Genomic DNA, 57,671 nt, shown 5'->3' on the forward strand with positions numbered 1-57,671 from the left:
GTCGTCGATCAGCGCCTCGTAGCACTTTTCTAAATTAACGAAGAATTCCTCTGTCCCCTCTTTCAGCGCCTGCGGGCTGAGTGAAAAGGCCTCGGCGGCGCTCATCATACGCATACTCAGCGTGAACAGTCTTTTCAAAATATCAATCAAGTGGCGGAATATTTTGCTCAGAATTCGAAAAAATGCGTTGAAAAAGCTCCTGATGGAATTTGTAATTGCCGCGGAGAGGAATTGGCTCTCGCCTGGTTTCAGCCAGCGAGATCTTTGGTAGAGTTCTGTGTTGTCAAAGGCGGTTTCCGATAGTTTTTTGATCTCTTGTAAAAGAAGAAGCTCTTCACGGGCGCATTCTGCGATCCTGGTGGCGATGAGCACAGAACCGGCGGCCAGTTTTACGAAAAAATTATCCCCTGCCAACCAATTCACGGAGTGTCCCGCGGCCAGTTGGATAAAGTTGTCAGGATTGCCGTAAGTAGTGGCCTTCTCAAAGAGCTTCCAGACGAAATGCACTTTTTGCACTGCGGAAAGGACCTGATCCCAAAAATAGGAGGTTTCCCCTCTTTCGAGTACAAGAGTGCGTGTCGCTGATTGAACGACATGGAGGGGATTGATGATAGCCACGTTGGATTTGCCTCCGGCGGATTTAGCTATTGGAAGGAGTGTTGTAGGAACCGCATGTTGGGCAGCGTGGTATTTTTCGGGCTTCGGCATCAAGAAATGAGCTTAGGCAATATTCACACCGGTGAAGTTTAACAGGGGAAAACGGTTTGGTTCGTTTTTTCTTAAGAAGCAGAAAATAAACCCATGGCAAGGCGATCATGAGAGTGGTAATCACAAAATAGAGTGTGATGGCCGATTCTAAGGAGACTTGGATCATATTTAATTCCTTAAGAGATTATCGTCTCTTATGCTTGATTTTCAAGCCTACCATTTATGATGTTTTTTAAAGAGGTTCAAATTACACTGGCTATTGCACAAGTCTTTAATCTATAGAGTTTAACAAGAGCGGTTGCGGTGCTTTCCATCTTATCTTCCTCCCATTTGCTAAACCCGCTGCGCATAGGAGAGAAACCTTGCCCTGAAGAGAAGTTAAGCTGGCTTGGCAGAAGCGCTGACTGGATTTTCGATTTTGGGCAGAAGAGCTATAACCTATATCCGCTTAGAGGGCGGCTTGTCGCCTGTCCTTTCCTGGATAAGCGCTGCCGCTCCTGGATTGAGATAGCCATCAAGGTGCTTCTGATTGCGACCTTCATTATTCCACTGGTCGCGCTAGCCGGTAAATGGATCCATCGGTCCGCCAACAAAATCATCGCGACTGAATACCCCGATCCTATTTTTACCCTTTTCGAGGCAGCATCGCTTATTGAGGATCCTGGACTGAGGGAAGAGGCTCTTTTCCACTCTGAAATGGTTCTCTATCCTGATGATTTTGAAAGGAGGGTAGAAGAAGCTCTTTCAAATCCTCATCCATTCATTAAGAACGATGAGCTGATGAAGCTCTCCTCTGAAAAGGCCAAGAGAGATCCCAAACGAGCATTTTCCCTCATCAACTTGATCGATAACAGAGAGATCAAGCATCGGGCATCCATGAAGGTGCTTGCCCTGATTTTGCCGGATCATCAAGAGAGTGCGCACCTCTTTATCTCCTCCGTCCGGGAGGAAAGCCGGCGGGCGGTCTATCTCTCACTGCTGGCTGCATCCATCCATGAAAAATGGCCGGCCAGAGCAAAGCAACTCGTAGTGCAAGCTGTCGATTTGATCATAAATGTGGATGAGCCTCATCAAACCGATGCCTGTGTCAAAGCAATTCCATTTTTGTACAAGGTGGATCATGCCGTTGGCCAAGAGATAAAGCAAAGGGCCTGTCTGATCGCAAAAAATCACGAGAGGCCTTACATGCGCGTTCAGGCTCTTTCAAAGCTGGCAAAATGTATCCCGGTTCCCGCTGAAGCGGTCGAGTTGGTCGATGAGGCTGCCCTAGAAGCAGAGAACGAAGGGGACTTGGTATTTAGAGAGTGGGCATTGAAAAAGCTGTCTAAGACCGCTCTCTCGATTTGCCGAGAGAGAGCGATTCGCATCATCGATGAGAAAATCTCTTTGCCCCATATCAGGGCTGTCTCGCGAGCAACCGCCGCTGTATTTGAAGCAAGACTTAGCCAGACGAGAGCCAGAGAGTTTTTAAACCTGTCGAAATTGGATATTGAGTCCATAAGAGGAACTATCTTGCGCTCAGCCTGCCTCGAGGAGATGATGACGCAAGTGGCGAAGGCGGATCTTGCCTCGGCGTTTGATATGATGCAAACGCTGCAAGATAGCCATGAAAAACAAATCGCAGGGGAAGCTGTGATTTTGGAGATGGCCGTCACCGCTCCACAAGAGGCTTTGCTGTTGGCAAAAGCTGAAGAGGGCCCCTCGCGAGACAGGCTGCTCTTGAATATCGTAAGGAAGATAGTAGATAGGGCCGGCTGATTTTATCTGGAAAATATCTCGAAATTTGGTATGGGGGCTTTCGGTATAAGAGACTGCCCACAAACACTTTGTACTATTTTAGTTTATGGGCAATCTTTTAGTTATCGGCCAGTTTAGTTAAGAGTGAACATGTTGAACTTAGCTTCTCTTTCCTTTTTTCTGAGAAGATACAGTTCTTTGTTCTGCTCTTTTCTGTCCATTTTCAGACGCATTTTCTGAATCCTCTCCTCAAGTCCCATCCCTTCCTTTTTGCAGCGAGTCGCCCTATTGGCCTCTCTTGCTGTGGGCGCTTGAATTTCGGTTTGTTGTGGTTGATGAATAGTTCTGATCGCCCTTGTATGAGTTTTGTAAGTTAGAGAGTTGTTTTTTTCTTGCTGCAAGCTGGCGTGCCTGCATGACTGTTTTTTGGAGGGGTATCTTACATGAACTTGAACAATGGGTTCCGCTCTTTCAATTAGCGCGGGTAGTACGGGAGTGTTCGGAGGGACGGCGTGATTTGGATATGCCGGTACGTGGACGAAGTTGTTTCCCATAGTGGTATTGTTACCTTATTATTTAAAAAAGGTTGATCGAATGTGGTTATTTCCTCAGGAGAGGATGTTCCTTGCCTGATTAAACCCTGGACACTGTAGCATGAGAGTCGTTTTGAATCTAATAAAAACGTCAGGGATATGCTGTGAGAGGGTTTTCTTCGGTGATGGTAACTTCAATTAACCCTTTAATAAGAGGCACCGGCGTATTGGCCTTGAAGGAAAGGGCGGCTATGACCGTTTCTGCTTTTTTGCGGATCGGTTCATCGGAGTAGGCTGAAACAAGTCTGGAAGAGGCAACCTCCCCTGATGAGCAATCGACTATGCACTCGAAGACGAAAACGTGGCGCTTGGCTCTCTCGCCAAAGGCACGAGTCTTTTGCTCTTCGAAGTTTGTAAGGGTGATTAGAGCTGTTTCGGAGAGCCCGCCGCCCAGCTTTATTTCGAGGGGAGGATAGTATCTCCCTCTGGAAGGTAGCGCCCGTTCTTTTTTGGCTGACTCCTTTAAAAATGCGGCATAGACGGCATCTGTTTTTTCTTCCGATAAGATATCCGCCGGCGCTTCGGCGAGGCTCTCCGGCAGCAGAAGGGGGGAGGCTTGCCTCGTAAGGGCTTGAAGCAGAGACTCGGTCTCGGCTTCTCTTTCACCCGAGTAGGAAATGGGCTCTTCCATCTCCCTTGTCTCGATGGCTACAAAAACTTTCCCCTTTTCCTTATAGGGTGTCTCCCGGTCGGGTCTTCCGGTATCGACAAGCAGAAAGAATAGCAAGTGGTAGATAACGGCCAAAGAGAGCGCCAGGAGAAGGGGTTTGGATAAGCCAAAGGAGGTCTTTCCGCTTAAATGGATTAAGTTCTTATGCCCTCCCTCTCGTCTGATTTTTAGCCTGGACACTCACGACCCCTTTTTCAATGATTAAGAATCGGACAGGGAAGTGTCATAGACGAGCCTGATCGAAGAGAAGCTCTCCTTGGCTATGGAGAGGATCTTTAGAAAGGAGTCATAGTCTACCCGTTTGTCGATGGAAAGCACTAAAGTAGGCGGTGTTTCCGGATTTTGTCTCGTGAGCGCCTCATGCTCTTTTTTCAGGGCAGCGTCGAGCGAGGGGATATCGACAATGTTCTTCTTCGAGCCAAGATATAGTACATGCTGGGCGTCCATGACGAGGATCAGCCTTGTTGTCACGGCATCATCCTCCCTTTCGATCTGGGGGTGTTCTATATAGAGGGACTTTAGCGGTAGAATTTCCGAGGAGATAATAAAGAAGATGAGCATCAGAAAGACAACATCGACAAGGGGCGTCATGTCGATCAGCGTAAACGAAGGTTTCAGCTTGGTCTTGAAGCGCATAGCAATCTCATTTTTTTTATTGTACCGATCGCATCGTAAATTTTGAGACACTTTCGGTATATACCGAAAAGTATCTCAAAAATTGGGGTTTTGGCAAAGAGAAAGCCTCGGGATTGAAAGATTACAAGTCACCTAATATTAGAAATATGAGGTGACTTGTAATCTTTCAATCGCGAGAGCTTTCTCTTTGCCAAAAGTCAATTTGAGAGACACTTTCGGTACAATTTCAGTCTCTAGTCTTCTCTTGTGTCCAGGAGAATATCAACGATTTCGTTGGACGAGGTTTCCATCTCAAGAACAAAAGTCTCGATTTTGCTGACGATATAGTTATAGGCCACCCCCCCCCGCCAGCCCTGCGGCTGTTGTGATCAGGGCAAACTCCATCGCTTCACCCAGCTTTGTGGCGGAAATATCCACCATTCCGCTCATCCTCATTTCCGAAAAAGCCTGTATAAATCCGAGAACCGTCCCCAACAGTCCAACCATGGGTGCTATATGGGCGACCACCGAAAGGATTTTTGCATTTTTTTCCAGGGAGGCTACTTCAACCATCCCCGCAATCTCGATGGCTGTCTCAATCTGCTCTTTGGATTTTTGATGCTTTGCAAGCGCCGCTTTGACAATATTGGCGATAGCGCCCCCAGTCTCTTCGCAGATCTGTACGGCCTCGACGATGCTGCCGGCAGACAAAGCATCCCTTATCCTGATGATCAACAGATTGGTGTCCCGTTCGGCCTTGTGCAGGTAGAGCAGCCTTTCGATAAAGACAGCCACGCTCGCGACCGACAGGGCGGCGATAATGATCAAAATAAGGTTCCAGCTAGCAGTCATCTGGGAGAGAAAGCTGCTAATGATGACGATGTTCTCCATATTGCTCTTCCAAAAGTTGTTGGGCTTTTGCCTGCCACTTTCCACCCATTCTTTCCAGGGCTTCCAGCTGCTTGCGATAAAGGTCTAACCGGTTTTGTTCTTTGTAGATATAGGCCCGCTCCAGCATCGCCTGAACTCTTAAAGAAGAGACAGCATCGGCGTTGACGACGGAGGAGAAGACGTTCATGGCCTCATCGAGTCGGCCAAGAGACTTCAGGCAGATTCCCATTTTGATTGCCCCGTCGAGTTTTTCATCGGTGGTAAATCCTGTCGTGTCTTGCTCAGCAAGCAGAAGGTGGTTCATTGCCTCTTCATATTGAGAGTCTTGGATGCAAAGGCCTGCGGTTAGATAGTGGGCTTTGGTAAAATAGTAGCCCTGTTTGATTCCGGCTCTTCGAAGGTACTCCATCGCATCGGACAGGTGGCCTCGTCCCCGTTCAGGAGAGCCAAGCTCCATTTCTGCCTCGGCAAGCAAGAGCTTGGCATCCATATACAGAAACCAGCCTTTGAAAACGGAAGGGAGTTGGTTGGTTTCGGGCTGAAGCTCAGATACAAGGCGGGCAAATATTTCCCTTGCATACTCCAGATACACTTCCTTTTTCGCCGCCTTGGACTCTTTCGCTATTAGGAAGTTGCAAAGGCCGGTCTCCAGTTCTGCGTTGAAGGAAAGAAGGGTGAGCGACTCCTCTTGATCTTGCGGAATGAGCTTTCCTTGCCTGAGGGTGTGGAAGGAGGATGACGCTTTTGTGAAAGCTTCGATGGCTTTGGTTAAGCTTTTTTTGCGGATCCACTTGCCTTCAGGTGACTTCCTGTCTTGCTTATAATCAAGACCGATCAGGTAGTAGGCAAGAGGGATGCGGGGCGAGTCTTTCCAATCGGAGGTAAACTGTTCAAGATGTTTTATCTCAAGCCTGCCACCGCTTAGATACTCTTTAAGCGTGTAACGCCTGAAAGCGGCTTCTTTGGCGAGTGGATGGCTCTTGTGTCTTTCGGCGATATAGGCAAGGTATGCGGCTCTTTCATCATAAGATCTCTCATTTTCCGCGATGGAAGCTAAGAGATTGAGCTCTTCGGGAAGGAGCGGGGTCAGGTCTTTTTCTTGGTTTCCATTTAGCAGCAGGGCTTTGGCTTTCTTTAACTCTTCCATTTGATACAGCGAGGAAGCAAGAATAAACCGCGCCTCTTTTAGAGAGGGGTTGTCCGGGTTTTTCTTAAGGGCGGCTTCATAGGATTCCAAGGCGGTATTGGCCAAAGCGGCAGGGTTGTCATCTCCGTTCTCTAAAGCAATCCGGGCCTCATAAGCTTTGGCGAGAGCTTGTTCAGGTTGATCTTTATCCCTCAAAGAGGCGAGGATTTTTCTTGCCTGCGGCAGATGCTCTTTTGTCCCGAGAGCCGCTTTGACAAAAGAGAGGGCCGCTTTGGCAAAGAGGGGTGACTCAGGGTAGGTTTCCATGAAAAGAGTCAACGCTTGGGCGCTTTCTCTGAACCGGAGCTTGCTTTCTTCTAAAAATCCTTCTTGATTTAAGGTGATCGCCCACCTGATCAGATGAAAGCCGTGCAGCAGGGCAAGCGAGGATTTTTTGTCCTTTTCGGCCCCGGCAAGTAAGATAAGGAAGCGTTCGTTTTTCTTCTTGAAGTCGCCTTCGGATTCCGCCTGCAGCAAAAGTGCCAGTCCGCCTGCTTTTTCAGAGGGGAGTTTCAGCAGGGAGAGGATGATTTCCTGCTCTTGCCCCTCAATTTCATCCTTGCCGGCGCCACTCATTTTTTTAGCGAGGAGGTTTTTTCCTCGGCCGATCAGCCCTTCTTCTTGGCTGCCGAGAGCGATTAAAGTTAAGAACGCCTGATCAGCCTGAGAAAAGAGCTCTTCGCTCTCTTTGCCGGTCTTTTCCAAAGCAAGGGCAATGGAATAATGACCATACTCGGCAAGCAGCGGCTTCAGCATATCATCGGCAATTTTTTGCCGAACACTTTCTTTCAAAGACTTAAGCGCGAGCGAAGTGTTGCCTCTCAGCATGTGCTCTTGAGCATTCAGATAGAAAAGAAGACTCCTGTAGAGAGGATCAGTAAGCTTCCTGGATTGGAGAGCGTCGAGGGCGGCGGAGGCTTTTTCTTGGTCTTGTGCCAGGAAGGCAGCGATGACTCTTTTAATGGAGGCATTTTCAATGGCATCAGAGGACGTTGAGGATTTGAGAACCTCCTCAAAATAGGAATCGGCCTCGATATATCGCTTTGTTTTTAAAAGGAGGTTTCCCTTTTCGAGTAGAACCTGATCTCCCTGACCCTCTTCTTTTGACAGAAGTTTTCCCAAAACAGCATCAGCCTCTTCATAGCGGTCCAAATTTCTGAGAGCCGCCGAAAGCATCAGAAGGGAAAAGGGGTCATCGGGAGGCTCCTTTTTTGTCAGTGCCGCAACTTGGAAATCATTCCCTTGCTTAAAATAAAGCCACAGCTTCTTTTTAAAAAGATACTCTTTGACAGGGGGGGGGACAGCTGATTGTTTCTCAAGCAGCTGATCGATTAAATGCTGGGCTTCATCAAAGTTGCCGAGAAGGTCGCTCTCCTCGATTTGATTTAAGAGAGGAGAGAGCCCGGTTTGCAAGCTGAGGAGGGGCGAGTCCTTCGTGGAATGGGTTGTACCTACGACATATATAGGAGGAGCGTTCGATCCTGCTTCTTGAAAAGGAGTCGATTCCAAAAAAGCGGCTGCAGCCAGAAAACAGAAGCAGTTTTTTTGGATGGAGCTTAGCATGGTTTCGCTACAATTGGTTTTTTATCTGCTGAAAGTGTCTTAAAATTTTTCGTTAGAAACTGCCTGCAAACTCAAAGACTACTGGTTTGAGTTTGCAGACGGCCTCTAATGCCGAATTTTGAGGCACTTTCGGTATCGAGACTTTCCGCGCCCTTTAAGTCCTTCGAGACAGTCCCGGATTTGGATTGTGCCGATTATGGATCCCTTTTAGGGGCAACACGCCCGATTAATCCGGACAAATGACGAATGGTGAATTTAAAGATTGTCTCTCACCTATACACTATAAAGGAAGAGCTATAAAACCGAAAATAGATCCATCAATCGGAGTAAAGTTGCAATTTTTTAGTGGGAGAGAAGACTTTCTTTGATTGATGCCGAAGCCTTCCATAAATCTACCTTAAAAAAAATCTGAAAAAAAATAGTGTTTTTCGTTCATCTTCTGTTTTTTGTAATAGCGTTCTCATGATATCATGGGGCTATATTTTTCTTTGTGCTCCTTATTTTTTTTCTTCCAAGAGACAAGTTTGGGAAGTCTAAAATAATTACTATTATAAAAAAATGTTGCACAATATATCCAAGGTCGCCTATTGAGTAAATTGTCATGAACGCTAAATTTCGGAGGAAACAACCCATGGCGTTAAAAGATACAATCAAATCGATGAAGGATCTTCTGGAGCAAATCTCCGCAGATCTTCCAAAAGCTGAAAACGGCAACAAAGCTGCCTCGCAGCGAGTCCGTACAGGCACAGTAAAGCTTGAAAAGACAGCGAAAAAATACCGCAAGGAATCAATCTCGTCTGAAAAAGGAACCAAGAGCAAGAAAAAGCCAGCCGCTAAAAAAGCTGCCAAGAAAAGTGCTCCTAAAAGCGCCCCTAAAAGCGCAGCAAAGCATCAAGCTAAGCCAGCTCAAAAAAAAAACCCCAAAAAAGGGCCCGCTAAAACGATGAAGTCCAAACGTATGACCTCTCGTCCTTCCGCCCTTATGGTTAAAAGAGGCAAAATGGCGAAAAGGCCTACGGCAAAGTTGGCAAGAAAACACGCTCGCTAGTGATGTTTTTCTCATTTTATGCAGCTTTCGACAGGTGTTGAAAGCTGCATTTTTCTCCTTCAAGCAGCTTCTAAATAGCTTTCATTGTAGCCCTTTCACTCACTTGCCTGTCGTTTCATTAGATGCTAATCTTTCAATCCCGAGGCTTTCTCAAAGCCCTCATGCCAATTTTTGAGACGCTTTCGGTATAGCTTCATGAATGCCCCTCCCCGCATTTCCGATCAAAGTTTCAGCGCCTTGGGATGAGAGGAGCCTCAAAATGTAAACGCCCTCAAATCGAGGTGTGTCAAAATATTTTGGCAAGCAGTCCATTTTCAGCCAGTGTCGCACCGATCTGAGTTTGCGGGCAGGGGTCTTTAAAAATTGGATTGAGACTGGTTCAAAGGGGGTGTTGGTCTCCCGATAATTCTAAATTTAATTAGCAGGGGATAGGGCTTGTCTTTTTTTGAGAGATAGGGTATTTTCTTTTGGTTAGCCTTAGAAATAAACGGTTAAGTTCAAACGTTACTATATCGACTATGCCGAAGGTGTCTTACAGCTAATTCCCAAATTTTCAGGCACTTCCGGTATATATTGCCCCTCTGTTTAGAGTTGAACGGACGGTCAAAGAACCCCTGGCTCTTGGCGAGGTTATATCGGGGCAGACAATTAGAGGCTGTCCATAAACTGAAATCGTATGATTTGTTTGCGCCATACGGATATAAGCTTTGAAAAAACTCAGCATGTTAATTCAATATGGTGAATTTTTTTTCGAAGCTTATAACAAAATTCGGCAGCAAAGCACACTGATTTGAGTTTGTGGACAGTCTCTTAGATAGTCAGGAATGCATTGGTTTAAACCTGAAGAGGAAATTTTGACGATATTCTTAAGTATCCAAATTTTATTGGTTTAATAAAGTTTGTGTGCTTGTTGGAAAAGAGAAACCTGTCAGCAACAGAGAACAATGAACAAATTAAAAGTTTTAGAAATCGAGATTGTCGAACTGAATAAAAAAGGAAACGGTGTCGGTTTTGTTGTTTCAGGAACAGGCAGCCTCTCTTCAGTGGAAGTGCCTTTTGCGGTTCCTCAAGATGTTGTCCGTATCAACGTCATCAAGGAAAAGAAAAGGGCGAAAGGGATCATCGACGAAATTCTCAAACCCTCTCCCGTTCGAGTGCCGCCGCGCTGTAAGCATTTTGGGGATTGCGGGGGCTGCCGGTTTCAAAATATCTCCTACAGTGAGCAACTTAAGTTTAAACAAGCCGATATTTTGGCCTGTTTCAAGTCGCTCCTGACAGGAAAAGAAGACATCAGACCGATCATCCCGTGCGAAGTCAATTGGAACTACCGCAACAAAATGGAGTTTTCCTTCTCTGAAGATAGCAAGGGCAATAAGTTTCTTGGCCTGATCAGGGACTCCAGCAAAGGAAAGGTTGTATCAATCGAAGAGTGCCATCTCGTTTCTCCTTGGTTCCAGGATGTTTTGAATGCAGTCAGACAATGGTGGGCAGAATCGGATATCAAGGCGTTTCATCCATTCAAGGCTACCGGTTCCCTTAGGACGCTGACGCTGCGGGAGGGGATCAACACGCAAGATAAGATGGTGATTCTGAATGTCTCGGGCAATCCTGAATACGCCCTGAGCAAAAGCGAGCTCGAGAGCTTTTCCGAAGCGGTCAAAAAGACATTCAAATCCAATGATCAACTCAGTTTAAAGAGTATCTTCTTAAGAATCCAGCAGGCTGCTGAAGGAATGGAGACCAATTTCTTTGAGATCCATCTTTTCGGAGCGGACCACATCAGAGAGACCCTGAAAGTTGCCATCGATGAATCTGCGCGGCCCATGAACTTTTCTTTCCATGTGAGCCCCACTGCTTTTTTCCAGCCCAACTCCTTCCAGGCAGGAAAGCTGTATGAATCCGCTCTGCAAATGGCAGAGATCACAAAAGATGATGTGGTCTACGACCTCTATTGCGGGACAGGAACCCTGGGAATCATCGCCGCTAAGAAAGCCAAAAAGGTTGTAGGGATTGAGATTTCACCCGAGTCCATACTCGATGCTAAAACGAATGCCGAGCTGAATGGAGTGGACAATATACACTTCCTGACGGGGGCGGTGCGTAACGTGCTGTCGCAGATCATGCAAGATAAAACACACCCCAAACCGGATGTCATCGTTGTCGATCCTCCGCGGCCGGGACTCGATCCTGAAGCGATGCGTGCCTTGATTGAAGTGTCGCCCAACAAGATCCTGTACGTATCATGCAACCCGCACACCCAGGCAGACAACGTCAAAGAACTCTTGATGCATGGCTACAAGATAATTGCTGTCCAGCCGATAGATCAGTTTCCCCACACTCCCCACGTGGAAAATGTCGTTCTCCTGCAAAAATCTTCCTAATAACCACAAAGCCGGAGACTGTTTTTCATGAAGTTAAAGTTTAACATCCATAAAAAAGATGGCAAGTCGCGGGCGCGGGCCGGAGAAATAGAGACGGCGCACGGCACTATTCAGACCCCTGTCTTTATGCCGGTTGGGACAAAGGCTTCGGTAAAGACTGTCACCAATACCCAGCTTGAGGAGATGGCGTGCCGGATCATCTTGGGCAACACGTATCACCTGATGCTAAGACCGGGCATGGATATCATCAGAAAAGCGGGCGGACTTCATGCTTTCATGGGTTGGAATCAATCTATCCTGACAGATTCCGGCGGTTTTCAGGTTTTCTCCCTCTCCTCGCTTAGGAAAATCACTGATGAAGGAGTTTATTTTCAGTCGCATATAGATGGATCCCGTCATTTTCTGGGCCCTAAGGAGTCCATGGAGGTGCAGAAAGCGCTCAATTCCGACATCGTGATGTGCTTCGATGAGTGTGTTTCCTATCCTTCGGAACTGAAGGAAGTGGAGAAGGCTATGGAGAGAACGCACCTCTGGGCCTCTATCTGCAGGGATTATCCGCTAGGAGCAGACCAGAATCTTTTCGGTATCGTCCAGGGGGGCGTCGATCCTTCACTAAGAGCCGCTTCAGCACAATTTTTGCGCACTCTTGACTTCGAAGGCTATGCGATCGGAGGGCTTTCCGTGGGAGAACCCGGGGAGATCATGTACCGTGTCATCGATGCAGTAGAACCCCATCTGCCTGAAGAAAAACCTCGCTATCTGATGGGGGTCGGCACCCCGCGCAATTTGATCGAGGCTGTGATGCGTGGCGTTGATATGTTCGATTGCGTCATGCCGACAAGAAATGCGCGCAACGGCACTGCTTTCACCTGGCAGGGTAAAGTGACGATCAAAGCGGCGCGATACAGCGAAGATTTCACACCTTTGGATCCTGAAACAAAATCCGAAGCCTCAAGGCACACCAAAGCATATATCAGGCACCTTCTCAACGTGGACGAGGTCACCGGTCTTACGCTGGTGACACTGCAGAACCTTGCGTTTTACCTTGATTTCATGAAAAAGATAAGGCATGCTATCCTGGAAGGAACCCTGGACGAACTCTATGCCAAAGTAAAGGCGATCTATCCGGAATCGGGGGATTAATCAGGGCTTGTCATCAAATGACAATCAGCCCTTCAAATTCAGCCGATTCAAGTGAGAGACAGGTCCTGGAAAGGTTATACCGAAAGCCTATCAAAATTTGGCATGGGAGCGTTCTCAAAACCAAATTTTGATAGGCTTTCGGTATAAACCACCCGCTTTAAAAAACCAGAAGAAGGAAATTTTGATGAAACCATTAGCCGCAGCCCTTGCAGTCTTGTTATTTCAGGCACAAGCCGTTTTTGCCGAAGGGGAATTAGGTCCCGGAAGTCCAACGCAGAGCATGATGCAAACATTTGTCATGGTGGGCGTTGCCGCACTGTTTTTCTATGTCATTCTCTGGAGACCTGAGCAGAAAAGACGCAAAGCCATGGAAGAGCAAAGAAAGAGCCTTAAGAAGGGCGACAGGGTCACAGCCATGGGCATCGTGGGTATTGTTGCTAAAATCGATGAACATACGCTCACTTTGAGAAACCCCGACGGCAGCAAGATCGAAGTGCTGAAAGCCGCGATTACCGATGTGCAGCCGATGGGCGGATCTTCCGAAGAAGAGAAGAAAGAAGGCAACTAATTAGTTTGCCAAAAGAGCCTGTACTAACACTCTAATGTACCGAAAGTGTTTCAAAACTTGGGGCTAGCTTTGAGAAAGCCCCCTCGCATATTTTGGTATGCTTTCGGCAGGCTGAATAGTGCAGGCTTTAACGAATAAAATGCCATGAGTGAACTTTACTGTTTCAGCACCTGCTTCGCGGCGTGCACCAGCTCTTCCATCGCCTCATTGAATGTTTTTTTTCCTGAGGCAATCTCCTCGATCGCTTGGCTGTATAAATCCATATAGAGAAGGATCAGTCCCGTAATTCCGATCGTCAGACGATGGTCAATTCCTTTTTCCGGGCAGTAGTTGATATGGCGGAATAGAATTTTTCCTTCCGCTTCATCAAAGCTAAAGCCGGACAGCTGAATCTCTTTATTGATGAAAAACAGCAGCGATGCCAAGTCCTTTGCCGCTTCAGGTTTACACAAGAATGGCAGTTCGGAGGAGAAATCTAAAGAGACCAAAGGCCCCAGCTCGTTTGGTGCTTTTTGCAAAATGCCGAGAGCCTCCTGGTAAAGGGGGAGTACCCGCAAAAACCGATTCCTTCCCTGAGGATCTTTGCCCAGGTCGGCAATTAAAAAAGGGGGAACGCTTCCATCACTATAGATGTTGTTTTGAAAGAACTCCTCCCGGAGCCAGCCGTTCATATTTTGTAAGAGAGTCTCTGATGCCATGCTAAAACTGCTCCTTTCTTAAAACAGGGTTGCTGACAGTCTCCTACCTTCCTTAGCAGATAGCCGTTAAAAGTTCTACTTCTTGGGTAAAATACCCTCCAGCATATCATCAAGTGTTGCCCCGTAAAAGGCCGTCAACTCATCCCGGAAGAGAACTCTTGAGCTTACAAGTTCGTCTCGTGCTTTTTGAGTCAGTCCCGCGGGATCTACGCCTGTGTATTTTTTCAAAGCTTCCACTGTCTGCTCATCCATTCCCGTCTCGAAGCGGTTGTCTTTGGGCTTGTGGATCTGCATCAGGGCATCTAGCAACCCGGGTTTTTCCGGATTGGATGGGCTGAACATCATCTCCGCTTGGGTCATACCCCGTGCAAGGTCTTTCATCCCCGCTTCAGACAGTTTTGTCCTGTGGTATTGATAATCTTCCTGACGGGCCAAATATTCAAACCGGAGCTTTTTCAGTTGATCATCAAGCTCGAGTGCCTTTTCTCTGTGCCCCTTGAGCCTCTCTTCCAAAACCCTGGCTTCCGCTTCGCTCAGTTTCTCCTTACGCAAGAGCCGGTAGGTTCCTGGCAAGAGGTTTGGCCTCAACTGTTTAAGTAGTTCGGGGGGGATGCCTTCACCCAATTTGGCGCTGATAGCTCCGATCGCAATTTTGTTTTTCTTATCTTTTAAAAGCTCCCTCTCGAACATGTATTTCTTATATCCAAAGGGGATGGAGCGGATTGTCTGCCTGATGCTCCTTAAGTGAAACGTCTCTTCTTTAAGGCGGTTTGGCGCCGTCATAATGGAGTGGAGCCACCCCGATCCCATGCTGACCACCGAAAGACCGACACCCGCAAGCCCAAGTCCTGTCAGGAAAATCCCGGGGATGGTCAAGATACCGGTGCATGTCATGATGAATCCCGCGATCGTGACTGCGGATGTTAGAATGGTAAAAGCTCCCATGATCGTGCTTTCAGTTAAGGTAAACCTGTAAAATTGCTTCTCCCTTTGAAGCTTGGCTTCAGACATGGCTTTCATGCCGTTGCGCAAGGAAGCGCTCAGGGTCTCTTCATGGCGAACATGGTCTTTTAGCATTGCCTGAAATCCTTGGGGATCGGCTAAGACTCCCGCAAGCGACTCTGCCGATTTGGCCACTAATGCGCTGTCGATTTTTTCCCATTCAACCGGAGGGTTTCTCAAGATCTCCTGCACGTTTTTAAGAGACTGGATCTGTTCTGAGTTCTTTTCAGAGGCCACTTCAAGGCGTTTGATTCTCTCCTCGATATGGCTGTCCAGGTTAGAGAGCCCCATCTCTTTGATTCCCGAAAGAATTGCCTTCATCCTTTCAGCTCTGTTTTGGGTCTCGGGGCGAAGTATTCTCTTAAAACTATTGATGCCCTCTTGCAGTTTTTTGGCGAAGGGCTCTTCCATCGACGCCATCTTTCCCTCTTCGACAGCTCTGCGCTGGTTTAGCATCTCCTCCATTTTGAAGACTCTGCCTTCGTAGTCGGAAAGAGCACTGTCCATTTTCGAGATGAATTCAGGGTCGCTAAGGATCTTATCCCGGAGCTCTTCTTTGGTGGTGACCAGGCTGTGCAAAGGAACTTGAAAGGAAGATAATGCATCGGCAGTCTCTTGAAAGCTTAAATTCTTCTCCTGGCAACTCTTCACTGCTGCGAAGGCCTTACCCTTTTCTTCGTTTGCCATGGAGGAGCTTTTAATTCGCTCTTTTAAAACCTCTCTCCAGTCAGGAATGTTGACCCCAATTTTCGCAAGCTCCAGGCGACCGGCTTCCAGTGTAGCTCCACTTAGGTTCAAGTTACTAAGGAAGCGGCTTCGCCAGAGATCCCCCCTGGAGTTTTTATGCTGATCCCAAAGGGAGTTTTGGAAAGCGGTGTCGCCGATCGCGTTTTTTTTGAATTTTGCGAATGCATGCGATTCCCTACCACCGAGGACAATGTTCATTTTTTCAAGAGAGATGCCCTCTTTCTTGAGAAAATCTTTCACCTGATCTACCGATGTTTGAGGGTCGAGAAGCATTTTTTTAAGTCCGTCGACGAAATGTTTTTTCTGCGCTTCGTTGATAGGGGGAGACTCCAAAGACTTTTGCGTGTCTTTTATATCGCCCCATTTGGCCCACGCTTTTGCCATTTTTATGGGGGTCAGGATCAGCGACAAGGCAGCGCCTGCGATGCTAAGTCCTTCCTGAACCTTCGGCAGGATGTCGAGCTTTTTGAAAAGTGAGTGGAGGCCATCTACGGCTTGCTCTACGATATCGGGAATGGCTCCTAAGACAGTCGCGACAACTCCCTCTCGTTGTGATTTTATGGATTCGCCAAACCGCTTCGCTTCTTTGTTCAATGCCTTCATCTCTTTTATCGAGATGGCAGGTTCAGGGGTCAAGATCGTCTTGGCATCGACCGCTTCGCTGGAGAGAATCGGTTCATTTTTAAGGTGGCGAGGGTGGGATTTTGCAGATGCCCTGACATCAAGGGGGCCTGTGTACTCTTTGGCGAGGAGCTCGGTTTCAGGAATCTTGCCTGCGCCCTGGACTCTCTGATTTCCAAGTGGGCTCACGTTATTCATAAGTACCTTTGGGTTGATAGAATTCTTTAGCCTGGCAGATCGGTGAGAGTTCCGAGTTCCTGGAATTTCGTCTTTAGATAGCTCAGTTCCGCAAGGAAAGATGTGATCAGCTCTTTCATCTTCCGGTCATCCATAGAGGTTAGCTCAGCCCGCTGAAAAAGAACCAGCGAGCGGGTGTCTTTGTCGTAGCCAATGGTGGCGCTTCCGGTCTCTTGACCAAAGAGGTTGGACGACAGTGCTTCGAGGGCAACTTCCAACTCCCCCCCGTGAGGCAGGCTGTCTAGCACCGCGAAAAGGTAGAACTTGTCAGGTTCGAGCGATTCTTCAAAAGCGAGGACTGTTTCATTGTTAATTTGCACTTTGATGATCGGGTCGTCGCTCTGTATGGGGTATCCCCCTGTCGAGCGCAGGAATCCATTGACGGCTTCTTTCAGGTCCATAGAGTCCCTTTGGTTATAATCAGTAATCTCACCTTAGGAAATTGTTAATCTAATAATATAATGTCGCCACACCTTAATTTTATTATCAATAATATGTGTTGTCAATAAATTAAATGTTAAGATTGTTTAAATAAAAAAGGAATGTTTATGGTGGTGTGTTAATTTATTTATTTATCTTATTATTTGTTTGAGTTATACGTCAGGATCTCTTATTTTATTATAATTATTAATAATTATTGGTGTTTTGAGTTTATGTCGTCACTTAGCTTTGTCAGTGGAGCAGAAAAAATTGTCCTGGGATCCTATCTGCATCTTGAGCAACATTCGCAACTGCTCGCGGAAATTGTCAGCAGGGTAGCGGCCGTTGCGCTGCTTTCGCTGTCTGCGGCACTGGATATGGCTTTTCATACCGCGATGATCCTGCCTGCACTCCTGTACGCCTGTGGTAAGAGTGCTATTCAAGGGCAAGCCGATTTTACCCTTCCTTGGCAGCACCTGCAGAGAGTCCGCAATGCGGTGGCTCCCTTGATCTTGGGAAGCGCCCTCGGCCTGATCCACCCTTATGCAGGTCTTTTCGCCAGTGAACCGACGGACAAACACATCGTCGCCGGCATGCTTTCATCCAATGTATGCCAGCTCTCTGAAACGCCTTGCAGTCCAGTGCATAGCCTCCAGATGTCTTCGGAAATAGCCTCTTCCTGCAAAGAGGTTTTTTCCGAGCAAGAGAGAGAGGCTCTTCGTGATGCGGCAAGTTATGAATATTCTCTTCAGTCCCTGCAGGCTCAGGAATATATCCACAAAATCACGAACGTTACCCTCTATGCTATGGCCCAAATCAAAATCGCCATCGACTACTCGGGGCTGAATGATTTCACGAAAGAGGCGCTTGTTCGGCTTTCGGGAGTTTTGGTTCCCGTTCTAACCGCGGTTGACCTTGTCATTGTCGTTTTGGTGCAGGCTTTTTTCTTAACGACGGGGGTGATACGCCTGATTTCAGGCCGGGGGCCGATCTACACGGAAGCGACAACGAACCCGCTCATGCATGTCTCATTCCTGATCCAGAATATTCTCAAGGTGGTGGGTAACTTGGTGGGAACTCTCGTCTGGTTTGTCTCGCCGCTGGATGGATTCCGGGTTAGCCTTTCACTTCCCAATCTTTATTTCAAAATAGAGTTGGCAATTTTTAACCTGCGCCTGAAGGCCCGCATGTTTTTTATGCAAGAAAACAGCCGTTTTCTGCTGCCGATCGTTTACGGGACGGGGGAGTGCTCTGTGTTGTCCGTACCGACGCACAGCATGCACAAGACGTATCTGATCGTGGAGCAAAAGGAGGGCGCTTTCAATTTATACTGGGTGAATAGACCCTTTGTCGAGGCGAAGAGGGGCTTAACGCTAGGAGAGGCCAGCTTGCAGATCGGCGAGATGCTGGATGAGCGTTATCCGTTTATGGATATCGAAAAGATGATGAATTATCCTGTTAAAGCCAAGAGCCCGAGTTTTGGTGGCGCTATCAGCCTGTCACAGGTCGCCAGTCAGGGAAGTCCCACCAATTGTGTGGTTTCCAATCTCTTTGGAGCCCTTGAGGTGATGGACCGACTGGAAGGCAAGGATGAAAGCTTTTCAGCCTTTCGTTACCTGTGTGTCCGGAAGTATCTCGATAAGACTTACGGATTCTATCAGGGGGGATTCTACCCTTTCAGCAATAGTCTAACCTTAGAAGGCCTATTTGAAAGCTCGAGAAATCATCCCACCGCTTCCATCTAAATCGGTTTAGTTAGTGGTTCTGGCAACTCTGAATCCGGTGAAGGAATCGGAGTGCTCAGGAGCAAGCGCGATGCGCTCAAAACTCCTGACGCCATCGGCTAAACTGTCATAGCACCCTCCTTTGGCCACTTTAAGACTTCCGGACAGGGGGCCTAAGGGGTTTTTTTCAAGGTGGAGAAGAGAGGGGCTGTCGAAGTACCAATCCTGCACCCATTCAAAGACGTTGCCGCTCATATCGTAGGCGCCGATGGGGCTTTTGGCATCTTCTGTTTTTTTAGGAATCAGATCCTCGGGTGAAAGAGGGATGGTGTTCACGCCGTTATAAAACCCGACCGGCGTCGTGGCAACCCGGTGGAAAGCAGAAGTTCCTGGATTGGATTTATAATTTGCAAGGCTTCTGTTGATGACATCTTTTGAAAAGCCATAAATCCACTTTTTGATTTCACTTACGTTATTGCCACCGCGCACGGAGGCAGCTCTTTCCCACTCGGCCTCAGTGGGAAGACGCAGACCAAAGGTGTTGCAAAACTCTTGGGCGCCAATCCAAGTGACGTGGATAACCGGGTAGTTGTCAAATCCCGGTAGTACCATGAAAGGTTTGACCTTATCCTGAGTCGGTCGGAAAGAGATCTGGCTGTCGGCGTTGGCCTCCATCGTGCGGAAGACGACGTTTCCTTTCACGTTGGTGAACACTCCCCGTTGGTTATCCTTCGGCCTGATGGAACCCTCCTGCAGGGCAATGTTCAGCCAGTCGCAAAACTGACCGTTGGTCACTTCGTATTTCGAAATCTCGAAGGTCGACAGCTCGACCACCTGTGCCGGAAAGGTGTTTTCAGTGTCTTTACGGTAGGGATCCCCAAAGATCGAGAGTCCGGCGGGAACGAATATCAAGTCCTTATAGAGCTCGTCGATGGTCTTTCTCGGCGTTTCTGTGACCGAAACGGCTGGCTCTTGCTTTTCTACCTTTTCCTCGAAGACCGGTGTGATCGACTCCGTGGCGAAGGCATCGATGTAGATCTCTTTCGCCGGCAGCGGTGTTCCGGCTCCAGTGCGGCCTATCGGGGTGAATATGACCTTCCAGTTGCCTTCAGGGAGGGGTATGCTTTTGGAGTAGTCGGTAACCTCTTCCCGGATGGTGTCGAAGTTGCCCGATTTAGGCTCCAGCTTCACGCTGAAGCGGGCAATATTTCCGGTGATCTTCAGCATGCCGGCAAAGGTGTATTCCCCTTCTACTGTCTCTTCGTGCTTTCTGAATCGCGATAGGGAGATGTAAAGGGATTTCGGCGGAATATAACGCGTTGGATCTTTGGATGAAAAGGTAAGGGTGTAATTTCCCGGCAATAGCCCCTCGAAGCGGTATTGGTCGCCACTGCCCTCTAAAGAAAGAGGCCCGTTGGTCTGCTTTAGGGTAAACGTTGCATCGGATGTGTTTGTGATCACTAAAATTTTGCCACCGCCCCGCAGTTTAGGGCGGATGAGGGCGTTCTGACCCTGCTTTAAGCTGAATTTTACCGGCGTAATCTCCTCATAGAAAGAGGGCGGCTTAAAGGAAATGACATAATTGCCAAGAGGAATTCCCGGACTTGTCCACTCAATTTTGTTACTGCGGGCTACCTGCGTCACCCTGAGGGGCTGTTTGAGAGCGCTTCCTTCGATTTGGATATTCAGCGCATCGCCGGTTGGCATGTCAGTCATCACTTGCACAACGCCTAAAATGCGCTTATAGAAGATTTCAAGCGACTGCGTCTGATTGGGTTGGACAGAAAATGGAGTCTGCGGCAGGAGCTTGACTTCGTAGTTTTCCAGCTCTTCGGCCGTCAACTGATAGCCGGATCCGGCTGGAACCGTCAAGTCTTTAACGCTCCCTTCTCCCGAAGCGATGCGCGCTCCATCTTTATAGAGAACCCAGCGGGCAGCGGGCACGTTGCTGCGGATATTCAGATAGCCCGGCTGGGGTGCGTAACTGTCAAACGGCTGCGAATAAAAGCGCACTTCATGCATGGGGGGCGCTTCTCTTTGATAGGGGGACTCGTAGGCCAGTTCAACATCGGGTTGGCTGCCGATCTCTTTGGCAAGTAATTTGAGCTCCTGATCGACTTTGACAACTCCTCCCTGAACCAGTGAAACTTTTCTTGGCTCCACCTTTTCAAATAGCCCGTCGCTGTTGGGCATGATGAATTTTAAAGTATAGGCTCCCTCGGGCAGGTTTTCGATCAGAACCATTCGTTTGCTCGTCTCCGGATCGTCAACGTAGGAGTTGCCCTGAGGATAAAGGTGCAGGTCTCCTCTTTCAGAAATGAGCCAGAAGCGCACACGGTCTAATCGGATACGATCTTCACCGGTGTTGTAGGTGACCACCAGTGTACACAGGCCTTTATCCTGGGATGATTGCAGCTGCGCTTTTGGCAAGAGGATGGATGCCAGAAGTAAAAGCAGCCAAAAGCTGAAGACCGCGCTGTATTTTGATCGGGAAAAAGAGAGCTCCATGCTTGTTTTGATAAACCTGCTTTGAAGGAATTATTAAAAGGATGACACTTGGTATGCCGCAAAATTTGAGATTTTTGCTTTGAGAAAGCCTCGGGATTGAAAGATTGCAAGTCATCTCATGTTTCTAATATTAGGTGGCTTACGATTTTTCAATCTGAGAGAGCTTTCTCGTTGCCAAAAACCAAATTTCGAGACACTTTCGGCATAGACGACAGTGCCCCGGTAAATGCGGTTTAGCCGCACGATAACAAATTCTGATTTTGGACGAAATCGTATACCGAAACGAATCAAAGAATTTGCAGTGATCGCTAAGGAGAAGGGGTTGGCTGTCGAAAGCGTCTCAAAATTTGAGACACTTTCTGGTAAGTACAGGAATGATCGAATGATTTTTCTGCAGCGGCTTTCTCTTGCGGGTGAATCCCACTTCGTCGGCGCAAGGGGAACGAGGGTTTACCGGATCGTGCTGTCGATTACAACGCCCTTGTAATTAATAGCTTGGTACTGACGGACTCTGCCTTTCAAGGAGACTAGGATAAAATGCCTCTCAGGCAGGGCCTTTACGAGATACCATTTTGAATCGAGATCTTTTGGCTGCCTTGGTTCTTTGATGCCGAAGGCTCCATCTCCTAAAAATAGAACCCCTTTTTCTTCGTCGATTTTTCCTTTGAAGAGGGGGTGTGTTCTTTTGTAGGCATGGTCATGATGTTCGAAGGCAGCGTTTAAGGAGGCTGCTTCGAAGTAAGGGACCCATGTTTCACGAACCTTTGTGCTGACTTTTCCCTCATATTTTCGGACGGAAGGGTAGGCCGGAACGTGGTAGGCTGCAAATTTGTTGGGGACCTGACTGCGTTTCAGCAATGTATCTTGCAACCACCTTGCCTGCTCGCCCTCTATACTTTGCGTGTGTTCAGAGTCGAGGACGATAAAGGTCATATAGTCGCCGAAATCCAGCACATAATTTGTCTTCGGTTCTGGCGTTGCAAAAAGGGCGTAGTAGAATTCGGCTTGGTCCCTTGTTTGTAGGTAGCGTCCGATCACTTCGTGGTTGCCGATGACCGGAACCAAGGGGATGATGCGGCCATCGGGAGCTACCATCGTGTCCTGCCAGGCTTTAAGCCAGGTGAACCAGCGCTTGGCGTCTTCGCCAAAGAGACTGACGACCGGCGCGGCATAGGCCAGATCCCCGCCCGCCACGACGAAGAGCGGGTCTTGGGCGGCCGCTTGTCTCATGGTTTCTTTAAGGTCCTCAATACCATCGTGGTACATGTCTCCGCCCACGGCAAACCGTAGCGTTCGAGTCAGGTGGGAGGGCGCTGTGCGGAAAAAATAGACCTTTCCCTCATCGCTGAAGCGGAACTCGTAGGCTTGACCCGGCTTTAGGGAGGTCAGTTCCACGGAGTGGATGAAGTAGGGCAGCTTTTGCGGCATGCGGATATGGCGTCCGTTTGCACTTTCCCAAGCCGAGGTGCCTCTCTCCCGCCACTCGATCGTATCGTTTGCCCGGTCGTCTTTGGTGACATAGCGCACGGTCATGGTGGTATTGGGCAGTTTTTGCCACGTCAGAAAGAAGCTGACCGGTTCATATGCCTCTGGCAGCAGAGCTTGCTTGCCGATCAGCAACACGAAAAGTAGGGTAGCAAAAAGCCGAGCCATGGGTAAGCCTTTAGTTCTTATCTGCTTTATGAATAACTTGGGAAAGCTTTTCAGTCAGCTTTTCTAAGATATCCGTTGTTTGACGAATGAACGGGCTGAGCGCGTTTTGGCTCATCTCGTTTTGCGAAAGCAATGCAAGATCGTACACTTCGTTTGCAAGTGTTTTAGCCAGATCGCTGTCGATCGCGTCGATAGCGCGTATGTTGGCGATCAGGGGGTTATTGGTGTTGATCACAAATGTTGTTTTATCAAAGAAAGACTTTCCTTTGTCTACGTTGCCCGGATCGAAGGCCATCATGTAGTCGCGCATTCTTCTCTGTTCCTCTTCGATGAGAATCATGCCCGGCACCTGGTCCATCGAGAGGCTTTTTGCCTCGACCGACACATTCTCCTTATCCAGTTTTTTCTCGAAGAAATCCGCCAGCTTGGCACTTTCGCTTTTTCCTTCGGAATCGAGGACAACCTTTTCTCTCTCTTTATCCAGAAGATCCTCATGGAGCGAAGCGTCAATGCGCTTGAACTTCCAGGGAGCCATCTTCTCTTCGAGGAAATGCATCAGATGCGCATCGAAGGGTCCTGTAGACCTTAAAATCTCAATTCCCTTTTCCCTCCACATCGAGATCAAGCGGTTGTCGTCTCCCTCGCTGCGGGTGTAGTAGATAATCTCTTTCGTTTTGTCTTTGTTGCGCTCTTGGTACTCCTCGACGGTCGTCCATTGATCATCGAGAGTTTTGAAGAGAAGGATCTCTTTGGCCCGTTCATAAAATTTCTCATCTTCTAGGCAGCCGAGTTTGATGATGAGCGAGAGATCTTCAAAATTCTGGATGAACTTCTCTTTGTTGGTTCTCCACATCTGCACAAGGCTGTCAGTGACTTTTTTCGAGATGTGCTTGGAGAGTTGGCGCACCGTCTTATCCATCTGGAGCGTGCTTCTGGATACGTTGAGCGGGATGTCGGGGCTGTCGATCACACCTCTTAGCATTGTCAGATAATTCGGCATGATGTCTTTACAGTTTTCCGATACAAATACCCTGTTGCAGAAAAGGCGGACTGTCGCTTTGGCCGGGTCGAAATCCCTGCGTATCTTGGGAAAGTACAAAATTCCCTGAAGGTGAAATGGGTAATCGACGTTCAGGTGCATCCAGAGGAGAGGATCTTCATCGTAGGGGTAGAGGTAGCGGTAGAATTCCAGATAATCCTTATCCGTCAATGTGGAGGGTTGTTTGATCCAGAGGGGCTCTTTGTCATTAATTTTTTTGCCCGAAAAATAGATGGGGTAGGGGAGGAACGAACAATATTTTTGCAGAAGCCCTTTGAGCATGCCCTCTTCTAAGAACTCGTGACTGTCATCGCTGATGTGCAACGTGATGCGCGTGCCGCGCTCTTTTTTCTCTCCCTCGCTGATCAGGTAGTCGGAGGAGCCGTCGCATCTCCAGTAGGCAGGCTTGGCCCCTTCGATGTAGCTTAGAGATTCAATCTCCACTTCCTTGGCAACCATGTAGGAGGAGTAGAATCCGAGGCCGAAGTGGCCGATGATCTGGTCTTTCTCGCTTTTGGATTTATATTTCTCGACAAATTCTTCCGCTCCTGAGAAGGCGATTTGGGCAATATATTTGTCGATTTCTTCCATCGTCATCCCGATGCCGGTGTCGGCAAATTCAATGGTTTTCGCCTCTTTGTTCAAGGTTACATCGATGCGCATTGAATTTTCGTTGACGCTAACCAGCCCTTTCTCGGAGAGGATTTTCAATTTGTAGAGGGCATCGCAGCTGTTGGAGATGAGTTCGCGCACGAATATCTCCTTATCTGTGTAGAGCCATTTTTTGATGATCGGGAAAATATTTTCGGAGTGGATCTCAAGTTTCTTTTTGGTCATGGGCACCTCTTTCAAACAGATGAATCGATAGTGATATTATACCCTTTCAATCAAAAAAATCCTAGTGCTCCGTAACCGTAGCTTCCCCATCAAAGCCCCGGGCTGAAATATTGTGAGTGGACTGGATTGATTTAATCCTATTCTACTTATGATGTTTCAGGGCCTCACTGCCGAATTTTGAGGCGCTCTCTTTGCACCTCGGTTTCAGCTCAATTGTCGATGAGGCGGACTAGCCGCCTGAAAAACTTCATTTTTTAAAACAAAAGATTGAGGGCTCTCCCCAAATCTTGAGCTTTAATTGAAAATAACCCTATAAAGGAAGTCGGCGGAAGAGAGTAGCTTATCTGCTGTCACCTCTCTTCGCGGCAGCAGAGCAATGGCGGTTCGGGAGAACCAAATTCAAGGAGACTTACATGCAGCATGCAATCTGGTTTGCCTTTATGGGAATAGATCCGGTACTTACCCTTTATGCGATTGTTGCTTTTTTGACTGTGGGTGTCGGGCTCTCTCTTCTGATTCTCTTCACTAAAGCGAAATTCGTTTCGGCGGAAGAGTGCGTCATCGAAGTTAATGAGGACGAGACGCTCACTAAAAGAGTCCGCGGCGGGCAGACCCTTCTTTCTGCCCTCACCTCCGCCGGGGTACCGGTTCCTTCTCCTTGCGGGGGAAAAGCCACCTGTAAACAGTGCCGTGTACGCATCATCGAGGGCGCAGACGCTCCTTTAGATACCGATAGAGGAACTTTTACGAAGAAACAGATGAAGGAGGGCTGGAGGCTCTCATGCCAACATAAGGTTCATGGCGATATGCACGTCATGGTTGATCCTGCCTGCCTCTCCACCAGGGAGATTGAGGGAGTGGTCTTGAGCAACAAAAACGTTGCGACCTTCATCAAAGAACTCATCATCAAGGTGCCTGACACGGTGCCGATGCATTACAAATCGGGCGAGTATATGCAGTTCCATGTCCCGCCCTTCACGACCAATACCGCCGATTGGAAGCACACCATGGATCCGATCTTCTATACCGATTGGGAGAAGTTTGGCCTTTTTGACCAGACGCTTGACTTTTCCAATCTTCCGAAAGGCGAATCAGGGATCATCAGGGCCTACTCGATGGCTTCCTACCCTGGAGAGGGAAATATTTTGAAGTTCAACATCCGTATAGCAACACCTCCTTTCGTTGGTGGCAAGCCCAATCCGGCCATCCCGTGGGGCATTTGTTCCAGTTATACTTTCTCCCTTAAGGAAGGCGATAAGGTCAATATCTCCGGGCCTTTTGGAGAGTCGTTAATGATTAACGATCAGAGGGAGTTGGTATTCCTCATCGGTGGAGCGGGATCCTCATTCGGGCGGGCTCATATCATGCACCTTTTCCGCACGGAGAACACCAAGCGCAAAGTGACGATGTGGTATGGTGCCAGGTCGATCAAGGAAAACATTTACGAAGAAGACTATCGTCAGCTCGTCAAGGAGTTTCCAAACTTCAGCTATCATCTTGTTCTCTCGGAACCGCTGCCCGAGGATATCGAGGCTGGGTGGCCGAAAGAAGATCCGCTGAAGACAAATTATCTCTTCAGGGCATTCGAGCAGGGGCAGCTCAAGAAGATGGAGTCCCCGGAGGACTGCCTTTACTACGTCTGCGGACCTCCTCTTCACAACTCGAGCGTCATGAAGCTGCTTGATAACTATGGTGTTCCAAGATCCAGCATCATCTTAGACGATTTTGGCAGTTAGTGAAGCAACTGATAGGATTTCATGCGCGGGGCTTTGTTTAAGAGACCGTCTCAGACTGAAATCGGACGATTTCAGTTCGTGGGCGGTCTCTTAAGCCCCTTGGGGGAGAAATCAAAGAGGGGGAAGAGTTGAATTCAGCAAGAACCCTCACTCTGCCTTGGTTTTGAGAGGCGTGGACGTCACATTAAGCTGGTTTATTTATAGACCGCCGTTCTCTATACTTTAGTCGATACTACCCCTGGAATCGATGTTCCTGCGGGCTTTCGGTATATACCGAAAGTGTCTCAAAATTTGGCTTTTGGCAAAGAGAACGCTCTCGCGATTGAAAGATACAAAGTCATCTAATATTAGAAATATGAGGTGACTTGCGATCATTCAATCGCGAGAGTTTTCTCAAAGCCAAAATCCCAATTTTTGAGATAATTTCGGTATAGTTTTAAGTTCTACTTCATGGCTTCAAAATGCGCATACTAATCGCTCAGATCAATCCCGTTGTCGGCAATCTGAAAGAAAACAAACGAAAGATTTTGGAAGGAATTCATGCCGCCCGGGAAAACGGCTGCAGTCTCGCTGTGTTTCCAGAGCTTGCATTAACGGGGTATCCACCCGAAGATATCTTGCTGTTGCCCCAGTTCATCGATGAGGTGAAAAAGGAGTTGAAGGAGATCGCGGGCGCCACCCAGGGGATTGCAGCAATTGTGGGGTTGCCGCGAGCCAATGCAAAGCCTTTCGGAAAGCCCTTACTCAATTCCGCTGCTGTCTTGTTTGAAGGGAAAATTCTTGGATTTCAAGACAAGACGCTGCTTCCTTCTTATGATGTCTTTGACGAGATGCGCTACTTTGACAGGGCAGAGGAGAGGAGGGTTTTTCTTCTTTTCGGTAAAAAGATAGCCATTACGATCTGCGAAGACATTTGGCAGCACGCCGCCTTGTCAAAGGATGTAAGCTATCCTTTGGATCCAGTTGCCGAATACGCGAACCAGAATATCGATCTTCTCATCAATCTTTCGGCATCTCCTTTCAGCCAAATGAAAGCGGAAAGGAGGATCCATGTTGTTCAAAAGGCTGCGAAAACACTCAAAGTGCCGGCCCTGCTTTGCAACCAGGTCGGTGGGCAAGACAGCCTGATTTTTGATGGCTACAGCGTTGTTTGCGATGCGGGGGGGAGGCTTGTCCGCCTCGGCAACGGCTTCCAGGAAGATTATATGGTGTGGGACAGCGAGGTTAAGGCTGATGAACTGGTTGCCGCTTTTGATAAGACCGAAGAGACATACAAGGCGTTAATTTTAGGCCTCAAAGACTACTTTGGCAAGCAGGGCTTCAAAAAAGCTGTGATCGGGCTCTCAGGGGGAATCGATTCGGCTCTTGTCGCCTGCATCGCGGTAGAAGCGCTTGGCAAAGAAAATGTGCTTGGGGTGTCGATGCCCTCAAGATATTCCTCTGAAGGGAGCGTCAAGGACGCAGTCGATCTGGCGGAGGCCCTTGGCATTGAACTAAGGCACGTTCCTATCGAAGAGCCTTTTCAGAGCTTTCTCGATATTCTCTCCCCGGAATTTAAAGGGAAAGAGCCCGATGTAACGGAAGAGAATATCCAGGCCCGCGTTCGCGGCGTCATCTTGATGGCGCTCTCCAACAAATTGGGCCATATTGTCCTCAGCACGGGGAATAAGAGCGAACTGGCGATGGGCTATTCCACTCTCTATGGAGACCTCTGCGGAGGCTTAAGCGTTATCAATGACCTGACCAAGAGGCAGGTTTATCAGATATCACGCTGGATCAACAGGGAAAGGGATATTATCCCGGTCAGCTCTTTGGAAAAAGCGCCCTCGGCAGAGCTGCGTCCCAACCAAAAAGATTCAGACAGCCTTCCCGACTATGAGATTATCGATACTGTCTTGGAAGCCTATGTGCACGACCATCAAAGCCCTGATCTGATTGCGAAGAATCACGGGTATCCTAAAGAACTGGTGTGCGATTTGATCCGTAGAATTCACCGCAGTGAATACAAGAGGAGGCAAAGCCCGCCGGGCTTGCGCGTTACGGACAGAGCCTTCTCCATCGGCAGGCGATTCCCCATAGTCCAAGGGTGGGTTTGACAAGTTGTCTATCAGAGTTTAATCATTATTTCCCGCTTCCCTGGAGCATCCTGTTGCACTTCTCCCGCAGGTTGGCCATTGCCGGTGAAGAGAGGGAAATCATGACAATCACCTCGTGATTGATCTCGACTGTGCTTAACCCATCGAGCAGATTCAGCACAGCCTGCGGATGGATTCCGTTGTCAAGTGCATCCGAGAGCGAGTTGCTTAATTTTTGCTGTTCTTCGACATTGACGGCTCCATATTTCGTATCATTTTTTTTATGGAATGATAGATCGAAGGAGACATTGGCTAGGGTGCATTGGACGGAGCCGGCATATGCCGAGAGCCAACTATTGGCGGTTTGCGCCCCATAAAAATAGCTTGAGGCAGAAGCGCCCATATTCCAGAGTCCCTTCGCCGTTTGTTGGAGAATGTTTCCTTGGGAGGGTCCATAGGCAGCCTTGATGGTAATCGGAACTTCATTGCCCGTTGTTTGTTTGCTGGCAGCTTTCAAATCGCTTTGCAGTTTTTCAGCCATGGCCTGGTCGTTCATCCGCTGGTTAGCCTTCATGAACTTCCTGGCATAGTGGACACCCCGGATAGCGGTGGGGCTTAAATAGGCTCCAACCGCGCCCATCATGAAGGCGCCGACACCGCCTCCGAAGGCAAGCCCTAAGGCTGCGCCCCCACCGGTCGATATAGCGTTGCCAATCATCATGGACTCGTTTCCAAATTTCTCTATTTGCTTTTCTCGATCCAGCGCATCTTTTGCAACTTCGATGTCTCGCGCGTCCTCTTTTCTTCCCTGCTGCAATTTCTCAAGGTCTTCCGCCTGCGCTTTATTAATCACTTGCATCTCATCGACTTTTTGCTCGATGGAGGCGACTTTTTCTTGCGCTTGCTCCAGTTGGATTTGGATGGCTTGCATTTGGCCGATCAGTTGATACGAGTCGTGCGCCAGCGACACGATAACTTTTTGGGTGTTGGAGACGCTGATCATGAAGTTTAACGTTTGGACAAGTTGGCCGTGTGTTGTTGTCGTCATGGAAAGAATGTCCGTAAGTTCTTGATTGATCGTCTCGATCACATCGTCAAGATCTTGTTGGCTTTTGATGGAGTAGTTCGCCTCCATGAGATGCCTTATCTTACCCTCCTGTTGCTTGAGGGTCTCCATGCTCTTCATGGTTCCCTTGATGGCCGAGTCGGCGTCATAGTTTTGCTGGAGGAGACAGCCTCTTAGCTCTTTGTGGTTAGCAAGCGCTTTGCTAATCGCCTCTTTCAACTCCCCTTGAGCCGTTTCAAGGTTGGTTTCAAGGCTTTCGATCTCCTTTTCCACCTCACTGAGCTTGTTTTGGATCTCGTTCTGTTTATCGGAGGCCTTAGTGATGAGGTCTATGGCTGCTTTGTTGCGCGCTCTGAGGCTATTGAGGGCTCCTTCCAAAATTTGCAAATGCTCATTGGCCCCGACATCATTAAGTTCCCGCACCACCATTTTCTTCAGTTCATTGGCGACTATTGCGCCGCCGCCGACGGCTGCCAGAAGGCTGAGAAGGGCGGGAGCAGAGACAGTAGCGGCAACCGCTGTTCCTCCTGTGACAAGGGCTGTGACCAGCGTGGTTCCTTCCCGCTTGGCGATGTTCGTGCATGCCCTTAAAGCTGTTTGGAAGTAAGAAATCTGCTCTTGTTCTTGCTGGACATTGTTTGCGATGGTGAGGCCGTCTTCGATAATTTCCCTCTCGAAATTGGCATCTTGCAGCTCTTCAATCGCATCTTCTTGCTTGAATATCTCTTCCCGCACTTCGCTGGCTTCATTTTCATCGCCAATCTCAGGGTTGATATAGGAGAAGCTGGCCTGCATTGCGCTTAGCGTGCTGGACTGCCCGAGCATGGATTGCCCTAGCATGGACTGTCCTAAAGTCGACTGGGCAAGCTGCTGGACGGATTCATCGACTTTACTTTGTGCCTCGAGTCGTTTTTGTTCGACTTCTGCTTTCATTCCTTTAAGACGCAAAACCAAGCGTTTTGGGGTTTGGGCGTCTAGAGGAGAAATGGTCGTTGTCTGAGTATAGCCACCCGTTCTCATTGGAGCATCCATAAAACCTCCCTGTTTTATGTAAATGTATGTTCAAATGTACATTTTCTATTATATAAAAAATAATTTTAGTTTGTATTGTTATTTATTTTTTTAACTTTCATTAAAAGATAGTGTTTAGTGTTTTCTTTGTTTTCTTAGGGGATTGTTAATAAATTTTTGTTGGATTAATCCAGATTTTAATATATGTTGTTAATTTATCTTGTTGAATTTTAGTGATAATAAAAAATAAAAGTTTGGAAAGGAAAAGCCCATGGCAATGATTTCGGATATAGATAGTATTTCAGGCCTGCCGGTTGAATTATGGAGACCCATACTGATAGAAGCCAAAGAGCCGAATGCCTCCTTAGCCTGCCGGCTTTTTCAAGAGCTTTATGCCGATCCTGCCACTCTCCGGGCGACGATAGAAGATGACTTAAAGCAACGAGGTATCGACCCTCTTCTGACCGGCAATGCCGCGGCCGTAGAGCAACTGAGGAGAGTTAAAGCGTGTCTTGTATCGCGCTTAGTCACCGTCGCTTCGGACGATTTTTTGACAAAGCTGAAGGACTCTTCTCCTTTTTCGATCTTCACCTACATACGCGCCTTCAAGGAAGAGGAGGCGATCGCGCTTTGTCGTCTTTGTGCCGCTCTTCTGCCACAGATCAAAAGGGTGCTTACGATCGATCCGCAGACTTTTATGGATGATTTACCTAAAAACCCTCTGGACAGAGCCCGGTGTATCCGTACCCTTCTCAAGGACAATCACGAACAGCTCAAGCTGATCGAAGAAGTGAGTTTGAAAGGGCTCGGCCTGACAGTGATCCCGGAGGAGCTGAACCTCTTTACCGGCTTGAAGAGGGTAGACCTCTCCGATAACAGACTGACCGCTCTTCCTGCTTCAATGGGTGGCAGTTGGACAAATCTTGAGAAATTGTCACTGAATTACAATCCTGTCACTACTGTTAGAACAGGTTTCGGCGCGAGCTGGGTCAATCTCAAGGCTTTCTCTTTGGTCAAAGGGCATATGACCTCCCTGCCGGAGGATTTTGGAGCGACTTGGGCGAAGATCGAAGAGGTCGACTTGAACTTTGGCAAGCTGGCTTCTCTCCCGCAAAACTTCGGGATTAATTGGCAGCGTGTGGAGAAAGTGTTTATTGATTCCAATCAACTCACAGATTTGCCATCTAATTTAAGCGAAAGGTGGCTGGAATTGAAGTTTATCCGGATCAGGGCAAATCCTCTGGAAGCAGCGCGGTTGCAAGAGATTTTAAGCGGATTTGAGAATCTGCTTGGCGCCTTTTGAATTCGAGGTCGTTAACAGTTTGTTACAATAGCTCAGAGCGGGCTATCCCGATCGTGGGGCCTGCTGCATCATTGGGCCTTTCAAGCTCGGCCGGAGCCGTAGGTCCTTTAAAGAAATAATCGGGAAAAAGAAGAAGTGCGCAGTCTACAGCTTTGCGCTCCGAGTCGTCGGCTGAGGCGCCTGCTCTTAGAATATCTAGAAAGTGGGTGAATGCCAGGTCATTCTTATGCAGATTGTAATAGAGTAGTGCGTAAAGATAATTTCTTGCGGCTTGATGCAGCTCGGACAAGGGGTAGTATAAATTCCCCTGATAATCGCGCGGATTGCTGATGAATCTCTTTGCAATCTCTTCGGAGTGCCCGCTGATCTGCTCAAGCGCGTAGTACAGGTTAAAATCAGTGTGGATATGCTTCAGGTCAAATTCGGCGTGTTCTCCAAAGATCGATAGGGCGATGCTGCGGGTTTTCAGCGCAGATTGATGTTCCAGCTTCTCAATGTTCCTCACCAACTCTTCCGGATCTTGAACATGGTTGATGATCTGGATAAACTCTTCGGTTTGAGCCGCGTTGCAAAGTTCGAAGAGGACGTAAGTTACCCGATTCGCAAGCGAGCTATTGGCCAGTTGCGTGTTGAGTGCGATCACCTTGGTATTCCAGTCCCAGGTAGCGGCCCTCTCGTAGTCTTGCCCGTGAACGATTGCAATTTTACCATGCAGATCGACAACCTTGTCCAGAATGTGGATGGCATCGGGATGGCGGCAAAGGTTTTCGAGTGCAGGTTGGAGGTTAGGGGGATAGGTGGAAAAATAGAGGTTGGACGTAAGATAAGGTGCCAGGGCTTTACACATGATGAACCTATCTTACTCCTTATAATCTAAAAAAATATAATGCCCTATTCTATAATGTTTAGTGTTTGTTTTCAAGTTTATTCTTTAACGGAAAAGTTTAGTGACTGTTAACCGATTCGGATGTCGTCGATTTGGGATTATTTTGATCACTTTTCGAAATTTTTTGGAATCATTAGGCGAGAGCTGATGCGGATCTAAAAAAAATCAACAGGAGACGAATCCCTTCACAGTCTCTGATACCGACCCTATTTGAAAATTTACTCTTTCCCGGAGCCAACGCCCATGTTTTGAAATGGTTCTGGCATAATTTATCGATTCTTAACACTCAGTTTAAATGAAATATAAACTCCGCTGTTAAACTTATAGCAAATAATAATTTTAACATAGGCGGTTACAATGTCTTTTCAAGGAATCCAGGAAAATCAAGGCTCCTACTTTTCCCAAATTAATGATCCCGAGGCAAGGGCTAATATCGAAAAACTGGCAAAACAATGTTCGGCAACTCCCGATGCAGTGCTCGTCATGCTGTTTTCGCTGATGACAATCGCGAAGCAAGATAAAGCTCCAGTGACCCCCTTGGCTTCTGAGCGAGTCAAAGTAGACCTCGAGCTGGAGAGGCTCGCCGATGAACTCATGATGGAGACGGCAAGTGAACGACAGATTCCCAAGATGCGAGCGACTTCTTCGAAAGTCTCGGCTGTAGCTACCTTGGTCACTCCTCCGAGGGACATCGAACTTGAAAGGCTGGCCGATGAGCTGATGTTGGAGACAAATCGGCCCACGCTTTATGACCCGCGTCTGAACTTGAGCGATTTTACCAGGCTCGAGGAGTCGAATGCCCTCAGCGCGATCAATTTTCTTTGCCACACAAAAAGAGGAGTGTCGTCAAAGCAACTGCAGGGTATGTATCAGTTCTTTACTCAAGAGCCTAAGCGTTTTAACAAATTATTGGAATTGGGCTCGCCCAATCAGCAGTTCGACCTTTTTTTGATGGCGGCAGAAGATGACCTGCAGCAGCGCAGTCCCACGCTCAATCAATTCGTAGTATTTAAAGAAAGTTTTTTTGAGTTTGCTTTTTCGGAGCAGCGGTTTGAATGGGTACAAATCCAAAATAATGAGATTAGTTCTACATTAATAAGTGAAATGTTAGAATTTGAAGCGAAAATTAAATCTGAAACTCTGATTGAAGATCTGGAGTCTTTTAAACAGGAAAAGGGCGATCTGTACCGTAAGTGGATTGAATTGAACACAGCCGGTTCATCCAGTTTAAAGAAAAGCGAAGCCCTTGAAAGATGGCTTGCAGCCGATGCAAGGAAGACGACTTACGCAAAAAATGGATCGTTCGAGCTTTTCCACATCAATTTGATCCATAGAGATCTGACACGTGGGGAGGAGGGGATTCAAAAGCCCGGAGTGTTCAGATCGGGGACTGTAAGAATCGGTGGAGCGGGGGCGACAGCTCTTCCTCCTCCGGGATCCAAAGTTCTGAGCATGATGAATGCTTATGAAAATTGGCTGATGAAAGAGCTGGCGATGTGTTCAGAAGGCAAAAAGAGCATCATTCTCACCTCTGCGCAGGCTTATCAGCGTCTTGTTGCTCTCCACCCATTCGAAAACGGCAACGGCAGGGTATCGAGGCTTGTCATGAACCAGGTGCTCGAAAAAATGGGTATTCCCCCCTCTGTGCTGGGCAATGACGTCCTCGATGCGGTATTCACCCTGCAGCCGAAAAAGCCGCGCCATGAGGGTGAAGCTTTTGTGAGAAAAGTATTCCAGGGTGTAAAACAGAGTGCAGAGCTCATTTACGGTTCAAAAATATGAGGTAAATAACGTGAATTGTCACTTAAATCCAGACTCAAGAACGATCGCTTTTTTAAACGAGAGCAACAAGATCGAAGGAATTCACGACATCGATTATAGCGTGGTAGCCTTCCAAGACCCCCAGAAGGGGCATTTTGGAGCCTATGTAATCTCCCAGGAGGCGGCTTTGGCAGAGCAGCCTCTTAACATCAAGATGATCCGCCAGTGGCAAGCCATGATCGGGCAGGAGCAGAAAGAGTTTACGGGGGATGCCATCACTGATGAGGAGATCGGCCATATCAGAGGGCCGAACCTGCAGAAGAACGTACGCATCGGGAAGCACATTCCGCCGGAGTGGCGTTTTGTGCCTCTTTATATGCAGAATTGGCTGGAAGACGTGAACGAAGACCTTTCGAATAACTCTGAAATCTACAAGAGTGATGATGGAGCCTTCGCGGAATTTGTCGGCAAATATTTCTTGAGGTTTGAAAGAATCCATCCCTTCGGTGATGGCAATGGCAGAACAGGCCGTATCATAGCCAACTACCTGACGACCCGGTGCGCCCGTCCCCTACTCGTTTTCCCTTCGGATTATCGTCTGAAAAACAGATATTACGAAGCGCATGAGTCGGAATCTGCCATGGCAAGCTACATCAGCTCCAGGGTGGCAGAAATCCGCGCCCATGCTGAAGGTCGATAAGATTTCACGGGCGGAATCCTCCGCCCATCGCTTTATAGACATTCACAACTGAGGTGAAGACCTGCACTCTTGTCTGCACCCAGGCCAGTTCAGCCGGAAACAGCTGCTCCTGGGCCTGCAGGACGACAAAGTAGGGGGAATAGCCTTCTTGATACTGCAGCATCGCCAGATACTCATACTCCCTTGATGCTTTCACAAGTTTACCCTGCGCCTCCAGCCTCTGCATGTAATATTCATGGGAGGCAAGCGAGTCGTCTACGTCTTTAAACGCATTCTGCACTGTCTGCTGGTAGTTGAGAATCGCCGCCCTCTTCTCGGCTTTCGCCTGTGTCACCTGTCCTTCGATATTTCCGAAAGTATAGAGCGGGCCGGTGATGTTGGTCCCGTAGATCCACGTTTTGGCCGGTCCCGTGAAGAGCTGCTTCAACTCTTTGCTCGAGTATCCATAGTCACCTGTCAGGGAGATGGAGGGAAAGTAGAGCGCCTCGGCTGCGCCGACAAGCGCATTCGCCGAGATCAGCTGCATCTCGGCCTGTCGGATATCGGGCCGGGCACAGAGTAAATCGGAGGGGAGGCCGGCAGGGACGATCGGGCTTTCGATGGCGTAGATTGTTTTGCCCCTCTCGATCGGCCCCGGGTTTCTGGCAAGAAGAAGGGAGAGCACGTTTTCAGCCCTGACAATGCTCAACTCGATTTCGGGAATGGCTGCGGCAGCCTTTTCATACTGGGTGGTGGCCTGAACGACGTTGATTCTCGACACTTGGCCATACCTGAACTGTTTATCGAAGTAGTCGACCATTTCGCCATAAGATACCAGAGTCCTCTTGGATATGGCCAGCTGCTCGTCTAGTCCGAGAAGCTGCAGGTAGGTGTTGGTCACAAGGGAAACAAGCGAGAGAACGACATCTTGCCAGGCCTCCTCCGCAGCATAGTAATCGGCTTCCGATGATTGGGTGAGGCGGCTTAAGCGCCCCCAAAGGTCGAGCTCCCAGCTGACGTTGGTGAGGGCCTGGAATGAAGGCAGGGGATTGGGGGTTGTCGGCGAGAGAGGAATGCCGGTAGCATTACTGGCAAGGGTTCTTGCTCCCGCGGCCTGGTAGCCGAGCTGGGGAAAGAGCGATGACTGGGTTTGCATCAAGATGCCGAGGGCGCCTTCGATTCTTGCGGCCGCGATCTTAATATCGCGGTTGTTTGTGAGTGCCTCCCTCACATAATTGGTCAGGACAGGATCGTCAAATTGCTCCCAAAAAAGGGTGTCCATTGCCGATTCCGACCCCTTTTCATCAAAGCGGTATACCTCAGGAACTTCAACACAGGGCCTTCTGTAGTCCGGACCGACCATGCACCCGGTGAATAAGACAAGGAAACATAATAACGCTCTACTCATCTTTCTTCTCCTTGGCAGATTCCCCTCTCATGGTTTCCAATACCCAGAAAAAGAGCGGAACAAAGAGGAGGGCGAGCGTCGATGCGCCGATCATTCCTCCCATAATACCTGTGCCGATCGAGTGGCGGGCGTTGGCGCCGGCTCCTTTGGCTAAAAAGAGGGGCAGCACACCTAAAATGAACGCCAGCGAGGTCATGATAATGGGGCGAAGCCGTAGCTCTCCGGCTTCGACAGCGGCTTCTAAAGCGTCTTTTCCCTTCGTTTTCAAGTCGACGGCAAATTCGACGATGAGGATGGCGTTTTTGGCGGCAAGGCCCACTAAGACGAGCAGGCCGATCTGAAAGTAGACGTCATTTTCCAGTCCGCGGAGAACGGTGGCGATCAGGGCGCCGACGATGCCAAAGGGGACGGCTGTCATGACTGAGCAGGGCAGCGACCACGACTCATACTGAGCTGCCAAAATGAGGAAGACGATCAGGATGCCGAACACAAAGGCGGCAGTCGACGAGCTTCCCGAGGATTTTTCCTGCAGGGCCATTCCCGACCAGGCAAACCCATAGCCTTGCGGGAGGGACTCTTTGGCGACAGCTTCCATTGCGTGGATGGCATCGCCCGAGCTGTATCCGGCAGCGGCGTTGCCTGTGATTTGCGCTGCGGGAAAGCCATTGAAATGGGGAATGAGGTCGGGGCCTATGGTGTATTCTGTTGAGATCAAAGCGGCAAGCGGAACCATCGCTCCTTTGTTGGATCTGGTATAGAGCTTTCCGATGTCGCTTGGCTTTTCGCGGTATTGCGCCTCCGACTGCAAGATAACGTCCCAGGTGCGGCTGTACTGTTCATATTGGCTGACCTGGAGAGAGCCGAACTGCGCCTGAAGGGCGTTGTAGACATCTTCTACAGGAACGTTGAGCAGCACGGCCTTTGCGCGGTCGACATTGGCCTTAAGCTGAGGCGTCGAGGAGCGGAAGGTGGTGCTTAGGCCGACAAGTTCAGGCCGTTTCGATGCTTCTTGGATAAAGGCTTTGGTCACATCGAACAGTTCTTGAGGCTCTCCCGATCCCTTATCTTGGATCCAGAACTCAAAGCCGCCCGTGGTACCGATGCCCGGAATGGCCGGGGGAGAGATGGGGATGACGATGCCTGGCTCGAAATCGGCCGTCTTCGTCATGAAGGAGCGCAAAAGGGCCCTCGAGTTCTCTTCTTTTGCCGTTTCGGTGTTTTTATACCTCTCCTCAAAGTCTTTGAGGGTGATAAAAAAGGTCGTCGTATTGTTTAGGTACTGGCTGTCGATCAAGCTGTAGCCGTTGACGACCGTGCGGTTGAGAACCGATTTTTCCGTGGAGAATATCTCGTCGATTTTGCGCGCGGCACTTTCTGTTCTTGTCATGCTTGCGCCGTTCGGCATGATCAGCTGCGCCAGGACGTATCCCTGATCCTCTCCGGGGATGAAGCTGGTAGGCACCGTCTTGAAGAGGTAGTAGGTCAGCCCCAGCATGGAGAGGAAGCAGGTAAAGGCGATATACCGGTGGGCGATGATGATCCGGACGCTTCTTCCGTAAGCTTTTGTCGCTTTGTTAAATCCGTTGTTAAAGTGGAAAAAGAATCCTTTGGTGATCGGATTTGACTCGCTAAGGATGACCGCGCACATGGCCGGAGTGAGAGTCAGGGCGACAAACCCGGAGATGGTCACCGAGATGACGATAGTGATTGCAAACTGTTTGTAGAGCTGCCCGGTCGTTCCCGGCAGGAAGGCTGCCGGAATGAAAACGGCGCTTAGAACTAGAACGACGGCCACGACAGGTCCGGACACTTCCTGCATTGCTTTGATGGCAGCCTGTGTTGGAGAGAGGCCTTCATGGGTCAAATTTCTCTCGACGTTTTCCACGACGACGATCGCATCGTCGACAACCATCCCGATCGCTAAAACCATCCCGAAAAGGGTCAATAGGTTGATGGAAAAACCGAGAGCAAGCATTCCGGAGAAGGTGCCGATTAAGGCGACGAATACCGCAGCGGTACAGATGATGGTGGCTCGGAAGTTTTGTAAGAAGACATAGACGACGACAACGACTAGAAGTATGGCTTCCAAAAGGGTAATGATCACCTCTTTTATGGAGAGGCGCACGAAATCTGTTGTATCCAAAGCGACCAGATATTCGATGCCGTCAGGCAAAGTTTGTTTCATCTCATCCATCAGTTGCCTGACGGCGGTCGAAACCTGAAGGCCGTTGGCGCCGGGCTGCTGATAGATGACGATGAAGCAGGCGGGAGCGCCATTGAGGGTGTTGTCGCCGAGATACTGCTTCCTTCCCACCTCAGCTTTAGCCACATCTTTGACCCTCACGATGGCGCTACCGTCTTGGCTTGCCCTTAGGATGATGTTCTCATACTCTTGAGGTTCCACGAACGGGCGCTCCGTCAGAACGGGTAGGGTCATCTGGACATCCGGGGTGCTGGGCTTTTGTCCGAGCTGTCCGGCGCCAAATAGAGCGTTTTGAGATGATATGGAGCGTTGGATGTCGCTGGTTGTAATCTGCAGGGAGGCCATGCGATCGGGATTCATCCAGATGCGCATCGCCTGATCGGGCACGCCGAATATCTGCGCCTGGCCGGCGCCGTTGATCCTCTTGATTGCATCGAGAACGTATACGTTGGTATAAGTTGTGACGTAGTCCTGGCTGTATCTGCCGTCTTTGTTGAAAAGGGCCAGGATCATGAGGGTGCTGTTGGACTGCTTCTGCACTGAAATTCCATACTGCTTCACGGCATTGGGAAGCTCAGGAAGGGCTAAGTTGACCCGGTTTTGGACAAGAACCTGGGCAATGTCCGGATCCGTCTCGAGTGTGAAGTAGACAGTGATCGTCATCTGGCCGGTACTGGAGCTTGTCGATGTCATATAGAGCATATTGTCGACGCCGTTGATTTGCGCCTCGATCGGCGCCGTCACGGATGTGCCGACCGTCAGGGCATCGGCTCCCGGATAGGTAGTCGTCACCTGGACCTGTACGGGCGTGATGGTAGGGTATTGAGAGACGGGAAGAAAGGCCGTCGAGACAAGGCCAGCGATCACGATAATAGCGGATATTACCGTAGCGAAGATGGGTCTTAAAATGAAAAATTTCGAAAACATCGGTCCTGTTACCCTTCCTTATGGCCTTCTTTAGGCTCCTCTTTCGGGGCGTCCGATTTTCCCTGCGTTTGATCTGTCTCCGAAGTTTCCTTTTTTTCTTCCAAAGGCTTAGCTTCGACCGGTGTTCCGGGGCGCAGCGTCATCCCGCCATCGACGATCACGACGTCTCCGCTCCTTAGCCCCTCATTGATGAACCAGTCCGTCCCATGCCATGTGCCGACAACAACCGGGCGCATGTCGGCTTTGCCTTCTTTATCGACGACAAAGACGTAGTGTCCCTTGGAGGATTGCTGGACAGCTCTTTGGGGTACCAAGATGGCTTGAGGCCGGATTGCTCCTTTAAGCCTGACTCGAACATACTGGTTGGGCCTCAGGATTGCTTCAGGGTTGTCCACAGAGACGCGGATTAGAAAGGTTCCCGTCTGCTGATTGTAGTTGGGGTCGGCGAAGGTGATCTTTCCTTTGTGCGGAAAGACAGACCCATCGACCAGCAAGATCTCCACTTCGTACTCATCTACTTTGGGGGCAATTAGCAGGCCCTTGCTGATCTGCTGCCTGAACGATTGGATTTCATTTTCGGAGACGCTGAAATTCGCCCACATCGGAGAGAGGGCTGCCACGGTGGTCAGTTTGCTGTTTTCGACGTTGATGTAAGAGCCGTCCTGCTCGATGGCGGCGCTGCTGATCCCGTAGAGGGGGGAGGAGATGGTGCAATAGGATAAATTGAGAAGCGCGGTCTCAAGCTGTGCTTTGGCCTGTTCCACAGCCGCAGAAGAAGATTGGAATGTTCCCGTGGCGTCATCTAAATCTTTTTGCGAGAGAGCATTCATCTCGGTGAGAGGCTTGGTCCTGTTCAGGTTGAGTCGGGCGGTCTCCATGGAGGCTTTTTTCATGTTCAAAGCTGCTTCGGCGGCATCTACTTGTGCCTGAAATGGTTTCTTATCCATCAGGAATAAAACCTGGCCTTCCTGGACGATTTCTCCCTCTGTATAGATTCTCTTTTCTAAAAAGCCGTTGACGCGGGCGTTGATGTTCACAAGCCTTGAGCTCTGCGTGATGGCGATATATTCGAGCTCAATCGGGACATCTTTTGCTTCCACCGTAACGGTGGATACGGCGACTTTTTTTTGAGCTGCCGGAGTAGGCGCTTTTTTGCCGCAGGAGGCGCATAAAAGCATCAGGGCAAAGCTTAAGAGGCGAAGTGAAAAAGTACATGTCATGGGCTAAAAACCAAATCTTGCGCTGTGTTCGATCGTTTTGATGTAATCCTTTAAAACACAAACAACAATTTAAAAAAATAGCTTACTTAATTCATCCTTCGATGATGTGGTCGCCGACACTTAGAGCAGTGGCAAGGACGGCTAAGGAGAGCTTGAAAGGAAAGATGCTTGTACCGACGGCATAGAGGTGATCTACCTCGGGCGCTTTGCGGTTTGTGCCCGGCACGGATGATTGGGTAGGGTGCCGAACCGGCAAGTGCCGTCTTGGTGCGCCACCCTGGGCTAAGGGGATGTTGACCCGATAAATAGGAGCTTTGCTATTTTCCGGTCAGTTTTTGATGCGTTATCGAAAGTTTTGCACATGAAGTCCTTTACCGAAATTATTCCAAAATTGGGGATATGAGACAATTTTGGTATACCTACCCCGACTTCCCTCACACTTCCTCGTGGAATATCTGTGCAGTAAAGCCCTCTCGTGGAGAAATAGTTTGGCCTTGAATTGTTTAAAGCGATTTTAAATTTAGATATCTAATTGAGCGCTGACTACCACAATTGATTGACATGAAAAGGACGCAATGGCGACCTGGCAGCGAGATTTCGGAGAGAGGCGCCTAAAAGAAAGTACGCTATTTTTCATCTTCATAGCGAACATCTTCACTGCTCAACCATCGGGTTAGGGTCTTATCCTCTTCATCTCCAGGAGACCAAACAATTCCCTCGCCGGGGGCAAATTTCCTTTCCGATCCTTCCTCAGGATTTGCCTTGGACAGGGTTTCTATAACTTGTTCCGGAGAAATAGCAGGTTTTTTTTCCGGTTCCTTTTCTTTTTTAACAGGGTCTATGTTGCTGCTCATAGGATCCATGTTGTTTTTTATAGGGTCCATTGTTTACCTCGAGTTTAAAATCCTTTCTGGTCTAGATATTGCTGTCCCTCGGTAAGAGATCCGTGCTCATACTTGCAGGCCTGTTGTGGAGGGGGATTTCTGTTATCGAATAGAACGGCTGTATCTGCAAGTTTGGCAATTTTTTGGAAGTTTGCTTTGGCATTACCATGAATGCTCTCTATTACATGATCAGGAATTGATCGTCCTACTCTTTCAGCTCTGTCTTTGGCGCGTTGCTTTGCTTGATCTACATCAATGTCCACATAATACAACTGCACATCATATCCATCCTCTTTCAATTTTGCGATCATCTTCTGGTAGAGAGAAAAATTTTGGCCTGTGCCGTCATAGATTAAGTTGCGCCTTGACGCGATGACCTCGTTGCGAAGGCTTGAAGTGATATCGTTTGCTTCATCCCTTGTAATTAAGCAAGCGTCTTTAGCTGTGATAATTTTACCGTCTTTGTCGGTTCCAAGGTTTATCGCTTTTTTATATTCCGGAATTCTCTCCATTACGTTATCCATTCCCACTTCAACAAACTGGTCGGACCCTTTCGTGAGTTGGCTTATCGCCATGCTTTTTCCGGCACCCGGCGGCCCCATCATAATTAATGCAACGGGCTTTTGATCTGCAGGTACAGGCTTTGACTGACCAATAATTTGAGCTTTTATGTCTTGGTGAACAACTCTTCGCTCACTTTTGTAACTGCCGGTAGGTGTTTTGTTGGCAGTCGCTGTGTTGGAAGGAATGGAAGGATCTACAGAGCTGGCTTTCTCTACCCAGAAACGGGGAGGAACCTTAGGAGGCGTTGGAGTGGAAGCGACAGGATCTGATTGTTTTGTAGTTACTGTCGCAGCTGTTTGTGTTCCCTGTCCGACCGGCTCTGGAGTCTCTGTTTTTTTCGTAAAAGCGCTTGAAACCTGCGGCCGCTCTTGAATGAGCAATTTAGCCAGATCTGTAGGCTGCCCCTTAGTCTCGAAAAATCCTCCGGTGGGGTTTATGTGGATGTCTTGTAGAAATTGGAGGACAGCTTCATCGCCGATGGACTTATCGCTGAAAAGCTTTCCGAGCAGCTCTGAGCTTTTGGTGAAAGCACCCTTCTGACCAGATAGGGAAGCTTCCTTATTTTGCTCCCAATCCTGTTTGAAATGGACGATCTTTTCGTTTTGTGAAAGAGTTTTGGGCTCTCCCTTTTCCGATACCACTGCCTCCTGTTTCGATACTGCTGCTTGTGGAGTGACTGTCGGGTTTTGCGGCGGGTTCATGTGCTGTCGGATTAGGGATGAATTATCGCTAATGAACTTGGCCAGAGAATTTGTATCGATGTAGCTTGTGAATAGCTTTCTAGCGATCCCTTTTACTAAAGACCGAATTGGATTTTTATGATAATTTTCCGGCGTTGAGATTTTTTGTGCAATTTTACCATCCAGCATAATCGGTTGATGGTCATCTTTCACTAAATGTTCCAAAGCGGATTTCACAGCTTTTCGCTCCGCTTGGCTCAGCTGCTTCAAGCCCTTAACTTCCCCTTGTGTAACCTGTGAAACCATTTGGTTTATTGCATTAAGGCTCTCTGAAGGAATCGGTGAGGTCATAGATCCTCCTTGATCTATCAATCCAGCAATCTAATTTTTTTAATTTCCAGAAAATTGATTTGTTGTTTTATTTAATTATAAAAAAAAATTTTTTATTTATCATCATTTACAATCTTTGCTAGATCTTGATTAAGATGTCTTTTACAGAATTGGGCGTGCAAAAATTCCAGTGGTCGGGGTGGGGAAAGTTTGGAGAATAAAGAAAGGGCCTTGAAATTGGGTTATTGGAAAAAATGGGGTGAGATTGAAAGAATGCAAGTCGCTTAATATTAGATTTATGATGTGAGTCGTAATCTTTCAAACGTGAGACTTTCCCAGAGAGCCCCCACGCCCACTTTGAGGTGATTTTAGTTTAATAAAAAGCGCCCGAGATGTCAGTTTCTGAACAATAACTCAAAAGCCGAAGCAGTTAACAATCTCTTATTAATCGGGATACCATCATCTATAGGGAGGCGATAGAGAGCGGCCCCCTAGAGTTTAGTGCCTCTCCCACATAGTAGTGGGTTTGCGGCTGGAAGGGTCCGTCCTCTCCGTCAAACCAGATATCGGTAGAAATATCGCGGTTTTTGACGAAAACTTCTTCGGTGCTGCGTTTCCGATGACGATCGTGCCACAGATTATGACGCCTTCTAAATTTTGTCAGCGATTTGAAACGGCCTGGAGCCTTTGACGTAGTCCCACCCCCATTCGAGGATGGCTTCGGCACGCTGTCGATAGCTGGGAAGCAAGGCAGCGTGGACTCCCAGCCAGGCGGCAAAGGCAATGGGCCCCTCCAGCTGATGGCGTTTTTTGCCAACCTCTGCGACGGCGGCATATTTGCCGATCATCGCCATGATCCCTTTGTCGTGATAAAAAAACCGCATTCTTTCCTTGCCGCGGCAATCGGCCAGGATATTCTCCCCGGCCACCTTGCCGGACTGGACTGCGACAGAGGCGAGGGATGGCAGCTCCTCTCCGTCTTCACCCCTGATGAGGGCAGCGTCTCCTAAGACATAGATATCGCGGTTTGAGGGCCAGGAAAGGTCGGCGCTCACCTCAATTTTCAATCTCTTGGGGCCGGTAAGAGAAAAGGTGTTCGGCTGCAGGCCCCCGGCCCAGATGACGAGGCGAGAGGGGATAAATGTTTGATCTTCCAAAAGGACGCCATCTTTGGTGACTTCCAAAACGCGCTTTTGCATATCCAGGACAACACCCATCTCGGAGAGCTTCTCTTGTGCATAGCGCTGGGATTCTTCGGAGAAGGCTTTAAGGGGGGATTTTCCGTGGTCTACAAGATAGATTCTGGAGATTTGAGAGGGGAGGTCTTTGAACTCAGCTTTGAATTCATTGAAGAGAGAAGCGATCGCTCCCGCAGTCTCGCACCCTGTCGGCCCCGCTCCGACGATAACGCAGTCGGTGGTTTTGTCTTTCCCCGGGCTTTTATCGGCTTCTTCGAAGGTCTCAATGATCTTAGCCCGCAGCCTCTCCGCGTCATCGAGTGTATAAAGAGGGAGAGCGTACTCATCGGCTCCTTTGACGCTTAAGAAGTTGACGGATGCTCCGGTGGCCAAAACCAAGGTGTCGGCTTGGTAGGTATTTCCTTCTTTTGTGTGCACTGTCTTGGTCTCTGCGTCGATGGAGGTCACCTCTTCCATTTTGAAGTGAATGTTTTCCGCTTTTTCAAAAAAGGTGCGGAAGGGGGTTGCGACATCATCCGGCGTCAGCGCTGCCGTGGCTACCTGATAGAGCAGAGGTTTGAACTGGTGGTAGTTGTTTTTATCGAGAAGCGTCACCTCCACATCCTTGGAAGAAGAGAGCGTTTTGGCAACTTCCAGGCCTGCAAAACCCCCGCCGACAATCAGAACCTTTCTCTCGCTCATGATTTGTTACTTCCTTTTTCTTTGAGTGTATCCCAGGCCTCGATCAGGGAGGCGACAGACCATGCCTGAAAGGGAGCGCCTCTTGAGGGCATGGGTGCGTCGCCGTCAAAAATTTCGCTGACAGATCCAAGGCCGGCATCGCTTAAGTGGTGAAGGAAGGGAAGCAGCAGGCTTTTAGCCTTGTCTTCATTTTGATAAACGCGATAGTGAGCAAGCGTAAGAGGTCCTGTCAGGAACCCCCAGGCAGTGCCCTGATGATAGGCGGTATCGCGCTCCAGTGGATCTCCACCATAGTGTCCGCGGTATCTCGGATCGTCTTGAGCAAGAGAGCGTAAGCCAAAGGTGGTGAGCAGCTTTTTGCAAAGCGCCTCCACAACAAGGCGCTGCCTGGCAGGCGGAAGGGGGCTTTCCCTAAGGGATACAGCAAATACCTGGTTGGGCCGAATGCTTATATCGCTGCCTTGCGGGCCATCGATCACATCATAGCAATAGCCCTTCTCCTCCGACCAAAATTTCGAAAAGCCGCTGCGCGCCTTATCTGCGGCTGCATCGTAGGAGATGCTTGCTACCCCCATCAGCTTGGCGAACAAAGAGGCGCTCTTCAGTGCGTTGTACCAAAGGGCATTGACCTCAATGGCTTTGCCGGTGCGCGGCGTAATCACTTGAGAGCCTACCTTGGCGTCCATCCATGTGAGTTGAACTCCCTCTTCTCCGGAAAAGAGCAGGCCATCTTGCCCATCCACCCCGATCGAGTAGAGCGTTCCTCTTAGATAAGAGGCAATAATTTCCTGGACCGTGGGGAAAAACTCCTGCAGAAAGGAGATGTCTTTGGTTTCGTCATAGGCAGCATGCAGGGTATGGATGAACCACAAGGAGGCGTCGACGGAGTTATACTGCTTCGAGCCCTCCTCATTGAAAAAATTCGGGATCATTCCCCGGTCTACATGGGCGGCAAACGTCCGGAGCACTCCTCGCGCGTCTTCGAAGCGTTTTGTCTTGAGAAGAAGCCCGGGAACACTGAAGAGGGCGTCTCTTCCCCAGTCGCTAAACCACGGATATCCCGCGATAATGCTCTTGCCGGAATCGGCACCCTTTCTTTCGACGATGAACTGATCGGCTGCTTTTTTTAAGTGGCGGATCCAGGGAGGGTCTTCAAGGCAGTCGGGGCAGATGGCTCTTTCATAGCTACGCCGCCTCTCAAGCGCGGACTCACCGTCTAAATCCACATCGCTTTCGGCGCTCAAGACCACCGTGGCAGCTTCTCCTTCCCTAAGTGAGAGCTCGAATTTACCGGCGAGCAGATGGTCTTCGTGTGCGTCCAGCCCCCTCTGGCTCTCCAGGCTCAAAAGGAAGTTGCCGTACCACACGTTCTCGATAGAGCAAACTCCTTTCGGGCAGCGGATGTGGAAGGGTCTTGCGCCTTTGAAGGCGAGGACTTGAAATCCTTGCGTGGTCGGATCGATCTGCATCTTCCAGTTGTCGGCGTGGGTCAGGGTGTGGTAGCCGCGGTAGTTGACCAGTGATTTGATTTTCATCAAAACTTGCGATGAGGCCCTTTTGATTTGATAGCGCACATAGGTTGTGTTGCGTCCCGGCTCCATCCAGATTTTTTTTTCGATCAGCGCGTCGCCGACAGCGAAGATCCATGTGGGGATGAGGCCATCTAAAAAAAAGCTTTCTATATGGATGAATCCGCGTGGAGAGATCTCCTGGCTGCCCCAGCGGTTCGAGGAGAGAGGGTAATCGCTTCCCTCGTAGGAAACCTCCTCTTCTAATTTGGATGCGAGTAAGGTCCGCTCGTGCGGGGGATTCAGAGCGGCGATCAAGAGGCCATGATAGCGGCGCCTCAATATGCCGCTGACAGTTCCCGAGGCGAATCCTCCAATACCGTTCGTGACAAGCCACTCGCGGGTTTCTGAGGCAGGCAGGTTTCCCGTGATGTCTCTTCCGAATGAAACGACAGGTTCTTGATGAGTTTGTTTGCCGCTCAATGGACGTGTTCCTTCTTTTTCTCTGCTTCTTTTGGGTTGTACTCGGCAAGCTGGCAAATCAGCTTGGCAACAATTGCCGTCCATCCCGTCTGGTTGCTAGCTCCCAGGCCTTTGCCGTTGTCGCCATGGAAATATTCGTGAAAGAACAGATAGTCGCGGAAATGGGGGTCGGTCTGGAATTTGGTGTTCTCTCCCCAGAGGGGGCGGCGCCCGTCCTGATCTTTTAAAAAGACGCTGATCAACCGCTTCGTAAGGTCTTGCGACACCTCCCAAAGGCTTTTCATATTGCCCGAGCCTGTCGGACACTCCACTTTGAAATCGCAGCCATAGTAGTGATCGAATTTTTGCAACGACTCGATTAGGAGGTAGTTTAAGGGAAACCACACAGGACCTCGCCAGTTGGAGTTGCCTCCGAAGAGGCCGCAGGTCGACTCCGCGGGCTCATAGTCGAGAAAGAATTTTTTTCCTGAAAGCTCGATCGAGAAGGGATGCTTCTCATGTTTTTTCGAGACCGAGCGAATGCCGTAGGGGCTCAAAAATTCGTCCGGATGCAGAATTTTTTTAAGGGTTCTTGTCATTTTTGTTTGGTTGGCAAAAGCAAGCAGCACCCGTCCCTCCTGCCCAAGCTTGGTCATATCCGCAATGTTGGTGAGCATCTCAGGCTTGTGGTCGGCAAACCAGCGGAACCTCTTTTTGAAATCGGGAAACTGCTTCGGGACATAGGCGTCGTTTGTCGCGACAGCAAACAGCGGAATAATTCCTGCCATATTGTCTTGGCGGAGCAGGATGCGCTTGCCATCGGGCTGGATGAGCATGCTGTGGTAGAACCCGTCTTCTTTGTCCCAAAGCCCTTCTTGCTGTTCGGTCACGTTATTGATGGCATTGGCGATATGGACAAAATGTTCGAAAAATTTACTCGCCATGTCCTCATAGACAGGGTCGTTGGTCGCCAGCTCCAGCGCGATCTGCAGCATGTTGAGGCAATACATTCCCATCCATCCGGTGCCGTCTTGCTGGAGTAGGATGCCTCCGGAAGGGGGCGCGAGGGAGCGATCGAAAGCGCCGATATTGTCGAGACCTAAGAATCCTCCCTCGAAGATGTTGCGCCCTTCGGCGTCTTTTCTGTTCACCCACCAGGTGAAGTTGAGGAGAAGCTTTTGGAACATGCGCTCTAAGAATGAGCAGTCTTTCGTCCCATGTCTTTTGGCTTCGATCTGATAAATACGCATGGATGCCCAAGCCTGTACGGGAGGGTTGACATCACTAAAGCACCACTCATAGGCGGGAATCTGCCCGTTGGGAGCCATTGTCCACTCCCTTGTCAGCAAAATCATCTGGCTTTTGGCAAATTCCGGATCGATCATTGCCAAAGAGACGGCGTGGAAGGCAAGATCCCAGGACGCGAACCAAGGGTACTCCCATTTGTCCGGCATGGAGAAGATGTCCCGAACTTCAAAATAGGGCCAGTGTTGGTTGCGCCCCTCCTCACGGCATTTTGGGGGCTTTGGCTGCAGGGGATCGCCTTTCAGCCAATCCTTGACAGAGTAGATGTAGCACTGTTTATTCCAGAGAAGGCCCGCGAAGGCTTGCCTTTGGACGAGCCGCATATCATCACTTAGAGGGAATGGGGTGATGCTGCTATAGAAGGCATCCGCTTCTTGAATTCTTGTTTTGAACACGGTTTCTTGATCGACAAGATCGGGCTCAAGCGCCGATGTACTTTTGACAAGGCGCATCTCGATCGTAGACCCGCTTTTTCCCGGAACTGTGATGCGGTAGAGGGGCGCGGCTTTGGTGCCTGTTTTGGCCGGGTTGACAGCTGTTCTGTCGCCATCGATCAGGTAGCGATGGAAGGCATCCTTGACGAAGGGAGAGGCGCTTTCAGCGTTGAATAGGCGCTCCATGTTGGTTTCGTTTTCCGTGAAGAGTGTCTCATCGGCTCCTTTGAAAAGCAGCCTGTACTGCCCAAGCCAGGGATGTTGAGCACGCAGGCACCCCTCATTTTCCAAAGCGATCGTCGGCTTCTTGACACCCTCTTTCCACGACCACACGTTTCTAAACCAAAGGGTTGGCAATAGGGTAAGAGGCGCTTCTCTTTCTCCCCTGTTCTCTACCCTGATCCGGATCAGGATGTCCTCGGGATTGGATTTGGCGTATTCGATGAAGATGTCGAAATACTCGTCTTTGTCAAAAATTCCGGTGTCGATCAGTTCATACTCGGGCTGCTCTCTCGTACGCTTCTTGTTGGTCTCGACCAGATCTGTATAGGGGTAGGGGTTTTGCGGATATTTATAGAGATACTTCATGTAAGCGTGAGAGGGTAGGTTGTCGAGATAGAAGTAGACCTCTTTGACATCTTCTCCGTGGTTGCCCTCATTGCCCGTCAGGCCGAAGAGGCGCTCTTTTAAAATGGGATCTTTCCCGTTCCAAAACGAGAGCGCGAAGCACATGTACTGGCTCTCGTCGGAGATGCCGGCGATGCCGTCTTCTCCCCAGCGGTAAGCGCGTGACCGGGCCTCGTCGTGGGGAAGATACTCCCAGGCCGTTCCTCCGGGACTATAATCCTCCCGCACCGTGCCCCACTGCCTTTCGCTGAGATAAGGACCGAATTTGCGCCAGGGGGCTTTGCCTGCCTTGGCCTCTTCCAGCCGTTTGTCCTCTTCCGTCAACGCCATCTTAAAGTCCTGGGCTTTGATGCATCAGGCCGCCGTCGACAAACAGGGTGGCGGCCGTCATGTAGCTGGCGCCGCCTCCGGATAAAAATCCGACGACTTGGGCGATCTCCTCCGGTTTTGCCATGCGGCCCAACGGGATGACACTGTCTAGCTTTTGCATCAGCGCAGGGTCTTTCATCGTGCTTAAGTTGATCGGTGTTGCGACAGCGCCCGGGCCGACGGCAGTCACTAAGATTCCATGGGGAGCAAGCTCCAGGGCGGCAGTTCTCGTGAGCATCCGCATGCCGCCTTTGGAGAGGCAATAGGCCGTGTTGCCGGGCATCGGCCAGTCTTCGTGGACGGACGTGATATTGATGATGCGGCCGCCTGCTTCCTGCTTAATCATCTGTCTCGCCGCGATTTGCGTGCTGAAGAAAGCGCTTTTTAAATTGATGGCAAGTACCTTGTCGTACTGTGATTCGCTCGTGTCGAGCACCGATGTCCTCGTTTCAATCCCTGCGTTGTTGACGAAGATGTCGAGCTGGCCGAACGTGGAGACTGCGCGGCTTACAAGCAGCTCGATGTCCGCCACTAGGCTGATATCGGCCTTCACACCGACCGCTCGGCTTCCCAGACTTGCGATTTTTCTCTCGAGCTCATTTTCCGCCTCAGGGTGGGCGACATAGTCGATCACAACCTGGGCTCCCCGCTCTGCCAGCTCCAGCACAATCGCCGCCCCGATTCCGCTGTTGCCCCCGGTGACGACAGCCACTTTTCCTGTCAGTTCTTTCATCGTAGCCCCTCGCTTAAAATTGAGACACTTTCGGTATAAAGAAACCCGCTCCAAATAACAAACTTTTTATTTACCTTCGAGCCCTGTCCCTCAAATCGCTCTCGACATGGACCTTTGGAGCCTTTTCCGTCTCGTGCTCTTCTTAACTATTTGATTGATCATTCATTTATACATTGACTGATCATTAAACATTCGGTATTCTTTTTCGAAATCAAGAGATTAATTTTTTCATTCAGGTGAACCGATGCCCACACATGTTGCCCTAGTCAAGTCCAATGAAGACCTCGCCAGATACAGAGAGGAGTGCCAGGACTGGAAACTTGTTTCGAACGCAAATCCCTTATCTAAACAGCCGCATCATGTGCTGATTGACGACAGCGGAAGGATCGTCACCCGATATTATCGGGGGCGGGTCTACGATTTGGTCGATAAGTTTGAGAAAGAATATGGATTAATTGAAAGAGTGGCGCGCGCTTGTCTGGGGATACTCGCTACTTTGGCTACCGGGGGAATTGCGCTTTTTTCTGCTACGGTGAGGGGGCTTTTCAGCGACACGAAGGTCACTTTGATCACGGTAGTCGAGCCTGAAGAGGGGAGGCAGTCTGGAAAGATGAACGGTTTTGATGAAACAGTGGTCTCGTTTGAGAATCAGGGCCCCCTGCACGATCGTGACATCGAGAATGGAATGGAGTGTTTTCGGTGCGTGTTGACTAAGAGGGGTAAGGTGATTGCTGCAAACGATGGATCGGGAAGAGAGTGTCAAAATACGGGGATACCCTCTCCTGTTGTCGCTATGATTGTGGTTCTGAATCCGGTTGAGATACGCGATGTAGTTTCCCGGCTGAGAAGGGAGCAGCTTAAGGGCGACTTCTCCCTATTTGAAAAGGCGGAATTGGCCTGGCCGGCTCCTGATGAGCCTGCCGAGTTTGTTTTGGAAAACAGCTTTGACAACAGCATTTTGGAAGAGGAACATAGCTCGCACTCTCCCGATTTGAGTCCAATACAAATTCGAATGAGCGAATTGTATGATGGCACTACGGAATTGATGAGTGATGACGAGGAGGAAATGGAGTTTACTTTGGGACAAGTTGCGGGAAATGTAATTCTCTAGTCTTCACATGAGACCCGCCTGGGGAACCATTATCTAGCACATTCAAATTTCTAACACTGGGTAGCAGGCTGAAAGCGTCTCATCATGGTGGGTGTATACCGAAAGTGTCTCAAAAATTGGTTTTTGGCAAAGAGAAATCCCTCATGCCAATTTTTGATAGGCTTTCGGTATAACCTCTCTGGCCCGGGCAGATTTCTGCCCCTCCCCCCCTTCATTGACTGGATCCCGGTCGCATTGATTAGGTTTCAGTTTTAAGACACTCCCACACCCCTTTACAAGTCTTCGGAAACATGTGGCGGTCTCTCGTCTCCTTTCCCCGAAGAATTTATAAGCTGCGCGGCAGGCGTTAATGAGTTTCTTGATGCCCTTGAGTTTGCGGAAAAAAAGCAGTCGTTAGGGCTAAAACCCTCAATTTTCAGACGCTGTCGGTCACTCACTTTTCTTTGCTTCCCCAGGGGTTAAAAGCTGTGAAAAGAATTGACTATTGATTTATATGATTAATGTTTTTATGATTTTTTAATCAAATCCTGTAAATAAATCATGTATTTTCAGTCTGCGATTAGTTTCATGTATTTTAAACGATAAAAAAGGTGGTTTTCGTGATTACATTTCAAATTCTAAATGATAAAGTTCAGCTCAATCCTTTTCTTGAGACCTACCATAAAAATGGCTGGGAGCTGGATATAACTGTCCGTGGCACTGTAGTCAACGACAAGTGCCGAAAAGTCAGCCAGTATTATTGCGGAAGGGCTTTCAAGCTATGGGCGCTTGCGAAAAAACAATGCTCGACGATCGAGAAGGTCATCCGTGTCATCTGTGGTGTATTGGCGACTGTAGTGACTCTTGGTCTTGCGCTCTCCTTGCAGTCGGTGAGAAACCTTTTTACAGACGGAAAGAACGCGGTCGGTTTCGTTACGTTTTACAAAGACAGCGGACCAGGTTATGCGCTTAATGGGGGAATTATTGACCCTGTAAACTTCTTCAAGGTTGGCAAAGTGCGCACACCTATAATTTCTGATGCTGACGATAGCAATCTTGATCAGGGAGTTAAATACCTCTGTACGGGCGCATACACACGAGGAAACGAACCCTTTGATGTCGCTCTGGACGCCATAGAGGTTCGCGACCACTTAGAATCCTACGATCCAAGCGTTGTGGAGGCCGATTACAGCCTCTTTAAGCATGCCGGCGAGTTCACACTCTAAAATCACTATTGAGCTCCGGAGGCGGCATCGCCTCCGGAAACCTATGGCGGGGTCGGGGCCCCATGGCGGTCTCTCGCCCTCCCTTCTTTGAAAGGATTATAAGCTGATCAGCTGACCTCTTGTTACACTGAAATAACGGATCACAAACGCTTTTCACCCCTTAAGCCACTATGCTTTGCAGTGACATCAGTTTCAAAAAAATCAGAATATTAGATTAATGTGGTGAAATTTTTTTGACTCTTATAGCCAAATTTAGAAAGTAAACTATTCGATTAAACGCTTTAGATATATCTAGTATTTTATTGTGATTAATTAATGGGAGCATTAGTATTTTTATAAAAACAAAAAAGGTGGCTTTGTGATTACCCTTGAAACTTTAAATAGTGCCGATGAGTTATACCCTCTTCTAGAGAGCTACAACAAAAACGGCTGGGAGCTGGATCTAAACGTCCGAGACGTTTTCATCAATGAACAGGGCCGAAAAGTGAGTAATTTTTATTGCGGAAGGTCTTTCTCGTTGCAGGCGCTCGCGACAAAACAATGCTCGACGATCGAGAAGGTCATCCGTGTTATTTGCGGTGTACTGGCGACTGTATTGACTCTTGGTCTCGCGCTCTTGTTGCAGTCCGTGAGAAACCTCTTTAAAGAAGGGAGGAAAGCGGTCGGCTTCGTCACGTTTGACCAAGACTCCGGACCGGACCGTTTGCTTAATGGGATGGGGACTTCTTCTGTCACCGCCTTTAAGGTGGACAAAACGTGCAGTCCCATACTGTGCGGTCAGAAGGATTGCAGTCTCGATCATGGATCTCAGCATCAATGCAAGGTTTCAACATCAGATGGCCGCTTCCATGATATTTCTCTGGACGACATCACAATCCGCGACCACTTAGAATGGCTAAATCCCAGCATTGTGGAGGCCGATTACAGCCACTTCGCTCATGCTGGCGATTTCAAACTCTAAAATCTACATCCGATTCGGAGGTGCTTTAGAGAATGTCTCTTGCGCCTCCGGAAGATTCTATACCACAAGTGTTCTAAATTTTGTCTTGGCAAAGACGAAAACCATGCCAAATTTTGATAGGCTTTCAGCATATTTTTCATTTTTTAGTAATTTTTACTTCTTCAGCTTTAAGTCAAAATTTGTTTCTATTCCAATTTATATAAAAACAAATTTGCGTATACCGAAACAACTTGGAGAATTGGAAATTTGGCCAGGAGGGCCTTAAGAATTTTTGTCCGGAGCGAGCGACCATTGCCGAGAGGCAAGGCGCGAGTGAGAACGAAAATTCTTAAGTATACCGAAAGTGTCTCAAAGCCAAAATCCCAAATTTTGAGACAATTTCGGTATAAACCCGACGAAGCCAAAGACCAATTCTTCAAGTTGTTTCGGTATAAATTAACAAGGGTTACAAAATGGTTGCCTTTCACGGTGTAGCCACACTGGACGAGCTGGATAGCATGCTCCAATCGTATAAGAACAAGGGAAGGGAGACGTCCGAGACGGAAAGCATTCTCCTGGTCAATGATCAGTGCCGGGTTGTCACCCGTTTTTTTTCCGGAAAATCCTATTTGGCGGGAGCCTTCGCAACCAAGGTGCCTACGACTATCGAGAAAATAGTACGCGTTGTTCTTGGCCTGCTGGCCACTTTGATCTCTTGTGGGTGGGCGCTCTGTTTTCAGGGTGTGAGAGATCTTTTTGGTGCGCATGTGCAAAAGATCTGCTTTGCGGTTTTTCAAAAGGATTCCGGTCCGGACAAAACGTTGTGCGGTGTGGAAAAATCCATTATTACGGCCTTCAAAGTGGAAAGAACATGCAAGAGGGGACGCTGCGACATAGGCTGCTGCCACCTTGAGCATGAGGATCTTCATTCCTGAGAGATCGTTCTGAAGAATGGCAAGGCATACAATATCCAGCTATATGATAACGCCATCCGCGACTTTCTTGAGTGGCTTGATCCACGCCTTGTGGAAGCCGATTACAGTCACTTCGCCCATGCCGGCGAGATCAAAGTTTGAAACAAAAGCTGCCTTGGAGACTGTCCATTAACTGAAATCGCATTTGTTCCTGTCTGAATACTTGTAATGATTAATTTTAAATTCAATTAAGTATTACTGTTTATATAAAATATGGTATACTTGCTGAATTAACGGGTTCCTTTGTGCTTAGAACGAAAGTATCTCGAAATCCAATTTCGCCACATAATCGGTATAATGCACATTCTGCTTTGGCAACTCCTGAATCGGCCCTATTTTGCGATCAGCAGCCTCTTTGCCTACTGAGCCCATTGAAATTAAGGAAAATTGATGCCGCGAGAAATCAAGGCCTATGGAGGAGATATTTATCATGTACACATTCCAGGAAGTATCCGGCCTGAAGGATTTAGACGCATACAGTGGCTGGACGGAGATCAAACGCTGTGAAGAAGATACCACTGTCCTTTTAAATGACAAGGGAGATGTCGTCACTGCCTTTTATCAGGGGCGTGTTTTCCGCTTTCTCTCGCAGCGCATCCAAGAGTACTCTCTTGCTGAAATCGTATTGCGGGTTGCCCTTGGTATTTTAGCTGCTGTGGCCACTTTAGGATTGTCGTTGATCTCACGAGCTGTCCGCGAGTTGTTTATAACCACTCCGAGAGAGATCCGCTTCGGAGAGTTTTTGCAAGATGCCGAACCGGGAGCATTAGTTGAGGGGCACCCTGGCGGGTTGATCGACTTTTACCCGGATTCGACCGGCTGTCACTACCCTGAACGAGATGGAGAGGTGAGCGCGATGTGCGAACACATTTGCCACTTCAAGGACACAAACGAAGTAGGGTCTCAGGGCGACCTCGTAGTGACCGGAGCCGAGGTTAGGGACTGCCTGCAGTGGCTGCCTAAGCATCTCGTGGATAAATTTGACACCGAGCACTTCTCGAACATCGTAATCCCTCTTTAAGATTGATTGGAGAGGCTGCCGAACGCGCCCCCTCTCTGAAGCGTCGATCTTCCCCATTTCCCTTATTTCAAAATAATTTCATCTTGGCTATGAGAGGAAAATCAAACCCCTGAGTGGAAGATCCATGCGCTCAATTTTACAAAGATATATCCGCCACCTCTGGCGCTTCTGGCCGCCCTTTTTGTTTTCAGGAATCCGCATTGAGAGGCTGGATCGTGATTTCCGCTATGCCAGGGTACGGCTAAAGCTGCGGTTTTGGACTGCCAACTACGTGGGCACCCAGTTTGGCGGATCTCTTTTTTCGATGACAGATCCGTTCTATATGCTGATGCTGATTAAGAATTTGGGGCCGGAGTATTCCATTTGGGATAAATCGGCGTCGATCAGCTACGTGAAGCCGGGCAGGAGCGATGTCTTGGCCGAATTCACTCTTTCGGATGACGATCTTGCCGCTATTGTCTCCGCCCTTCAAACGAGCGACCGCCTTCTGTGGACCCGCCAAATCGAGATCAAAGACTTGGAAGGAGAGGTGGTCGCCCGGGTGGATAAGACTGTCTCGATTAAGAAGAAGAACCTGTCTTCTTGAAGCGCTCCGCTACTTTATCCCAGTTGATGTTGTTAAAGAACACCTCGATATACTTGGGTCTGTCGAGGCCGAATTCCGTGATGAACGCGTGCTCGAAGACATCCATGATGAGCAGGGGAGTCGCTCCGGAGAGGTGGCCCAGATCGTGTTCGTTGATCCATTCATTGATAAGGCGCCCGCTTTTCGGCTCGATGTAGGAAACGACCCAGCCGATGCCGCGGATTTGTCCGGTGGCGATGAAATCGGCTTTCCACTGATCGAAGCCGCCGAAGTCGGCTGTCATTTTTTTCTGCAAGGGGTCATTCGCTGCCAGGGGTTTGGCTCCCAAGTTGTCAAAGTAGTACTCATGCAGGAGCATGCCGTTCATCTCCCAGCCAAGCATGCGCTTGAGCCCTGCGAATTCAGGGGTTTTATTTTGGCCGGATTTGTTGAGTTCCCCGATTTTTTCAAGCAGCAGATTGCTGTTTTTTACATACCCCTCATAGAGCTTGAAATGCATTTTGAGGAGATTGTCACTTAGGCCGGGCACTTTGCCGAGCAGGTGCTCGAAGTTTTTTGCCTGATAGGCTTGTGGTGCGGCAGCTTCTTTGGGTTTTTCCTCGGCGCTGTAGGCATTCGGCGTACTGATAAGCAAAGCGAAGAGGGCTGGGATGATGGCGAATTTCTTCATGGGAGCTCCTCATGGATTGTTGTTTTTTCAAATAAAAGATATAACGCCAATTTTATGAACGGAAGGAAAAAATGGTGTTATCTCGAACCTTTGTTGTTTTTCCCCTGGCACTCCTCTCTCTTCTTAATCTGGGAACACTTAGATCCAGCGAGTTAGAGGAAAAACCTCCGGCTGAGCCGCTTGGACTCAAGCCCGTTCCCTGGCCAAAAGACAATCCCTACTCGGCCTCTAAAGCAGAGCTTGGCCGCCTGCTCTACTTCGATAAAAGGCTCTCTGCCGATGGAACCGTTTCCTGCGCCACTTGCCACAAGAGGGAGTGCGGGTTCAGTGACTGTAAGGAGATCGCGGTAGGGATCAACGGACATAAGGGGACGCGCCACAGCCCCACCATTATCAACGCTGCTTACTACACCCATTTTTTTTGGGATGGAAGGGTAGACTCTCTTGAGGAACAGTGTAAAGGACCTATTGCCAACACCAAAGAGATGGCAGCGCTTAAAGATGCCCATGAAGCCCATAGAGAG

43 protein-coding genes (2 of these 43 cut by a window edge) are annotated in these 57,671 nt (G+C 48.9%); 18 read left to right on the forward strand and 25 right to left on the reverse strand.

The window, feature by feature from the left end:
- On the reverse strand, nt 1-708 hold the 5' portion of the coding sequence (locus ELAC_RS01420) for a hypothetical protein (RefSeq protein ID WP_098037500.1). 411 nt of this gene lie to the left of the window's left edge; only the first 708 of its 1,119 coding nucleotides appear in the window; the start codon lies at nt 706-708; its stop codon lies off the left edge, out of view.
- A gap of 303 nt (nt 709-1,011) precedes the next feature.
- Here ELAC_RS01420 and ELAC_RS01425 point away from each other — a divergent pair, with 303 nt between their 5' ends.
- Nucleotides 1,012-2,466: a hypothetical protein gene (locus ELAC_RS01425; protein ID WP_098037501.1), complete on the forward strand. Its 1,455-nt coding sequence runs from the start codon at nt 1,012-1,014 to the stop codon at nt 2,464-2,466.
- 113 nt (nt 2,467-2,579) lie between these two features.
- Here the strand turns inward: ELAC_RS01425 and ELAC_RS01430 are convergent, their stop codons facing one another.
- From ELAC_RS01430 to ELAC_RS01450, 5 genes are all read right to left on the reverse strand, one after another.
- Entirely contained in the window at nt 2,580-2,999 is a 420-nt protein-coding gene (locus ELAC_RS01430; protein WP_098037502.1) for a hypothetical protein, read from the reverse strand.
- 130 nt (nt 3,000-3,129) lie between these two features.
- A complete protein-coding gene (locus tag ELAC_RS01435) occupies nt 3,130-3,888 on the reverse strand; it encodes a hypothetical protein (RefSeq protein WP_098037503.1) in 759 nt (252 codons plus the stop codon).
- Nucleotides 3,889-3,909: 21 nt separating this feature from the next.
- A complete protein-coding gene (locus ELAC_RS01440) occupies nt 3,910-4,344 on the reverse strand; it encodes an ExbD/TolR family protein (protein WP_098037504.1) in 435 nt (144 codons plus the stop codon).
- Between the two features lie 327 nt (nt 4,345-4,671).
- Entirely contained in the window at nt 4,672-5,214 is a 543-nt protein-coding gene (locus ELAC_RS01445; protein WP_239414298.1) for a MotA/TolQ/ExbB proton channel family protein, read from the reverse strand.
- Nucleotides 5,192-7,963 carry a tetratricopeptide repeat protein gene (locus ELAC_RS01450; protein WP_098037505.1) on the reverse strand — a complete coding sequence of 924 codons (2,772 nt, stop codon included), beginning with the start codon at nt 7,961-7,963 and terminating at the stop codon, nt 5,192-5,194. The genes ELAC_RS01445 and ELAC_RS01450 overlap by 23 nt, the downstream gene beginning before the upstream one ends.
- 631 nt (nt 7,964-8,594) lie before the next feature.
- Between ELAC_RS01450 and hctA the strand changes: the two genes are divergently transcribed.
- The 4 genes from hctA to yajC all read left to right on the forward strand — a co-directional run bounded on the left by hctA (nt 8,595) and on the right by yajC (nt 13,103).
- Nucleotides 8,595-9,011: a histone H1-like protein HctA gene (gene hctA / locus ELAC_RS01455; protein ID WP_098037506.1), complete on the forward strand. Its 417-nt coding sequence runs from the start codon at nt 8,595-8,597 to the stop codon at nt 9,009-9,011.
- A 944-nt stretch (nt 9,012-9,955) separates the two neighbouring features.
- The gene (gene rlmD, locus ELAC_RS01460) at nt 9,956-11,392 is read left to right on the forward strand and encodes a 23S rRNA (uracil(1939)-C(5))-methyltransferase RlmD (protein ID WP_098037507.1); all 1,437 of its coding nucleotides are present in this window, start codon (nt 9,956-9,958) and stop codon (nt 11,390-11,392) included.
- Nucleotides 11,393-11,419: 27 nt separating this feature from the next.
- Nucleotides 11,420-12,535, forward strand: coding sequence for a tRNA guanosine(34) transglycosylase Tgt (gene tgt / locus ELAC_RS01465; protein ID WP_098037508.1), 1,116 nt, complete (start codon nt 11,420-11,422; stop codon nt 12,533-12,535).
- 184 nt (nt 12,536-12,719) lie between these two features.
- Entirely contained in the window at nt 12,720-13,103 is a 384-nt protein-coding gene (gene yajC, locus ELAC_RS01470) for a preprotein translocase subunit YajC (RefSeq protein WP_098037509.1), read from the forward strand.
- 155 nt (nt 13,104-13,258) lie between these two features.
- On the opposite strand, the gene ELAC_RS01475 is transcribed toward yajC, so the two are convergent.
- The 3 genes from ELAC_RS01475 to ELAC_RS01485 all read right to left on the reverse strand — a co-directional run bounded on the left by ELAC_RS01475 (nt 13,259) and on the right by ELAC_RS01485 (nt 16,809).
- The gene (locus ELAC_RS01475; RefSeq protein WP_098037510.1) at nt 13,259-13,801 is read right to left on the reverse strand and encodes a type III secretion system chaperone family protein; all 543 of its coding nucleotides are present in this window, start codon (nt 13,799-13,801) and stop codon (nt 13,259-13,261) included.
- Between the two features lie 75 nt (nt 13,802-13,876).
- On the reverse strand, nt 13,877-16,369 hold the full coding sequence (locus tag ELAC_RS01480; protein WP_098037511.1) for a hypothetical protein: 2,493 nt from the start codon (nt 16,367-16,369) through the stop codon (nt 13,877-13,879).
- Nucleotides 16,370-16,395: 26 nt separating this feature from the next.
- A complete protein-coding gene (locus ELAC_RS01485) occupies nt 16,396-16,809 on the reverse strand; it encodes a type III secretion system chaperone (protein ID WP_098037512.1) in 414 nt (137 codons plus the stop codon).
- A 252-nt stretch (nt 16,810-17,061) separates the two neighbouring features.
- Here ELAC_RS01485 and ELAC_RS01490 point away from each other — a divergent pair, with 252 nt between their 5' ends.
- Complete coding sequence (locus ELAC_RS01490; RefSeq protein WP_098037513.1) at nt 17,062-18,573, forward strand: hypothetical protein; 1,512 nt, start codon at nt 17,062-17,064, stop codon at nt 18,571-18,573.
- Nucleotides 18,574-18,579: 6 nt separating this feature from the next.
- Here ELAC_RS01490 and ELAC_RS01495 read toward each other — a convergent pair whose 3' ends face one another.
- The 3 genes from ELAC_RS01495 to htpG all read right to left on the reverse strand — a co-directional run bounded on the left by ELAC_RS01495 (nt 18,580) and on the right by htpG (nt 24,589).
- Nucleotides 18,580-21,060, reverse strand: a complete 2,481-nt coding sequence (locus ELAC_RS01495) for an SUMF1/EgtB/PvdO family nonheme iron enzyme (protein WP_098037514.1) — start codon at nt 21,058-21,060, stop codon at nt 18,580-18,582.
- A 450-nt stretch (nt 21,061-21,510) separates the two neighbouring features.
- A complete protein-coding gene (locus tag ELAC_RS01500; RefSeq protein WP_098037515.1) occupies nt 21,511-22,713 on the reverse strand; it encodes a purple acid phosphatase family protein in 1,203 nt (400 codons plus the stop codon).
- Nucleotides 22,714-22,723: 10 nt separating this feature from the next.
- The gene (gene htpG, locus ELAC_RS01505; protein ID WP_098037516.1) at nt 22,724-24,589 is read right to left on the reverse strand and encodes a molecular chaperone HtpG; all 1,866 of its coding nucleotides are present in this window, start codon (nt 24,587-24,589) and stop codon (nt 22,724-22,726) included.
- A 440-nt stretch (nt 24,590-25,029) separates the two neighbouring features.
- Here htpG and nqrF point away from each other — a divergent pair, with 440 nt between their 5' ends.
- Together nqrF and ELAC_RS01515 are read left to right on the forward strand one after the other, a co-directional pair.
- Nucleotides 25,030-26,325, forward strand: a complete 1,296-nt coding sequence (gene nqrF / locus ELAC_RS01510; RefSeq protein WP_162288481.1) for an NADH:ubiquinone reductase (Na(+)-transporting) subunit F — start codon at nt 25,030-25,032, stop codon at nt 26,323-26,325.
- 461 nt (nt 26,326-26,786) lie between these two features.
- Complete coding sequence (locus ELAC_RS01515; RefSeq protein WP_098037518.1) at nt 26,787-28,421, forward strand: NAD+ synthase; 1,635 nt, start codon at nt 26,787-26,789, stop codon at nt 28,419-28,421.
- 25 nt (nt 28,422-28,446) lie between these two features.
- Here the strand turns inward: ELAC_RS01515 and ELAC_RS01520 are convergent, their stop codons facing one another.
- Nucleotides 28,447-30,498: a hypothetical protein gene (locus ELAC_RS01520; RefSeq protein WP_098037519.1), complete on the reverse strand. Its 2,052-nt coding sequence runs from the start codon at nt 30,496-30,498 to the stop codon at nt 28,447-28,449.
- 250 nt (nt 30,499-30,748) lie between these two features.
- Here ELAC_RS01520 and ELAC_RS01525 point away from each other — a divergent pair, with 250 nt between their 5' ends.
- The gene (locus ELAC_RS01525; protein ID WP_098037520.1) at nt 30,749-31,780 is read left to right on the forward strand and encodes a leucine-rich repeat domain-containing protein; all 1,032 of its coding nucleotides are present in this window, start codon (nt 30,749-30,751) and stop codon (nt 31,778-31,780) included.
- A 22-nt stretch (nt 31,781-31,802) separates the two neighbouring features.
- Here the strand turns inward: ELAC_RS01525 and ELAC_RS01530 are convergent, their stop codons facing one another.
- A complete protein-coding gene (locus ELAC_RS01530; protein WP_098037521.1) occupies nt 31,803-32,627 on the reverse strand; it encodes a hypothetical protein in 825 nt (274 codons plus the stop codon).
- Nucleotides 32,628-33,023: 396 nt separating this feature from the next.
- On the opposite strand from ELAC_RS01530, the gene ELAC_RS01535 reads away from it, so the two are divergent.
- Nucleotides 33,024-34,448, forward strand: coding sequence for a Fic family protein (locus tag ELAC_RS01535; protein WP_098037522.1), 1,425 nt, complete (start codon nt 33,024-33,026; stop codon nt 34,446-34,448).
- Between the two features lie 10 nt (nt 34,449-34,458).
- Complete coding sequence (locus ELAC_RS01540; RefSeq protein WP_098037523.1) at nt 34,459-35,127, forward strand: Fic family protein; 669 nt, start codon at nt 34,459-34,461, stop codon at nt 35,125-35,127.
- Between the two features lie 4 nt (nt 35,128-35,131).
- Here the strand turns inward: ELAC_RS01540 and ELAC_RS01545 are convergent, their stop codons facing one another.
- The 10 genes from ELAC_RS01545 to ELAC_RS01585 form a co-directional block, all read right to left on the reverse strand.
- Nucleotides 35,132-36,514, reverse strand: a complete 1,383-nt coding sequence (locus ELAC_RS01545; RefSeq protein ID WP_098037524.1) for an efflux transporter outer membrane subunit — start codon at nt 36,512-36,514, stop codon at nt 35,132-35,134.
- Nucleotides 36,507-39,644 (reverse strand): efflux RND transporter permease subunit, encoded by a 3,138-nt coding sequence (locus tag ELAC_RS01550; protein WP_098037525.1) that lies wholly within the window; start codon nt 39,642-39,644, stop codon nt 36,507-36,509. Before ELAC_RS01550 ends, ELAC_RS01545 begins: the two co-directional genes overlap by 8 nt.
- An 8-nt stretch (nt 39,645-39,652) precedes the next feature.
- Nucleotides 39,653-40,864, reverse strand: coding sequence for an efflux RND transporter periplasmic adaptor subunit (locus ELAC_RS01555; protein WP_098037526.1), 1,212 nt, complete (start codon nt 40,862-40,864; stop codon nt 39,653-39,655).
- Between the two features lie 91 nt (nt 40,865-40,955).
- Complete coding sequence (locus ELAC_RS11700; protein WP_158227774.1) at nt 40,956-41,120, reverse strand: hypothetical protein; 165 nt, start codon at nt 41,118-41,120, stop codon at nt 40,956-40,958.
- A gap of 370 nt (nt 41,121-41,490) precedes the next feature.
- Complete coding sequence (locus ELAC_RS01560) at nt 41,491-41,748, reverse strand: hypothetical protein (RefSeq protein ID WP_098037527.1); 258 nt, start codon at nt 41,746-41,748, stop codon at nt 41,491-41,493.
- A gap of 14 nt (nt 41,749-41,762) precedes the next feature.
- Complete coding sequence (locus tag ELAC_RS01565; RefSeq protein WP_098037528.1) at nt 41,763-43,343, reverse strand: zeta toxin family protein; 1,581 nt, start codon at nt 43,341-43,343, stop codon at nt 41,763-41,765.
- Nucleotides 43,344-43,972: 629 nt separating this feature from the next.
- Entirely contained in the window at nt 43,973-45,202 is a 1,230-nt protein-coding gene (locus ELAC_RS01570; protein WP_098037529.1) for an NAD(P)/FAD-dependent oxidoreductase, read from the reverse strand.
- Nucleotides 45,199-47,193 carry an amylo-alpha-1,6-glucosidase gene (locus ELAC_RS01575; protein ID WP_204250517.1) on the reverse strand — a complete coding sequence of 665 codons (1,995 nt, stop codon included), beginning with the start codon at nt 47,191-47,193 and terminating at the stop codon, nt 45,199-45,201. The genes ELAC_RS01570 and ELAC_RS01575 overlap by 4 nt, the downstream gene beginning before the upstream one ends.
- Nucleotides 47,190-49,868, reverse strand: coding sequence for an MGH1-like glycoside hydrolase domain-containing protein (locus tag ELAC_RS01580; RefSeq protein ID WP_098037531.1), 2,679 nt, complete (start codon nt 49,866-49,868; stop codon nt 47,190-47,192). Before ELAC_RS01580 ends, ELAC_RS01575 begins: the two co-directional genes overlap by 4 nt.
- A gap of 1 nt (nt 49,869) precedes the next feature.
- Complete coding sequence (locus ELAC_RS01585; RefSeq protein ID WP_098037532.1) at nt 49,870-50,640, reverse strand: SDR family NAD(P)-dependent oxidoreductase; 771 nt, start codon at nt 50,638-50,640, stop codon at nt 49,870-49,872.
- A gap of 244 nt (nt 50,641-50,884) precedes the next feature.
- Between ELAC_RS01585 and ELAC_RS01590 the strand changes: the two genes are divergently transcribed.
- The 6 genes from ELAC_RS01590 (at nt 50,885) to ELAC_RS01620 (ending at nt 56,477) form a co-directional block, all read left to right on the forward strand.
- A complete protein-coding gene (locus ELAC_RS01590; protein ID WP_098037533.1) occupies nt 50,885-51,751 on the forward strand; it encodes a hypothetical protein in 867 nt (288 codons plus the stop codon).
- Between the two features lie 599 nt (nt 51,752-52,350).
- Nucleotides 52,351-52,956, forward strand: a complete 606-nt coding sequence (locus tag ELAC_RS01595; protein WP_098037534.1) for a hypothetical protein — start codon at nt 52,351-52,353, stop codon at nt 52,954-52,956.
- Between the two features lie 358 nt (nt 52,957-53,314).
- A complete protein-coding gene (locus ELAC_RS01600; RefSeq protein WP_098037535.1) occupies nt 53,315-53,917 on the forward strand; it encodes a hypothetical protein in 603 nt (200 codons plus the stop codon).
- Nucleotides 53,918-54,369: 452 nt separating this feature from the next.
- Nucleotides 54,370-54,831, forward strand: coding sequence for a hypothetical protein (locus ELAC_RS01605; RefSeq protein ID WP_098037536.1), 462 nt, complete (start codon nt 54,370-54,372; stop codon nt 54,829-54,831).
- A gap of 469 nt (nt 54,832-55,300) precedes the next feature.
- The gene (locus ELAC_RS01615) at nt 55,301-55,891 is read left to right on the forward strand and encodes a hypothetical protein (protein ID WP_098037538.1); all 591 of its coding nucleotides are present in this window, start codon (nt 55,301-55,303) and stop codon (nt 55,889-55,891) included.
- Nucleotides 55,892-56,015: 124 nt separating this feature from the next.
- Entirely contained in the window at nt 56,016-56,477 is a 462-nt protein-coding gene (locus ELAC_RS01620) for a DUF4442 domain-containing protein (protein ID WP_098037539.1), read from the forward strand.
- On the opposite strand, the gene ELAC_RS01625 is transcribed toward ELAC_RS01620, so the two are convergent.
- Complete coding sequence (locus ELAC_RS01625; protein ID WP_098037540.1) at nt 56,452-57,147, reverse strand: superoxide dismutase; 696 nt, start codon at nt 57,145-57,147, stop codon at nt 56,452-56,454. The two genes, ELAC_RS01620 and ELAC_RS01625, sit on opposite strands and share 26 nt — an antisense overlap.
- 71 nt (nt 57,148-57,218) lie before the next feature.
- Between ELAC_RS01625 and ELAC_RS01630 the strand changes: the two genes are divergently transcribed.
- On the forward strand, nt 57,219-57,671 hold the start of the coding sequence (locus ELAC_RS01630; protein ID WP_098037541.1) for a cytochrome-c peroxidase. The gene runs 594 nt beyond the window's last position; the window shows 453 of its 1,047 coding nt (coding positions 1-453); it begins with the start codon at nt 57,219-57,221; its stop codon lies beyond the right edge, outside the window.

The organism is Estrella lausannensis (genome assembly GCF_900000175.1).
In the GTDB taxonomy this organism is placed as follows: Bacteria; Chlamydiota; Chlamydiia; order Chlamydiales; family Criblamydiaceae; genus Estrella; species Estrella lausannensis.

Excerpts from the sequence above, each read along its gene's own strand:
- ELAC_RS01545 (WP_098037524.1), bottom strand. The coding sequence starts at position 36,514 with ATGAGTAGAGCGTTATTATGTTTCCTTGTCTTATTCACCGGGTGCATG.
- ELAC_RS01605 (WP_098037536.1), top strand. The coding sequence starts at position 54,370 with ATGGTTGCCTTTCACGGTGTAGCCACACTGGACGAGCTGGATAGCATG.
- hctA (WP_098037506.1), top strand. The coding sequence starts at position 8,595 with ATGGCGTTAAAAGATACAATCAAATCGATGAAGGATCTTCTGGAGCAA.
- ELAC_RS01585 (WP_098037532.1), bottom strand. The coding sequence starts at position 50,640 with ATGAAAGAACTGACAGGAAAAGTGGCTGTCGTCACCGGGGGCAACAGC.
- ELAC_RS01620 (WP_098037539.1), top strand. The coding sequence starts at position 56,016 with ATGCGCTCAATTTTACAAAGATATATCCGCCACCTCTGGCGCTTCTGG.
- ELAC_RS01485 (WP_098037512.1), bottom strand. The coding sequence starts at position 16,809 with ATGGACCTGAAAGAAGCCGTCAATGGATTCCTGCGCTCGACAGGGGGA.
- ELAC_RS01430 (WP_098037502.1), bottom strand. The coding sequence starts at position 2,999 with ATGGGAAACAACTTCGTCCACGTACCGGCATATCCAAATCACGCCGTC.
- ELAC_RS01535 (WP_098037522.1), top strand. The coding sequence starts at position 33,024 with ATGTCTTTTCAAGGAATCCAGGAAAATCAAGGCTCCTACTTTTCCCAA.
- ELAC_RS01530 (WP_098037521.1), bottom strand. The coding sequence starts at position 32,627 with ATGTGTAAAGCCCTGGCACCTTATCTTACGTCCAACCTCTATTTTTCC.
- ELAC_RS01490 (WP_098037513.1), top strand. The coding sequence starts at position 17,062 with ATGTCGTCACTTAGCTTTGTCAGTGGAGCAGAAAAAATTGTCCTGGGA.
- yajC (WP_098037509.1), top strand. The coding sequence starts at position 12,720 with ATGAAACCATTAGCCGCAGCCCTTGCAGTCTTGTTATTTCAGGCACAA.
- ELAC_RS01520 (WP_098037519.1), bottom strand. The coding sequence starts at position 30,498 with ATGGATGCTCCAATGAGAACGGGTGGCTATACTCAGACAACGACCATT.
- ELAC_RS01550 (WP_098037525.1), bottom strand. The coding sequence starts at position 39,644 with ATGTTTTCGAAATTTTTCATTTTAAGACCCATCTTCGCTACGGTAATA.
- ELAC_RS01565 (WP_098037528.1), bottom strand. The coding sequence starts at position 43,343 with ATGACCTCACCGATTCCTTCAGAGAGCCTTAATGCAATAAACCAAATG.
- ELAC_RS01590 (WP_098037533.1), top strand. The coding sequence starts at position 50,885 with ATGCCCACACATGTTGCCCTAGTCAAGTCCAATGAAGACCTCGCCAGA.
- ELAC_RS01615 (WP_098037538.1), top strand. The coding sequence starts at position 55,301 with ATGTACACATTCCAGGAAGTATCCGGCCTGAAGGATTTAGACGCATAC.
- ELAC_RS01500 (WP_098037515.1), bottom strand. The coding sequence starts at position 22,713 with ATGGCTCGGCTTTTTGCTACCCTACTTTTCGTGTTGCTGATCGGCAAG.
- ELAC_RS01625 (WP_098037540.1), bottom strand. The coding sequence starts at position 57,147 with ATGAAGAAATTCGCCATCATCCCAGCCCTCTTCGCTTTGCTTATCAGT.
- tgt (WP_098037508.1), top strand. The coding sequence starts at position 11,420 with ATGAAGTTAAAGTTTAACATCCATAAAAAAGATGGCAAGTCGCGGGCG.
- ELAC_RS01480 (WP_098037511.1), bottom strand. The coding sequence starts at position 16,369 with ATGAATAACGTGAGCCCACTTGGAAATCAGAGAGTCCAGGGCGCAGGC.
- nqrF (WP_162288481.1), top strand. The coding sequence starts at position 25,030 with ATGGGAATAGATCCGGTACTTACCCTTTATGCGATTGTTGCTTTTTTG.
- ELAC_RS01560 (WP_098037527.1), bottom strand. The coding sequence starts at position 41,748 with ATGGACCCTATAAAAAACAACATGGATCCTATGAGCAGCAACATAGAC.
- ELAC_RS01515 (WP_098037518.1), top strand. The coding sequence starts at position 26,787 with ATGCGCATACTAATCGCTCAGATCAATCCCGTTGTCGGCAATCTGAAA.
- ELAC_RS01580 (WP_098037531.1), bottom strand. The coding sequence starts at position 49,868 with ATGGCGTTGACGGAAGAGGACAAACGGCTGGAAGAGGCCAAGGCAGGC.
- htpG (WP_098037516.1), bottom strand. The coding sequence starts at position 24,589 with ATGACCAAAAAGAAACTTGAGATCCACTCCGAAAATATTTTCCCGATC.
- ELAC_RS01445 (WP_239414298.1), bottom strand. The coding sequence starts at position 5,214 with ATGGAGAACATCGTCATCATTAGCAGCTTTCTCTCCCAGATGACTGCT.
- ELAC_RS01570 (WP_098037529.1), bottom strand. The coding sequence starts at position 45,202 with ATGAGCGAGAGAAAGGTTCTGATTGTCGGCGGGGGTTTTGCAGGCCTG.
- rlmD (WP_098037507.1), top strand. The coding sequence starts at position 9,956 with ATGAACAAATTAAAAGTTTTAGAAATCGAGATTGTCGAACTGAATAAA.
- ELAC_RS01555 (WP_098037526.1), bottom strand. The coding sequence starts at position 40,864 with ATGACATGTACTTTTTCACTTCGCCTCTTAAGCTTTGCCCTGATGCTT.
- ELAC_RS01475 (WP_098037510.1), bottom strand. The coding sequence starts at position 13,801 with ATGGCATCAGAGACTCTCTTACAAAATATGAACGGCTGGCTCCGGGAG.
- ELAC_RS01495 (WP_098037514.1), bottom strand. The coding sequence starts at position 21,060 with ATGGAGCTCTCTTTTTCCCGATCAAAATACAGCGCGGTCTTCAGCTTT.
- ELAC_RS01450 (WP_098037505.1), bottom strand. The coding sequence starts at position 7,963 with ATGCTAAGCTCCATCCAAAAAAACTGCTTCTGTTTTCTGGCTGCAGCC.
- ELAC_RS01525 (WP_098037520.1), top strand. The coding sequence starts at position 30,749 with ATGGCAATGATTTCGGATATAGATAGTATTTCAGGCCTGCCGGTTGAA.
- ELAC_RS01440 (WP_098037504.1), bottom strand. The coding sequence starts at position 4,344 with ATGCGCTTCAAGACCAAGCTGAAACCTTCGTTTACGCTGATCGACATG.